Genomic DNA, 56,926 nt, shown 5'->3' with positions numbered 1-56,926 from the left:
CAGGACGTCCCTGATCCCCGCGTCGGCATACTGGCCGATGACACGCCGCAGTTCCGCCACGCTGTGACCGACCGCGGTGAGATGGGCGACCGGGCGCAGGGTCGTCTCGGCGGCGATCCGGCGGGTCACGTCGACGGTGCGTTCGCGCGAGGACCCACCCGCGCCATAGGTGACGGACACGAAGTCCGGGGCGAACGGTTCGACGCGCCTGATGGCCTGCCACAGGACGCGTTCGCCCGCGGCCGTCTTCGGCGGGAAAAACTCGAAGGAGAACGTCACGGGAGCCATCAGTCCGCCTTCGCCGCCTTGCGCAGGGCATCGGCGCGGTCCGTGCGCTCCCAGGTGAAGTCCGCCAGTTCACGGCCGAAGTGGCCGTAGGAGGCGGTCCGGGCGTAGATCGGGCGGAGCAGGTCGAGATCGCGGATGATGGCTGCCGGGCGGAGGTCGAAGACCTCGGTGACGGCGCGTGAGATCGCGTCCTCGTCGACGGTGTGCGTCCCGAAAGTCTCCACGAACAGGCCGACCGGTTCGGCCTTGCCTATGGCGTAGGCGACCTGGACCTCGCAGCGCGCCGCCAGGCCGGCGGCGACGACGTTCTTGGCGACCCAGCGCATCGCGTACGCGGCCGAGCGGTCCACCTTGGACGGGTCCTTGCCGGAGAAGGCGCCGCCGCCGTGGCGGGCGTAGCCCCCGTACGTGTCGATGATGATCTTGCGGCCGGTGAGGCCCGCGTCGCCCATCGGACCGCCGATCTCGAACCGGCCCGTCGGGTTCACCAGCAAGCGGTGGTCCGCCGTGTCCAGCTTGATACCGTCGTCGGCCAGTTGCCGCAGTACGTGTTCGACGACATGCCTGCGGATGTCGGGCGTCAGCTGTGTCTCGAGGTCGATGTCGCCGGCGTGCTGGGACGACACCACCACGGTGTCGAGGCGGACCGCTCTGTCACCGTCGTACTCGACGGTGACCTGCGTCTTGCCGTCGGGGCGCAGGTAGGGGACGGTGCCGTCCTTGCGGACGTCCGCCAGCCGACGCGACAAGCGGTGTGCGAGCGTGATCGGCAGCGGCATCAGTTCCGGTGTCTCATCGCTCGCATAGCCGAACATCAGGCCCTGGTCGCCGGCGCCCTGCTGGTCGAGGCCGTCGGGTGCCGGGCTGTCCGTCCGCCTCTCGTACGCCACGTCGACGCCTTGCGCGATGTCGGGGGACTGTGCGCCGATCGATATCGACACACCGCAAGAGGCTCCGTCGAAACCCTTCGCCGACGAGTCGTAGCCGATCTCGATGATCTTGTCGCGCACGAGCTGCGCGATCGGTGCGTACGCCGTGGTCGTCACCTCACCGGCCACATGCACCTGACCGGTGGTGATCAGGGTCTCCACCGCGACTCGGGCGGTACGGTCCTGGCTCAGCAGGGCGTCCAGGATCGTGTCGCTGATCTGGTCGGCGATCTTGTCGGGGTGGCCTTCTGTCACGGACTCCGAGGTGAACAGTGAGCGGGGCATGGCACTCCAGCACGGTGGTGGGTGGGCACGCGGTCCGCTCCAGCAAAGCGTTCGCCGCCCTGGCCCGCCTCGAGCGCGGCTGGAAGCCCCGCCCGGCGACGGTCGTCCTTCCCGCCCACACGTGCGGTCCGGGCCGACGGACGCCGGTCAGCCCGTGGGTGCGAGTCGCTCCTTGGCCGCGTGGACGGACAGTGCGGCGAACGGCGACTCGCCCGCGGGATCGTCATCGGCCGCGAGGATGTACTGCTGCAGTCGACGCAGCCCAGCGGTCGGCTCCAGGCCGAGGTCCCGCACGAGGGTGGCGCGCAGCCGTCGGTAGACGTCCAGGGCTTCGCTGCGCCGTCCCGAGCGGTACAGCGCGAGCATGAACTGAGCGTGCAGGCTCTCGTGCGTGCGGTACCGGTTCACCAGAACGGTCAGCTCGGCCAGCGCCTCTCGGTGTCTGCCAAGGTGGAGTTCGGCCTCGATGCGCCGTTCCAAGGCGCACAGCCGGCTCTCGTGCAGACGCTTGATCTCCATCTCGAGCTGGGCCCCCGCCTGGACGTCGGCGAAGGCGGCTCCCGACCACAGGGTGAGGGCCTCGCGCAACTGCCGCGCCGCTCCGGCGAAGTCACCCGCGTCCATGGCCCGGTAGCCGAGCCCTGCCAGATGGTCGAACATCCGCACGTCGCTGCGTCCGTCGCCGCTCGACAGCAGGTACCCGCCGGGCATCGTCATCAGCACGTCCTTCGCGGCACGCCACTTCCCTCCCCCCAGCCCTTGTACCCCGCTTCTCTCACGAGCCGCGGTGATCAGTTCGCGCAACTGAAGGATGTACGTCTGCAGCGTGGTGCGCGCGGTGCGGGGTGGGTTGGCGCCCCAGAGCTCCTCCATCAAGGCGGAGACAGGCACCACTTGGTCGGCGTGCAACGCCAGCAGAGCCAGCACCTGCCGGGGCTTGGGGGCCGTCGGCGTGATCTGGGCCCCGTTCTCCCGTACCGACAACGCGCCGAGCACTTCGATGTCCACAGCTTCTCCCCTGAACCTGGACGGTGCCGCTCGCGGGGCGACCTCTACCGCCAACAGATTCAATGGGATCCAGGACCACCTGTCAATACCAAACCGGACAGCTGGTTTCTACTGCTGCACCACTCACCTCCAAGCACGCTCAGGCCCGGCCCATGCGCCTGCCTTGCGCAAGGACAAAAAGTTATATATCGCACTAACCATGAAGAGACCCACAGTCGTTCCTAGCGGCGCAACATCCTCTCCGGAACGAAAACAAGGAGCACAGACCGTTTCCTTCTACCGTCCGCAGGTCAAGTCCACGCACCGCACAGCGTCATCGCCAGCTGGATGGCGATCGATACGGGGGTACCCACTCACGGCGGCCCCAGGAGGCCGTGGACCGGCCGGCAACGCCTTCCGCATGCGATTCGCCCCGCCCGGCGGCCAGGGAGAGGAGTGTGACGGTGACGGCGGCCAACTCCTCTTCCGTCGCGTGCCCGCGCTCGATCCTCAACCACGTGCCCTTGCGTCCGGTGTCTTCCATGGCGCTCCTCTCCGTCCGACCCGACAATCGTCCGCGTGGGTGCTCGACCGCGGCTCAACGACGCCCGGAAGCCGGGCCGCACCCCCTGGCCCTCATGCCAGGCGCGACGTCGGGGCTCCGCGGTTGACCCAAACGCATCGGACCGCCAGCTGCATGTGCGGCAAACGGAGGTCAGGGGGGGCGCCCGAGAACAGCGCGGGCGGTTTGGAACGAGCGCGCCCGCAGGGGCGGCTTCTCGAGGGTCCCGAGCCCCGCATCCGTGCGGCCCGGCGAAGAGAGGGTCGTCACAGGTGGTCGCCGGATGCGAGAAAATCGACCGGCCGGACGACCTGTACCGGACGGGCACCATTGGATCTTCCCGAAGCGGTTCCTATCTGCGGCTACTGCCCCTTGACAGCAATTGGATTCTGCGCCTCGCGAGCAAGGGGGCACCTCGCATTGCGGCTACAGTGCGTCACGCCCTCGCCTTTCCCTAAACGGAACCGACCGATCACCTTGAAAATGAAACCGGTGAGTCTGTATCTTACGGCGCACGCTTCCAAACACTTCCCGGGGGGAACGGTCATGAGCAGTGCGGCAGCGTCTCTGACAAAAGAAGTTCGGGGCATCGACGCGCCCCCTGAGCCCATCGAACTTCCCAGACTCACGACTACCGTGCCCAAGGAATACGTGCACCGTGCATCGCTCGCGGAGGTGTTCCTCACCAGCTGCGAGAAGGTCGACGAAAGTACGTTCATGCTCACCGGCCAGTGGCCACGGGCCCATACGTTCTTCACCAGCATGGACGGCCGAAGTCATGATCACTTGCAGGCTGTCGAGACGGTTCGGCAAATCGGAATATTTCTCGCTCACTCCGAGTTCGGAATCCCGCTGGGCCATCAATTCGTGATGCGGGACATCTCCGCCACCACCCACCCCGAACACCTTGGGATAAGACAGGCACCCAGCGATCTGAAGATCGAGACGACCTTCACCAGGGAGCGGCGCGACACCGTCCTCGGCGTCGACATCACCATCCGCCGCGACGGCCACGTCGTGGCCACGGGCGGCGGACACTTCACATGCGTCTCCCCCGCCGCCTACCGCAGGCTGCGCGGCACCGCCCTCAGCAACTCGATCGACTACCGCCCCACCAGTGAGAACCCCGAGGACTACGGCCGTACTCTGCCCATGGATCTGGTGCTGGCCGCGACGGACCGTCCCGGCGTCTGGCGGCTCAACCCGGATCCCGAGCACCCCGTCATGTTCGACCACGCGGGTGATCACATGCCCGGGATGGTTCTGCTCGAGGCCTCACGTCAAGCCGCCTGTGCTCTGCTCGGCCCGGGATCCTCCGTGCTTCCCATGTCGACGGTCAACACCTTCCAGCGGTACGCCGAGTTCAGCGAGGAGTGCCTGATCGAGGCCGAGCAACTGCCCGCCCGGCATCCCGGCATGGCGACCGTCCAGGTCATCGGCCGCCAATTCGGTGAGCAGGTGTTCCGCACCCAGCTCTCCGGACCTCGGGTACGCAGTGCGCGGCTGCGCGCGGAGGACCTGAAAGACGTGCTGCTGCGGCCGCCGACCCCGCACGTCGCCCCGGTGGCCGTCGGTTGACCGTCCCCTAATGCCGCGCCCGGTGCACGATCGCCTCCTTCCGCGTTCGCGCACCGGGCGCGTCCGCTCACGCCGTGCGTGAGGTCCGCCCGAGCCCCGCGCCTTCGGAGCGACAGGCATTTTCCGGTGCCTCTCGCGCGCAATCGGGCCGGCGAACCGCGGGTTCACTGTGTGGTCCCGCCAGGAGTGAAACGTGTAAGGACAGCAACGGCTGTGTGCCCGTGTTTCCTTGCATGCCCGAATGTTTTCCGGCCTGGCACTGGAAAACCACTAAAGAGTCGCTGCATATGCACTGGAGACCAGGGCGCCGACGACCGCGCCGATTCTCCGTGGCATCACCCACTATCACCTGACGGCGCTGGCGGGTCCTGGTTTCCCGGCACCGCGCTTTCCTCGACGCGGCCCCCGTACAGGTGAATCCGAGGGGAGGACGGACCCGTCTTTCGGCGTCTATGGTGACGCCGGTCTAAAGCGCCCTCGGGCATGAGGGCATGTCAATTCGAGGAGAAGCATGTCAAGAACAATCAAGCCCTGGGCCGGTGCCTTCCTGACGACAGCGATCACGGTCGGACTCTCAGCGTCCTCGATACCGAGCTCGGCCGCGGACTCCGCCGCCTCGCACCGGCACCGCGCCGGGGTCGCGTCCACCCCCGTCGTCGTGGCGACGGGGCTGCACAACCCCAGGGACCTGACGGTGCAGCGCGACGGTTCGGTCCTGGTCGCGGAGTCGGGCAGCGGCTCGGGAACGGCGTGCCAGACCCGGCCCGGCCCGCCGGTACGCTGCTTCGGTCTGACCGGGTCCATCTACAAGGTGGCAGGCCGCAAGAAGGGCCGCGTCGTCACCGGTCTGCCCTCCCAGGAACTCGCCCCGTACGGCGGCCCGAGCAGCGTCTACGGGCTGAACCAGGTCGAGGCCGCGGGCAACGGTTCCTACCGGGGGGTCTACGGTCTCATCGGCCTGCCGAGCACCCGCACGGACCTCGGCGCGGGCAGCGGACCGCTCGCCACCCTCAGCATCGTCAATGGCAAGGTGCTCGGTGACCTGGCCGCGCACGAGGCGGAGCACGACCCTGACGCGGTCCTCGGCAACACCCTGCCGGCGTCCAACCCGCAACGGTTCGTCAGGGACGGCAAGGACTTCCTGGTCACCGATGCCGCTGCCAACGATGTGATCCGTGTCCACCCCGACGGCACGACGGAGACCGAGGTGGTCCTCCCGAACAACGTGCTGCCTGCGACCTCCGCGGGTGCCGCGGCCGGGACGACCGCCGAGGGAAGCAAGGCCGAGGCGGTGCCGACCGGCATCGTGCGCGGCCGCGACGGAGCCTTCTACATCTCCGACCTGAGCGGGGCCCACAACGGTCTCGGCCGGCTCTGGCGCTACGTGGCGGGCAGCGAGCCGACCGTCTTCGCCGACGGTCTGTCCTCCGTCATCGACCTCGCCGTGGCCCCGAACGGCGACCTGATCGCCCTGTCGTACTCCACGGGCAACGCGCCGGGTACTCCGACCGGTGCCCTGAACCGGATCGACAGACGTACCGGAGCCCTCACCCCGATCAAGAGCGACACTCCGCTGACCATGCCCACGGGCCTGGACGTCACCCGTCGCGGTGACATCTACATCACCAACAACTCCCTGTCGAGCGAGGGCGAACTGCTGAAGTTCCGCGCTCTCTGACCCGCCGGGCGGGCCCGCACGACACGCCCGCGACATGACACCTGTGCCGGTCCACAACCGCAGCAATGCGGGCGTGGGCCGGCACACGTGTGTCAGGAAGAAGTGCGGGGCGTCAATGGGCGAGCAGCGCTCTCGACCGGAACACAAGCAGACCTTGGCAGCCTGTGCACCGCACCGTTGTCCGGTACGGCGAAAGAGGCGAGCATGATTCGATCCGAGGGACGCGTGCGGCCGTGGCTGCTGCGGGGCCTGCGCTCGGTATGGCGGTCCCTGGTGTGTATGGGCGCCGTCTACACGGGCCCGGTCGTGTACTACTACGCGGTCTCTCAGTTTGCGGCGGCGACCGGCACACATGACCCGTTCGCCCGGTACGCACCGGGCGGGCTGCAGCTGGTGGCAGGAGCCCCGTGCAGTCTGCCGCCCGGTCACCCCGAGCGCGTACGCGCGGACCTACCCCTGTCCGAGACGGAGCAGCGGCTGGCCCGCGAGCTGTGAACAGTGAGGGAGCGTATGCACACCTATGTTGTCGTCGACGCGTTCTCCAGACACCCCCTGAACGGCAACCCGGTCGCCGTGTTCCTCCACGGCGACGACCTGAGCGGTCCTCAGATGCAGCGCATCGCACGGGAGATGAACCTGTCGGAGACCACGTTCGTGCTGCGCCCCCGCGAGGGTGGTGACGCTCGTGTGCGGATCTTCACCCCTGTCAATGAACTCCCCTTCGCCGGGCACCCGTTGCTTGGCACCGCGGTGGCCCTGGGTACCCGCACCGGCGCGGACCGCCTACGGCTCGAGACCGCCAAGGGAGTCATTCCCTTCACCTTCGAAGAAGCCGAACAGGGCGACCTGCGGATCCGGATGCGCCAGCCGGTGCCCACGTGGAGCCCGTTCGACCGCACCGCCGAACTGCTCCGGGCGCTGGGTGTCGCCGCGGCGTCACTGCCCGTCGAGATCTATGTGAACGGCCCGCGGCACGTGCTGGTGGGTCTCGACAGCGTGGCGGCTCTCTCGAAGCTGGATCCGGACCATCGGGCGCTGTCCCGCTTCCTCGACCTCGCCGTCAATTGCATCGCCGGGCAGGGCAGCACCTGGCACAACCGCATGTTCTCACCCGCGTACGGCGTGGTGGAGGACGCGGCGACCGGATCCGCCGCCGGCCCTGTCGCCATCCACCTGGCGCGGCACGGCCTGAGCCCGTACGGCCGCCCCGTCAGCATCGTCCAGGGCACGGAGATCGGCCGCCCCTCTCTCATGGAGGCCCTCGTCCACGGACAGGGCGACCGGGTCGACTCCGTCGAGGTCGCGGGCCACGGCGTCGTGGCCGCCGAGGGGGTGCTGCATGTCTGATCCGCTCACGCCGCGCGCTTCCCGGGCCTCGGAATCGCTCACCGGTACCAGGACCGTGCCCTTCCCCGAGTACGCCGATCCGCCCGCCCAGCCGATGGCGCTGCTCGCGACGTGGCTCGAGCGCGCAGCGGCCCTCGGCGTCCGTGAACCGCGTGCGCTGGCTCTCGCAACCGCCGATGCGCGGGGCCGCACCTCGTCACGCATCGTGGTGCTCGGCCCGGCGACGCCGGACGGCCTCGACTTCGTCACCCACGCCTCCAGCAGGAAGGGGCGCGAGCTGGCCGGGAACCCCTGGGCCTCGGGCGTCCTGTACTGGAGGGAGACGAGCCAGCAGATCACCGTGGCCGGTCCGGTGCACCGGTTGCCGGACGACCAGGCGGAGGCCCGGTGGCACGAACGGCCGGTGTTCACCCACGCCATGAGCACCGCCTCCCACCAGAGCGGACCGCTCGGCGATCCGGCCGCCGTTGCCGAACTGCGGGATCGGGCGCGGGCGTTGGGATCCCCGCCGAGGGCTCTGCCCCGTCCCGAGCGGTTCGCGGCCTACCGGCTCGTCCCCGCCTCGGTCGAGTTCTGGTCGAACGGCACCGACCGGCTGCACGAGCGCCTGCGCTACGAGCGCACCGTCGGCGGCTGGCGGACGAGCAGGCTGCAGCCGTGAGCCGTCGCACCATGGTCGCGCCACGGCCCGTCGCGGGACCTGCAAGCGGTGCGCACCGCCGCCGTCCTCTTCCCACTCCCTGAGAAACTTGGAGACCACCATGGCAACGAGGCCGACGACGCCGACAAGGCCGTTGGCGCTGCCGGGGTCGGCGATGACACCGGGCCAGCTCGACCTGTGGCTCATCCGCAGCCCCGAGGACAGCGCACAGGCGGATCTGGATCTGGACCTGTCCGATCTCGATGAGGCGGAACGAGCCCGGACCGACGGTTTCCGCAGGCGTTCGGACGGTTTGCTCTACGCCACCGCGCACGTGGGGCTGCGCCGCCTGCTCAGCCGCTACACCGGTCAGGCGCCCGGGAAGGTGCGGTTCACGCGCGAGCCGTGCCCCGGCTGCGGCGCATCGCACGGCCGCCCCGCCCTGGCCGGTTCACCGGTGCCGCTGCACTTCTCGCTCTCGCACAGTTCCGGCGTGGCCCTGCTGGGTTTCGCCTCCGTGCCGGTCGGTGTGGACGTGGAGCGGCTGCCGCGCGAGGACACCGTCGACACCTGCGAAACCGCCCTGCACCCGAGCGAACGCGCGGAGCTGGCCGCGGTGCCGACGGCGGACCGACGTGCCGTCTTCGGCTGGTTGTGGACGCGCAAGGAAGCACATCTGAAGGCGCTCGGCGTGGGCCTCAGCCGCGGGACAGCCCGAGACTACCTGGGGGTCTGCGGAGCCGAGCAGCCCTCGGACTGGGCGGTGCACAGCATCCCCTGCTTCACCGACTACGTCGCCGCTGTGGTGGTTCCGCGCTCCGGCCCCACCGAGGCGGGGGTGCGCTGCATACCGGCGAACTGGCTCGACGCCTCCGACGCATGGCGCACGGAGACTGCGCCCGCAGGCGTCCGGCTCCCCCTCGCGGTGGCGAGCCGCACCACCACTCCGCTGGCTCTGTGGTCCCTCCCGATGCTCTCCAGCACGCATGTGGCCCGGTAACCGGTCGTCACACCAGCACGCTCGCCGTTCGCCCGCCCGCCCGAGGAGGACCGCATGCCCCACACCACCGGCACTCTGCACCACCGCATCGACGAGTTGAGAACCCGCAGACGAAACGCTGCGGAGGGCCCTGACACCGCGGCGACCGAGCGCCAGCACGGCAAGGGCAAGCTCACCGCGCACGAGCGGATAGAGCTGCTCTTCGACAAGGGCTCCTTCAACGAGGTGGAACCGCTGCGCAAACACCGGGCGACGGGCTTCGGACTCGAGGCCAGGCGGCCCGACGGGGACGGCGTCGTCACCGGCTGGGGGACAGTGGACGGCCGGACCGTCTTCGTCTACGCCCATGACTTCCGGGTCTTCGGCGGTGCGCTCGGCGAGGCTCATGCCGAGAAGATCCACAAGATCATGGATCTCGCCGAGGCGGCCGGGGCGCCGCTGGTGTCGCTGAACGACGGCGCGGGGGCCCGCATCCAGGAAGGTGTCTCCGCACTGGCCGGCTACGGCGGCATCTTCCGGCGCAACACACGTGTGTCCGGGGTCATCCCGCAGATCTCGGTCATGCTGGGTCCCTGCGCGGGTGGCGCCGCCTACTCGCCCGCCCTCACCGACTTCGTCTTCATGGTGCGCGACACCGCGCAGATGTTCATCACCGGGCCGGACGTCGTCAGAGCCGTGACCGGTGAGGAGATCACCCACAACGCGCTGGGCGGGGCGGATGTGCACGCGGGCAGCTCGGGCGTGGCCCACTTCGCCTACGACGACGAGGAGCACTGCCTGGAGGAGGTGCGCTACCTCTTGTCGCTGTTGCCCGCGAACAATCGGGAGCAGGCCCCCGTCGTACCGACCGATGACCCCGTGGACCGGCCCAACGACCGTCTGCTCGACCTGATCCCGGTCGAGCAGGGTCAGGCGTACGACGTCCGCAAGGTGATCCAGGAGATCGTCGACGACGGTGAGTACTTCGAGATCCACCCGGCGTGGGCGACGAACATCGTCTGCGCGCTGACCCGGCTCGACGGCCAAGTGGTGGGTGTCGTGGCCAATCAGCCGGCCAGTCTCGCGGGCGTCCTCGACATAGAGGCGTCCGAGAAGGGCGCCAGGTTCGTGCAGTTCTGTGACGCCTTCAACATCCCCCTGGTCACCCTGGTCGATGTCCCCGGTTTTCTGCCGGGGGTGGACCAGGAGCACAACGGCATCATCCGCCGGGGGGCGAAGCTGCTCTTCGCCTACTGCAACGCGACCGTGCCCCGGATCTCACTGGTGCTGCGCAAGGCGTACGGCGGGGCCTACATCGTCATGGACTCCCGCTCCATCGGAGCCGACCTGGCCCTCGCCTGGCCGATCAACGAGATCGCGGTGATGGGCGCCGAGGGCGCGGCCAACGTGGTGTTCCGGCGTGAGATCAATGCGGCCGACGACCCCGAGGAGGTCCGCGCGAAGCGCATCAAGGAGTACCGGGAAGAGTTGATGCATCCGTACTACGCGGCCGAGCGCGGCCTCCTGGACGACGTCATCGACCCGCGTGAGACACGCGCGGTGCTGATCCGGTCGCTGGCCATGCTCCGCACGAAACACGCCGAGCTGCCCTCCCGCAAGCACGGGAACGCGCCGCAGTGACGGCCATGAGTCACCCGCCCGTGGCCTCCGCCGCCCCCGGCACCGTCCGGGCCACACCCGTCGTCCTCGACGCGGGTGACGCGCGCCTGTCCGGCCTGCTCGCCCAACCGCCGCACGCCGCTCCCCACGCCGTGGTCGTCGCCGTCCACGGCGGCGGGATGCGGGCCGGTTACTTCGACAGCCGGGCACGCGCGGGCCTGTCCCTGCTGACGCTCGGGGCGCAGCTCGGTTACACCGTCCTTGCCGTCGACCGGCCCGGTTACGGAGCATCGGCCGACCGCTTCCCGCGCGGGGTGACGCTGGCCGGACAGGCCCGGCTCCTGCGTTCCGCGCTGGCCTTCTTCGCCAGCTCGCAGGAGACCGGTGCCGGGTTCTTCGTCGTCGGCCACTCGAACGGCGCGAAGCTGGCCCTGACGCTTGCCGCAGACGCTCCCGCCTCACGGATCATCGGTGCGGACGTCTCCGGGCTCGGTACCCGGCCGGCGGTGACCGCCGACGAACTGCCCGGCCCGGCCGGGCACGGCGACTGGCGGCGGCACTGGGGCGCGCTGCGGCTGTACCCGCCGGACGCCTTCCGCTTCGGCCGCGAACTGATCGCGCCGGTTCCCGCGGCGGAGGCCGAGGAGGCGGTGGACTGGCCCCGGGCCTATCCGCGGCTGGCCGCCCGCATCGAGGTTCCGGTCAGGTTCACCTTCGCCGAGCAGGAGCGGTGGTGGCTGCACGACGACGCGGCCGTCGCCGAACTGCTCCGCCCGTTGAAGGCCGCGAAGGCCAGTGTCGACCGGCTCGCAGACGCCGGGCACAACATCAGCCTCGGCTGGGCGGCACGCACTTATCACCTGCGGGTCCTGGCCTTCCTCGAGGAGTGCCTGCTCGCCCGTGACGCGGCGCCCGCCGTCTCCGCTCGTCGTCATTTGATCGTCAGCAAGGGTCCTGAAGCATCCACGCGAAAGGGGAACGTGTCATGAAGGCACTGGTGTTGTCGGGCGGAGCAGGCACACGGCTGCGTCCCTTCAGTCATTCCATGCCCAAGCAACTGATTCCGATAGCCAACCGGCCGGTGCTCGAGCACGTCCTCAACGGCGTGCGTGACCTCGGGATAACCGAGGTCGGCGTCATCGTCGGCGACCGTTCCGCGCAGATTGTCGCTGCGATCGGTGACGGCTCCCGGCTGGGGCTCGACGTCACCTACATACACCAGGAAGAACCCCGCGGTCTGGCGCACTGTGTGGTGCTGGCGCGGGAGTTCCTGGGCGACGACGACTTCGTCATGTACCTGGGCGACAACATGCTGCCGGACGGGGTCACGGACATCGCGCAGGACTTCCTCGATCACCGCCCCGCGGCCCAGGTCGTCGTGCACAAGGTCGCCGATCCCCGGTCCTTCGGCGTGGCCGAGCTCGACCCCGAGGGCCGCATCGAGCGACTGGTCGAGAAGCCCAGGGAGCCGCGGAGCGATCTGGCCCTCATCGGCGTCTACTTCTTCACTCCGGCGATCCACGAGGCGGTCGCCGCGATCAGCCCGAGCGCCCGCGGCGAGCTGGAGATCACCGACGCCATCCAATGGCTGGTGACCGAGGGCGTGCAGGTGTCCGCCAGCGTATACGGCGGCTACTGGAAGGACACCGGCAAGGTCGACGATGTCCTGGAGTGCAACAACAAACTGTTGGAAGGGCTGGTTTCCTCCGTCGAGGGCGAGGTGGACGCCGCCAGCGAACTGGTCGGTCCGGTCGTCGTCGAGAAGGGCGCTCGCGTCGTGGCGTCTCGCATCGTCGGACCTGTCATCGTGGGCGCCGGCACCACGGTCGAGCACAGCCACGTAGGCCCGAATACCTCCATCGGCGACAACTGCGTCCTGCGGCGGACCTACATGGACTCCTCCATAGCACTCGAGGGCGCGCAAGTCACAGACGTACGGGGCCTGCACGGTTCTCTCATCGGCCGGAACTCTTGTGTCGGTCCGGCGGCCGCGCCCTCGTCGCACCACCGGCTGGTCGTCGGGGACCACACCAGGATCGAGGTCGCCGCATGAGCGGCACGATCACCGGCCTCAGTGGCACGACGGCACGGCAGTGAGCGGCCGTCGTGTCGTCGTGCTCGGCGCCACGGGCTTCGTGGGGCGGCATGTCGTCGACGCGTGCACGGCCGCGGGCCATGACGTGCTGGGCGTTTCGCGGTCCGCGTCGCGGACCGTCCGGGGAGCCACGGCCCACGTCGACCTGGCCGCCGCCACGGTGGGTGATCTGACCGACTTCCTGGCGGCGCACCGGCCCGACATCCTGGTCAACGCCGCGGGCACCGTGTGGCAGGCGGACGAGCAACGTATGCGCGAGCTGAACGACACCTTCGTGCACCGGCTCGTCACCGCACTGGCAGAGCACGCGACGCCGGTGCGGCTCGTCCACCTCGGCACGGTGCACGAGTACGGTCCTGCGTCAGCCGGCATCTACGGACGGACCAAACTGCGGGGCACCAAACGGGTGCTCGCCGCCTCCCGCGACGGCCTGGACGCCGTGACTCTACGGCTGGCCAACGCCTGCGGCCCAGGGGCCCCGTCGCGCAGCCTGCTGGGCAAAGTGGCCGGCGAACTGGCCCGTCAAGACGAACCCGGGCCAGGTTCACGGGAGTTGAGACTGGCCCCCTTGACGGCGCACCGCGACTTCGTCGATGTGCGTGACGTGGCCGATGCGGCCCTGGCCGCGGCGGTCGCGCCACGGGACGCGGTGCGGGGCCGGATCATCGAGGTCGGCCGGGGGCAGGCCGTTTCGGTCAGACTGCTCGTCCGGAGACTGGTCGACCTCAGTGGGGTGGCCGTACGGCTGGTGGAGGACCAGCGGCCGGACGGCGCCCGTGTGGGCGCCGAATGGCAGCGGACGGACATCACCACGGCCAGGCGGCTGCTCGCGTGGTGTCCATCGCGCACACTCGACGCGTCACTGCGCGATCTGCTCGAATCCGTCCGGCGCAGCGGGGAAGGGCATCGCCGACCGGGTCCGGAGACGGGCGCCACAGAGGTTGTTACCTTCCCGGCAGCTGCTCCGTCATAGGGGTGACGGGCAACGGACCCCGCCACTTGATCCGATGATGAAGGAGAGCACCGTCATGGAGAACCGACTCAAGAACAAGAGCGCCAACAACGCCGACGTGTGGACCGCGATCCAGCACCTGCAGAAGGCGATCGCCGCCGGCGGTGTCGACCCGAAGCTGCTCTCGCTCGTCCACCTGCGGGTCAGCCAGATCAACAGCTGCTCGGCGTGCATCTACGCCAGCGTCGCCGGTGGCAAGAAGGCAGGTGACACCGACGAGCGCCTGCACAACGTGTCGGCGTGGCGTGAGGCGCCTTTCTACACTGACGCCGAGCGTGCCGCGCTGGCCCTGGCCGAAGGTGCCACCCGGCTCCAGGACGGCGCCGAGGGTGTGACCGACGAGATCTGGGACGAGGTCAACGCCCACTTCACGGAGGAGCAGATCGGCGCGATCAACCTGGAGATCGCCATGACCAACTTCTTCAACCGCATCAACCGCACCATCAAGGAGCCGGCCGGCCAGACCTGGGGCTGACTCCACCCCGGCACTCATCAGCCGACCACCCGGTGGTGAATGGGCTCGTCTCGAGATCATCGATCTCCTGACGGGCCCATCTGTCGTTGCCGGGGTGCTCAACGACGGCGTTTCCGCGGTTGAACACTTGGGCCGCCCGGCACTTCTCTGACATGCTTTTTCGGTGTTCCGGAAGCCGGTGCATCGATTCTCGCTGTTGCCGGGTTCTTTCTGCTCGCGCTATGTATGCGTCCATTGGCCGTCAATCACGTGCGGCTCGTTCGTCGACGATGCAGGCGACTTCATGCACACCAACGAAGTTTCTTCCTCGGTTGGAGATCCGAATGGCGATCGCTGAGTGCCGCGCGTGCGGTAACCGTTCTCTGCTTCCCGTGCTCGACCTCGGTTCGCAGGCTTTGACCGGCATTTTCCCCCGCTCTCGCGAGGAGAAAGTTCCGGTGGAGCCCTTGGAACTCGTCCGCTGCTCGCCCGAGGGCTGCGGCCTGGTCCAGTTGCGGCACACGGTCGACCCGTCCCTGATGTACGGCGACAGCTACGGTTACCGGTCCGGTATCCGGCCGTTCATGGTGAACCACCTCAGGAGCAAGGTGGAGGCGGTGACGGGGCTCGTCGATCTGGAGCCGACCGACCTCGTTCTGGACATTGGGAGCAACGATTCGACACTCCTGCGCCATTACCCGGCCGACGGGCCCGCCCTGGTGGGCATCGACCCCACGGGGGAGAAGTGGCGTCCGCGCTACCCGAAGCACATCGATCTGATCGCCGACTTCTTCTCGAAGGAGGCGTTCGGCGCCCGCTACGGCGACCGCAAGGCGAAGATCATCACCTCCATCGCGATGTTCTACGACCTCCCCGACCCGCTGGCGTTCATGAGGGACGTGCACGACGTCCTGGACGACGACGGCGTGTGGATGCTCGAGATGAGCTACCTGCCGTCCATGCTGGCCGCCACGGCCTATGACGTCGCCTGTCACGAGCACCTTGAGTACTATGCGCTGCGTCCCATCGAGTGGATGGCCGAGCGCGCGGGTCTGACCGTCATCCGCGCCGACGTCACGGACGTCTACGGCGGCAGCCTGTGTCTGACCCTGGCCAAGACGCCCACCCGCCACAAGATCGACGAAGCGGCGATCGAGCGGCTGCGCGAGCAGGAGGAGGCGCTGGGACTGGACACCGCGGCCCCCTTCGAGGCCTTCGCCGCCCGGGTACGCGAGCACCGTGCGGAGCTCCGTGGCTTCCTGTCCGATTCCCGGGCAGCGGGCAAGCTGACCCTGGGGTACGGCGCGTCCACCAAGGGCAACGTGATCCTGCAGTACTGCGGCATCGACGAGAGCGACCTCCCGTGCATCGGTGAGGTCAGCCCGGAGAAGGCCGGCCGGTTCACACCCGGTACGTACGTTCCCATCGTCTCCGAAGAGGACGCTCTGGCCCAGAAGCCCGATCAACTCCTCGTTCTGCCCTGGGTCTACCGGGACGGTTACATCGAACGTGAGAAGGACTTCCTCGCTGCCGGCGGAAAGCTCGCTTTCCCTCTGCCCGCACCGCTCACGCTTATCTGAGACCACCGGCGCCGGGCACCCCCACCCGGCGCCGGTGCACCGCAATTCCGCGTTCGCCACGCCCCTTGACGTCGTTTCCGTAAAACGCCAGGAACAGCGAGAGGACCGACTGCGGTTCCCATGAGACTCATATTCGACATCGCGCCATCGGCGACCGCTGGGAGGCGCCTCAAGTGAAGCTACTCGTCACCGGAGCCGCCGGATTCATCGGCTCCCATTACGTGCGCACCATGCTTGCCGGTGGATATCCCGGTTGGGAGGACTGCCGCGTCACCGTCCTCGACAAGCTCGGCCACGGCAGCAATGTGGCGAACCTGCCCGCTGCCCACCCCCGGCTCACCTTTGTGCGCGGGGACATCTGCGATCTGCCACTGCTGCTCGACCTCCTGCCCGGCCATGACGCAGTGGTGCACTTCGCCGCCGAGTCTCATGTGGACCGCTCCATCGACGACGCGAGCGACTTCGTCCGCACCAATGTCGACGGCACACACACCGTGCTCGCCGCGTGCCACAGAGCAGGTGTGGAGCGGATGGTGCATGTGTCGACCGACGAGGTGTACGGCTCCGTCGAGCACGGCACGAGTCCGGAGACCGCGCCGCTGCTGCCGAATTCCCCGTATGCCGCCTCCAAGGCGGCCTCCGACCTGATCGTCCGGTCCTTCGTACGCACACACGGGTTCGATGTGTCGATCACGCGTTGCTCCAACAACTACGGGCCCCACCAGGACATCGAGAAATTGATCCCGCTGTTCATCACCAACCTGATGGAAGGTGTGCCGGTGCCGTTGTACGGCGACGGACGCAACGTGCGTGAGTGGCTGCACGTCGACGACCACTGCCGAGCCATCCAGTTGGTGCTGGCCAAGGGCGCGGCCGGTGAGATCTACAACGTCGGCGGCGGCAACGCATACACCAACAACGAAATCACCCGCATGCTCCTGGAGCTGACCGGTGCGGACAAGTCGATGGTGCGGCGCGTCGCGGACCGGCCGGGTCATGACCTGCGCTACGCCATCGACGAGACGAAGATCCGGGAACAGCTCGGTTACGAACCTGCCGTCCCGTTCCACGAGGGTCTCGCCGAGACCTGCGCCTGGTACCGGGACAACCCGGACTGGTGGAAACCGAAGAAATCGGGTGTGCAACGGTGAGCAGGCGCGTGGTAGTGCTAGGCGGCAACGGCGTCCTCGGCAGCCGGGTGTGCGCGCAGTTCGCCGCGGCGGGCTGCAGCGTGCTCAGTGTGTCCCGGTCCGGCGCACGCGCGCCGTGGTGGCCGGACGCCGTGCGGTCGACGGCCCTCGACCTGTCGGCCGGTGACACCGAAGGGCTGCGCCGGACCCTGTCGGGCGCGGACGTCGTCGTCAACGCGGCCGCCGTCGTGTGGCGGACCACGGAGGCGGCCATGCGGGCTCTGCACATGGAGTTCGTCGACCGGCTGATCGACGTGCTGGCGGAGTCGGGGCCGCGGCTGGTCCAGCTGGGCAGCAGTTACGAGTACGGACCGGCTGAGTTCGGGGCGCCCACCACGGAGGACGATCTGGCCGCGCCCGCCTCCTTCTACGGCATGACGAAGCGGTACAGCACGGAGGCGGTCCGGAGCGCCGCACAGGAGTACCGGCTGAACGGTGTGGTCCTGCGGGTGGCGAACGTGGCCGGGCCCGGTGCCGGCGGCAACAGCCTGCCCGGCATGGTGGCCCGGCAGCTCACGGCCGGCGCGACGCAACTGCGGCTGTCCCCGCTGACCTGCTGGCGGGACTACGTCGACGTGCGGGATGTGGTCGACGCCGTCCTGGCGGCGGCCGACCCCACCGCGGACGTCAGCGGCCAGGTAATCAACATCGGTGGCGGCGCCGCTGTCGCGGTCCGTGACCTCGTGGACCGGCTGATACAGCTGTCCGGGGTGCCCGCGCGCATCGTCGAACTCGCCGACCGGCCGGTTCTGGAACCGATGCCCTGGCAGCAACTGGATATCTCCCGCGCCCGCGACCTGCTCGGCTGGCGACCGGTCAGACATCTGCACGAGTCATTGACCGACCTCCTCGCCGCCGAACGGCGGTCCCGGGCGGGAGAGGCGGCCGCATGAGTACACCGGTCAGCCTCGGGGTCCTGGGCTGCGCGGACATCGCGTGGCGGCGCACCCTGCCGGCCGTCCTGGCGGTGGACGGCATCGAAGTCGCCGCGGTGGCGAGCAGGGACCCGGAGAAGGCGCGGAGGTTCGCCACCCGTTTCGGCTGCTCCGCGGTGACCGGTTACGAGGCGCTGCTGGCCAGGGACGACATCGACGCCGTGTACATACCGCTGCCGGCGATGCTGCACGCGGACTGGATCGAACGCGCTCTGCGGGCGGGCAAGCATGTGCTCGCGGAGAAGCCGTTGAGCGCTGATCACGCCACGACCGTCCGGCTGCTCGGCCTGGCGCGGTCAGCGGACCGGGTGCTGGTGGAGAACTTCATGTTCCCGCACCACAGCCAGCTGGGGAGGATCGCGGAACTGCGCCGGTCGGTGGGCACCCTGCGCTCCTTCTCCAGCGCGTTCACCATCCCGCCCAAACCCGCGGACGACATCCGCTACCTCCCAGCTGTCGGCGGAGGAGCCCTCCTGGATGTCGGGGTGTACCCCCTGCGGGCCGCCCTGCATCTCCTCGGGCCCGACCTCGATGTCGCCGGTGCGGTGCTGCGCGTGGACCGGACGCGCGGAGCCGTCCTGAGCGGCAGCGTGCTGCTGCACACCGCGGACGGGGTGCCCGCCCACATCGACTTCGGCATGGAACACGCCTACCGAGCGGACTACGAGTTCGTGGGCACCGACGGAACGCTGGCGGTGGAGCGCGTGTTCACCCCGCCAGCCACCTACCGGCCGGTCGTCCTCGTCACCAGGGAGGGCCGTCAGGAAGAGGTCATCTTGGCTGAGGACGACCAGGCCGCGAACACGGTCCGCTGGTTCGCCGACGCCGTCGCCGGCAGAGCGGTCAGCCATGGCCACACCGAGACCGTCCATCTGGCCAGGCTGGTCGGCCAGGTCGAGCGGCAAGCAAAGACGACGTTCGTCTCCTAGTCGAAAGAGTCCGGAGGAACACCGATGCGCGTCCTGATGATGAGTACCCCGGTACCCACGCACTTCGCACCGCTCGTGCCGCTGGCCTGGGGCCTGCGCGCGGCGGGGGCCGAGGTGCTGGTCACCGCGCAACCCGACGTGATGCCCATGGTCCGCACGGCGGGGCTGGTCGGCGCCCCAATCGGCGAGATGTTGGACGGTGACAAGCACCTCAGCGGCTTCCTGACCGAGGGGCGCCGCCCGCTGGAGTGCTTCACCCGGTTCGCCCCGGAGGAGATGGGCTTCTACGGGCGCGTGTGGATGGACCAGGCGAGGAACAACATTCACGCATATCTGGAGCTGGCCCGTGAGTGGCGGCCGCAGCTGATCGTCGCGGACCAGGTGGAGTACGCCTCGCTGCTCATCGGCGGCGTGCTGGGTGTTCCCGTGGTGCACCACCGCTGGGGCGTCGACCCGATCTCCGACCTGGCCCTGCGCGACGCACGCGTCGAGCTGGCCGATGTGGCGGACGAGCTGGGTCTCGAGGGGCTCCCGACACCGGCGCAGACGCTCGACCCCTGCCCCCCGACGCTCCAGCTGCCCGCGGCGAGCAAGGGGAAGCTCATCCGTCACGTGCCCTTCAACGGATTCGGCGAACCGCCGGCATGGCGCGCCCGCCCGCAGGGCAAGCGCCGGGTCGTCGTGACGCTGGGGACGCGCACCTTGCAGCTCAACGGGGTACCGCATGTACGTCGGGTGCTCACGGCAGCCGCGAAGGTGCCGGACGTCGAGATCATCGCCACGGTCAGCCCCGAGTACTGGGACGCGCTGGGCCCGCTGCCCGCCGAGGTCCGGCTCGTACCGCCCACTCCCCTGCACCTGTTCATCGACACCTGTGACGCGATGGTGCACCACAGCGGTTCGAGCACGATGCTCACGGCGGCCACGGTCGGTCTGCCGCAGCTGGCGTTGCCGCAGTGGTCGGACCAGTTCGCGCTGGGCGAGCGGCTCGAGGCGGTCGGTGCGGGCATCACGCTCGACGACGTGGCCCGGCAGGACGACGCCGAGCTGATCCGCGACTCCGTGGAGCTGCTGCTCGACAAGCCCGAGTACCGCACCGCGGCGCAGGCGGTGGGGCGTGAGATCGCCGCCATGCCGTCCCCGGCCGAGGTGGCCGCGGATCTGCTGCGGAGCTACTGACGAGCGAACACCCGCGAGCCCGCCCCGAGGCGTGAAGACCGGTAGCCGGTCCGCCCGCCACGGGGCGGCTGCGCGTGGCAGCGGCTCGGGCCGGGTTCAGATCAGTCCCTGCGCCCGCATCGCCTCCGCGACCCGCTCGAACCCGGCGATGTTGGCGCCGCTGACGTAGTCGCCCGGGGTGCCGTAGCGTTCGGCGGTCTCCCAGCACACGTCGTGGATGTCGCGCATGACGGTGGCGAGTTCGTTCTCGACGCGCTCGCGGGACCAGGTGTCACGCCCGCTGTTCTGCCGCATCTCCAGGGCGCTGACGGCGACGCCGCCCGCGTTGGCCGCCTTGCCGGGTCCGTAGGCGACCCCGGCCTCCTTGAGGACGCGGACCGCCTCGGGGGTGACGGGCATGTTGGCGCCCTCCGACACGGCCCGCACCCCGCCCCGTACGAGGGTCTCGGCGTCGGCGGCGTTGAGTTCGTTCTGGGTCGCGGACGGCAGGGCGACGTCGGCCGGGACCTCCCACACGGAGCCGCCGGGCACGTAGGTCGCCGAGGCGCCGCGGCGCTCCGCGTAGTCGCTGACGCGGCCCCGCTCGACCTCCTTGATCTGCTTGAGCAGGTCGAGGTCGATGCCCTTCTCGTCGACGACGTAGCCGCGCGAGTCGGAGACGGTGAGGGCGACGGCGCCGAGCTGGTGCAGCTTCTCGACGGTGTAGATGGCGACGTTGCCCGAGCCGGAGACCAGCGCCTGGCGCCCGGCCAGGTCCTCGCCGCGCTTGCGGAGCATCTCGGCGAGGAAGAGGACGTTGCCGTAGCCGGTGGCCTCGGTGCGGATGGCGGAGCCGCCCCAGCCGGTGCCCTTGCCGGTCAGCACGCCGGTCTCCCAGCGGTTGGTGATCCGGCGGTACTGGCCGAACAGGTAGCCGATCTCGCGGCCGCCGACACCGATGTCACCGGCGGGCACGTCGGTGTGGTCGCCGATGTGCCGGTGCAGCTCGGTCATGAACGCCTGGCAGAACCGCATCACCTCGGCGTCCGACTTGCCGTGCGGGTCGAAGTCGCTGCCGCCCTTGCCGCCGCCGATGCCGAGGCCGGTCAGCGCGTTCTTGAATATCTGCTCGAAGCCGAGGAACTTCACGACGCTCAGGTTGACCGACGGGTGGAAGCGCAGGCCGCCCTTGTACGGGCCGAGCGCGCTGTTGAACTCCACCCGGTAGCCGCGGTTGACGTGCGTGCGGCCCTTGTCGTCCTGCCACGGCACCCGGAACACGATCTGCCGCTCCGGCTCGCACAGCCGCTCGACGAGCGCCGCCTCCGCCAGCTCGGGCCGGGCCGCGAGCACCGGCGCGAGCGATTCGAGCACCTCGTGCGCCGCCTGGTGGAACTCGGGCTGGGCGGGGTTGCGTCGGACGAGTTCGTCGTGGAGGGAGGCGAGTGCGTCCCGCGTCTGCTGGGTGCCTCGCGGGTCCTGGGTGGACGTGGCGGCTGTGCTCATCAGGGCAGTACCTTCCGGGCGGCGGCTCGTGCATCGCCCGTCGGCGGAGACCGGGCGTGCCTTGGATTGTGGCAAAGGCAGTGATCTCCTGATGCGCGTGGGTCAAACGGGGCCCGCGTCAGAAGTGCCGTGCCAAGGCCGCCCCCCGTGTCCGGCGGCCGCCCGCCGGACACAGGCTCAGATGCGGGTCATCGCGCGGGGGTCCGGATGCTGTCGATGATCCGGGTCCAGTTGTCGCCACCGTGGCCGTCCGCGAGGGCGCGCCGGTAGTGGGACCGGACGGCCAGGGGGAGCGCGAGGTCGAGGCCGAGGGTGGTGCTGGTCTCGACGATGTGGTCGGCGGTCGCGCCCATCATGGTGACCGTGCTGAGGTCGCCGGGGTGTTCGCCCGCGTCGAGCGCCGCGCCGGGCTGCTCCTCACCGGCCCGCAGGATGGCGCCGATCGAGTCGGTGAAGGTGAGCAGTTCGGGCAGCGCCTCCTTCGCCTTCATCCCCGCCGTGCCGAGCATCGCGGTGGCGTGCATCAGGGCGGACAACGAGGTGAGGAACACCGTGAGTTGGGCCTGGTACATCATCTGGGCGAGGCCCGGGTCCTCACCCAGGTACCTCGGCGCGCCGAGCAGCGCCAGCGCCGCCTTGTGGGCCTCCAGGTCCTGGGAAGGGCCGCTGTAGTAGATGTGCGCCGCCTCCGTCCCGACCATCGGCGCCGGGACCATGACGCCGCCCGTGAGGAAGGCCGCGCCGTGGTCCGCCGCCCAGCGCGCCGCCTCGCGCGAGCGGTCGGGGGTGTCGGAGCTGAGGTTGACCAGGGTGCGGCCGGCGAGGGACGCGGTGGCGGCGCCGAGGATGTCGTACATCGCCCGGTAGTCGGTGAGGCTGAGGACGACGAGGCCGCTCGCCCCGACCGCCTCGGCGGGCGTCGCCGCGCGCGTCGCCCCCTCGGCGACCAGGTCGTCGGCGCGGCTCGCGGTGCGGTTCCAGACGGTGACGGGGTGACCGGCGGCGAGGAGGGTGCGGACCATGGCCCGGCCCATGGGGCCGAGGCCGATGACGGTGACGGGGCTGAGGTGCTGCGCGTGCTCGATCTTGTTCACGTGTCCATGCTGAGGACGGGCACCACGCCTGGGAAGTACCTACTATTTCCTGCGGTACTTACCTTTTCGTAAGTCTCCGATCGGCGAACAGAGGGGGAGGAATCATGGCGAAAGCACCCAGGCGCGGGCCCTACATCTGCGGCATCGACGCCGCGCTCGACGTGGTCAGCGGCAAGTGGAAGGGGCTGATCCTGTGGGAGCTCCACGCCCACGGCGTACGCCGCTTCGCGGAGTTGCGGCGCGGGCTGCCAGGGGTCAGCGAGAAGATGCTGACGCAGCATCTGCGCGAGATGGAGGAGGACGGTCTCGTGCACCGGGAGGTGTACGCCGAGGTGCCCCCGCGCGTGGAGTACTCCCTGACCGAGCACGGGCACACCCTCAACCAGGCGCTCGGCCCGCTCGGCGCCTGGGGGGCCGAGCGGGTGCGCCGCGAGGGGTTCGGGCAGCCCGAGATTCGGGAGGAACCCGAGGCGGAGCCGCAGCCGCTCGGCGCCGCCCGCTGACCGTGTCCTAGTCCTTGGCGTCCTCGGCGTCCTGGGCGGCGTCGCGCAGGCTGAGCGCCAGGTCGTTGTTGACCGTGAAGAACGGCTTCGTACGGGTGCGGCCCCGCTCGGGGTGCGTGAGGTGGACGGCGGGCACCGTGTCGGCCTTCTTGCGGTCGACGAGGTCGCCGCCGATCCGGCCGATGGGCACGGGCCCGTCGGTGGCGCCGCCCGGGTGCAGGCGCAGGTCCCACAGGTCGTGCTCGTCCACGCGCAGGGCGAGGGCCTGCGCGTACGGGACGGAGAAGGTGAAGCACGTGCCGTCCCCGGCCGTTTCACCGGTCCGCCGGGTGACGGGGACGGTGAAGTCGTGGGACGTGTCGTGGCGGGAGACGGCGACGACGCGGGCCGCGTCGGTCAGGGCGACCGCCGCGTCCCCGGTGAACAGGCGGGCGGTGACGGTGGCCGCGTCCTCGTCCTGGACGAGTTCGGTGATCTCGGCGTGCGCGGGGCGCTGCCAGGTGCGCAGGGCGAGGAAGCCGTCGGTGGTGGCGTACGGGAGCCAGGAGACGACGTGGCCGTGCGCGGTCAGCGGCGGGCGGCCGACGCGGCGGGCCTGCTCGGCGAGGGTGACGGCGAGCCGTGTGCGCTTGTCCTTCGTGCCGCTCCGCACGATGTAGCAGTCCCAGCGGCCCTCGGCCAGCTCATGGCCGGCCGCCGGGTCGAGAGTCGCCCGCATCGTACGGCCGCCGGTCGCGGAGGTGATCTCCTCGACGGGGACGCGCAGTTCACGGCCCTTGCTGTCGCGGCGCAGGCGCGCGAGGAAGTCGAGCTTTCCCTCGCCCGGGGGCAGGGTCGCCGCGTCGAGGACGACGGTCACGGCGCCGTCGGCGGTGGCGCGGGCGTGCGCGGTGGGCCGCGGCGGCTCGGGCTCGGCCGGCTCGGCGGGGACGGCCGTGCGCGGCGCGGCCGAGGGAGTGGGCAGCGCGTTGCGCAGGCGCTTCCAGAGGGAGCCCTTGGCGGGGCGGCGGGCGGCGGAGAGCTCCTCGAAGAGGGTTTCGTAGCGGCGGGCGGCCTCGGCGGGGGCGAAGGTGGCGGCGCGTTCGCGGGCCGCCACGCCCATCGTGGAGCGCAGGGCGGCGTCGCCCATCAGGCGGTCGAGGGCGGCGGCGTACCCGTCGGGGCCGGACTCCAGCGGGACGAGCAGGCCGTTGACGTCGTGGTCGATGATCTCGGCAGGGCCGTGCGGGCAGTCGGTGGCGATGACCGGGACGCCGCAGTGCATGGCCTCGACGATGGTCATGCCGAACGACTCCATGTCGGAGGAGACGGCGGCGATGGCGCCCTTGGCCCACTCGGTCTCGATCGGCGAGACCGGGCCCATGAGCAGGATGCGCTGGTAGAGGCCGAGTTCGTCGATGCGGGCGCGCAGGGCGGGCTTCTCGGGGCCGCGGCCGTAGATGCGCAGGGTCCACTCGGGGTGGGCGTCCGCGACCTTGGCGAAGGCGTCGATGAGCCGGTCGTAGCGCTTGATCTTGATGAGGCGCCCGGCGGCCACGATGACGTTCGAACCACGGTCGGACTGCTCGACCACGGGCACCGGCACGCTGTTGGGGATGCACAGGATGCGGGCGCCGACGTCAGGGAGCGCGGCGCGGTACTCCGCCGCGTCCGCCTCGGAGACGGTCACCCAGGCGTCCAGGCCGGCGATGGCCCGGTTCTGGTGGCCGCGCAGCGTGGGGTTGTGGGTGGCGAGGCTCAGGTGCTCCTGGCCGACGCGCAGGTAGCGGGGCTGACCGTCGCGGGCGAGGTACCCGTTGAGGTCGGGCCGGGTGGCGATGACGACATCGGCGTCGGTGTCGCGCAGCCACGCCCCGATCCGCTCGTCCTGGAGCGCGGAGTAGGGCAGGCGGGCGGAGTTCAGGGCGGCGCCGGTGTCGGGGAACATCGTGCAGGGCTGCTGCCGCAGGGGGTGGTCGCCCTCGTACGTGGGGGCGTCCTCGCGCATGTCGATCAGCGACGACAGGGCGACCCGCTCGTCCAGCGGGATCGCGGGCTCGTCGGCCACGCGGTGCACGCTCACGACGTCGACCTCGTGACGGGCGACCAGGGCGCGGGAGAGGTTCGCGACGGCACGGATGGTGCCGCCGATGCCGTACGCGTTGTTGATGAGAAACGCGATCTTCACTTCTGTTTTCCCTCTGCGCGTCGGCCGCTCTACATGCCATACACATGTGTCGGCCCATTCAAATCCACAGTTCGTTCACATGTCCAACGCGACATAACAGACCATCAATGATTTTTACCGCCGAATGCGGTGCGGCGAGGCTCGGCCAACCCGCCTCAGAGTTTGTCACCAGCCAATGCGGTTACGCATTTCCGACATCGCCCCGTCACCGTCTTGACCGGTTACGTAACACCGTGCCAGAGTCGGCCCGCACCCCGCTCCCCCGCCCCGACCTACGGACGGAAGGTCTCTCATGATCGACAGGCGTGGTTTCACCAAGGCGATGGGTCTGGTCACGGGCGCTGCCGCCGTCTCACTGACCGGTCCGCAACGTGTCGCCGCCGCGACCCCCGCACCTGCGGGCGCGCACACGTCGTTCCCCGCCCTGAAACAGGTCAAGGCCGGTCTGCTGAACGTCGGTTACGCCGAACTGGGGCCGAGGCGCGGCCCCGCCGTGATCCTGTTGCACGGCTGGCCCTACGACATCCACAGCTACGTCGACGTCGCCCCGATCCTCGCCGGTCACGGCTATCGCGTGATCGTCCCCTATCTGCGCGGGCACGGCACGACCCGGTTCCTGTCCGCGCGGACGTTCCGCAACGCCCAGCAGTCGGCCGTTGCCCTGGACATCATCGCGCTGATGGACGCGCTCAAGATCCACAAGGCGGTCGTCGCCGGGTTCGACTGGGGTTCGCGGACCGGTGACATCCTCGCCGCCCTGTGGCCGGAGCGCGTCAAGGCGCTTGTCTCGGTGAGCGGTTACCTCATCACCGACCGCGCGGCGCAGGCCGAACCGATCTCCCCCGCCGCCGAGCACACCTGGTGGTACCAGTACTACTTCGCCACGGAGCGCGGGAGGAAGGCGATGGAGCGCGCGGACCTGCGCCGCGACCTGACCCGCCTCGTGTGGCGGACCGTGTCACCCACCTGGGACTTCGACGACGCCACGTTCGAGCGCACCGCCGCCGCCTTCGAGAACCCGGACTACGCCGCGATCGTCATCCACAACTACCGCTGGCGCCTCGGCCTGGCCGAGGGCGAACACCGCTACGACCGCTACGAGTCCAGGCTGGCGGCCGCTCCCCCGATCGCGGTGCCGAGCCTGACCGTCGACGCGCGGTACGACCCGTTCACGGCGCCCGGCGACGGGGCGGGGTACCGGTCGAAGTTCACCGGACCGTACGAGCACCGCACGTTCGCCGTCGGGCACAACGTGCCGCAGGAAGCGCCGGAGGAGTTCGCCCGGGCGGTCGTCGACGTGGACCATTTCTGACACCGTATGTATGAACACATGTACGACTGTGTGTGAGACATACGCCCTCCGGCCGTGCCCTCGCGTGAGTACGATGCCCTGCATCCACCATTACGAGGGAGTGACCGGTTGTGACCAGCCCTTCAGCCGACACGCTCCGGTCGCGGTATGTAGCGCAAGCCGCGTCGGATCTGGAAGAGAACCGTCGCCGGCAGCGGGAACTCACCGAGAAACTGCGGATGTTGAAGCAGGAGGAGGCGCTCCTCGTCGACATCATCGGCCTCGCCGAGCGCTCCCCGCTGCCCGGCCAGGCGCAGAGCGCGCAGGACGCCGCCCCCGCCGGGCCGTCCGACGCGCGCGGTGAGGCGCGCCGGCCCCTGCTCGGCACGTTGCTGATGGACCTGCTCGCGGCGCACGACGAGCCGCGCCTGGCCAAGGAGTTGAGGGACGAGCTGATGCGCGCGCACCCGGAGCGCACGCCCACGCCGCAGGTGGTGCGGAACACCTTGGAGTCGCTGGTCGCCAAGGGGAGGATCCGGCGCCACAAGCAGCAGCGGTCGGTGATGTACACCCTCACGGAGAGGCCGGACCGGGCGGACGAGAAGGACTGACGGGCGTCCGACCCCGCTCGCACACATACACGTACACATGCATGTGCGTCAGCGCTCACGTCAACATGCACATCCCCATGGCGTCACCACACACATCACCACGTACGCCGACACATGCATTCCACATGCATCCCACACGCACCCGCACACACACCGGTACCTGCGCCGGTACACACGCACCGGCACCCAGTCCTCGCGCTCAGCCCTGTGCGCTGTGCCTGCGCGCCCGGTAGCTGGCGGCCTTGACCCGGTTGCCGCACGTGCGCATGGCGCACCATTCGCGCCGGTGGCCGCGTGAGCGGTCGAGGTAGGTCTGGGTGCACTCCGGGCGGGCGCACTCGCGCAGCAGGTCGCCGTCCGCGCCGCCGATGATCTCCACGGTCTCCCGGGCGAGCGCGGCGAGCCCCTGGGCGACCGAACCCGTACGGGTCGCGCCCCCGGGGCCGAGCCGCAGCGTCACCGGCACCCCGGCAGCCTGCAGGTTCACCTCGGCGACCGCGTTGGCGGGCAGCTCCCGGCCGTCCATCCGCGCCGTGACGAGCGCGTAGATCGACTCGCGCAGCTCCACGGCGAGGGCGAGGTCGACCTCGGTCGCGCCCGGCGCCAGGTCGAGCATCCCGGACTCCACGAACCAGGCGTCGAGCAGCGCGGGTGTGGCGAGCTTCTCGGTCGGCAGCTCGTTGCGCCGCGCGCGCAGGGTGCCGACGAAGTCCAGGGGGAGCGTCCCGCAGGGAAAGGCGTGGTTCACGTAACCATCCTGAGCGGTGAGTGGCCGGAAAGCAAGGTCTACCTTGACTTAGAACGAGTCCAACATAGGATGGCTTCCATACGAGACATGCACTGTGCCGAACGAGGAGCGACCCTTGCTGCCCGAGAACAACCAGAAGCCTTTGACCTCCGCGGCCGGCGCCCCGGTCGCCGACAACCAGAACTCGCTGACCGCCGGTGCGCGGGGGCCGATGCTCCTGCAGGACGTGTGGTTTCTGGAGAAGCTCGCCCACTTCGACCGTGAGGTGATCCCCGAGCGCCGGATGCACGCCAAGGGTTCGGGCGCGTTCGGCACGTTCACGGTGACGCACGACATCACCCGCTACACCAGCGCGAAGATCTTCTCCGAGGTCGGCAAGAAGACCGACATGTTCGCCCGGTTCTCCACGGTCGCCGGTGAGCGCGGTGCGGCCGACGCCGAGCGCGACATCCGCGGCTTCGCCCTGAAGTTCTACACCGAGGAGGGCAACTGGGACCTCGTCGGCAACAACACCCCGGTCTTCTTCTTCCGTGACCCGCTGAAGTTCCCCGACCTGAACCACGCGGTCAAGCGCGACCCGCGCACCAACATGCGCAGCCCGGAGAACAACTGGGACTTCTGGACCAACCTGCCCGAGGCCCTGCACCAGGTGACCATCGTCATGTCGGAGCGCGGCATCCCGGCCTCGTACCGGCACATGCACGGCTTCGGCTCGCACACCTACAGCCTGGTCAATGCCGAGGGTGAGCGCTTCTGGGTGAAGTTCCACCACCGCACCCAGCAGGGCATCAAGAACCTGACCGACGCCGAGGCCGAGGCCCTGGTCGGCAAGGACCGCGAGTCGCACCAGCGCGACCTCTTCGAGGCGATCGAGCGCGGCGACTTCCCGAAGTGGAAGCTGTTCATCCAGGTCATGCCGGAGGCGGAGGCGGACAACTACCGCTTCCACCCCTTCGACCTCACCAAGGTGTGGTCGAAGAAGGACTACCCGCTGATCGAGGTCGGCGAGTGGGAGCTGAACCGCAACCCCGACAACTACTTCGCCGACGTGGAGCAGGCCGCGTTCACCCCGGCCAACGTGGTGCCGGGCATCGGCTTCTCGCCCGACAAGATGCTCCAGGGCCGCCTCTTCTCCTACGGTGACGCGCAGCGCTACCGGCTCGGCGTCAACCACCACCAGATTCCGGTCAACGCCCCGAAGTCCCCGGTGAACTCCTACCACCGCGACGGCGCCATGCGCGTCGACGGCAACCAGGGCGCCACCCCCGGAATCGAGCCGAACTCCTACGGCCGCTGGCAGGAGCAGCCCGCCTACCGCGAGCCGAGCCAGGCCGTCGGCTCCGTCGCGGACCGCTTCAACTTCCGCGAGGACGACGACAACTACTTCGAGCAGCCCGGCAACCTGTTCCGGCTGATGAGCCCCGAGCAGCAGCAGGTGCTCTTCGAGAACACCGCCCGCGCGATCAATGGCGCGTCCGAGCAGACGATCGAGCGGCACATCCACAACTGCACGCAGGCCGACCCGGCCTACGGCGAGGGCGTCCGCAAGGCGATCGAGGCGCTGACCGCCGGCACCCTCTGACCCGTACGAGACACACACATGGTTCGCGACGCCCCGCACACCTTTCACACGTGTGCGGGGCGTCGTCCATGCCGAGGAGACACCTCATGCATACGCTGACCCCCGAGCAGACCGAGCGCGTCGTCGCCCTCGCCCTGGACCTGGCGCGCGAGGGGAACACCGCCGAGCTGACGGAGTTCGTACGGCACGGCCTGCCGGTCGACGCCACCGACGCGCAGGCCAACACGCTCCTGATGCTCGCCGCCTACCACGGCCACGCCGACACCGTACGGGCCCTGCTCGCGCTCGGCGCCGACCCGGACCTGCCCAACGACCGCGGTCAAGTCGCGCTGGCCGGAGCCCTGTTCAAGGGCGCGGACGACGTGGTCGCCGTCCTGGTCGAGGCCGGTGCGGACCTGGACAAGGGCACCCCGACCGCCCGGGAGGCGGCGACCATGTTCGGCCGCGCACACCTGCTGTAGCGGTGCGGGGCACCGCCGCGGGAATTGATCCGTCCCCCGCATCACTGAGCGACCGGATCTTGGGTACACGGGCGCGCATGACAGTCGACACCGATACCCCCGGCCGTCCCTCGGCGGAGCGCGCGGAGCACGGTCTGCGCCGGATGCGCGTCTTCTACGCGACGGGCACCGCCCTGTGGGCGGCGTCCGCGGCGTGGACCGCGTGGACGCATCCGGGCAGCCGGCAGATGTGGGTGGCCCTGCTCCTGCTGATCGTCTTCGGCGGGCTGCTCGGGGTCACGTCCCGGTTCCTGGCCGCCGTCGCGCCGGGCCGGCGCTCCTCCAAGACCCCGTACGGCCGTCTCGTCGGCGCTACGGTGCGGCGCGCCGCGATGGGCGCAATGTCCTCGCGGTGACCGCGGCCCCCGCGAGGACGGCGGCCACGAGGGTGCCGAGGACGGCGGTGGCCAGGGTGCCGGTGTCCAGCTGCAGCCCGACGGTCGCGGAGTTGGCCTGGGCAAGACCGGAGGCCATGCCCGCCAGTGGGGGCAGGGTCACCAGGATGCCCAGTGCGGCGCCGATGAGGACGATCAGGACCGTCTCGCCGATCGCGGTGAGGAGGAGCTGGCGGTCGGTGCCGCCCGCCGACCGCATGACCTCGCGGTCCCGGCGCCGGGCATGCGCGGCCGTCGCCATGGAGTTGGCGACGGCGATGACGCTGTAGCCCACCGCGATCACGATCAGCATCATGGCGAGGCTGTCGGTGAGCCTGGCGTCGGTCTCGTAGTCGGCGAGGGCGTACTCGGCGGCGTCGTGCAGGGCGGTACCGGGGATCGCGCCGGAGGCCTTCGCGTCGCCGGGGACGAAGATGTCGTCGGTGAGGGCGGCGGGGTCGTGGGCTCGGACCAGGTCGCGGGCCACGACGAAGTCGCCGCGGGCGGGGTCGTCGGGCAGCACCCGGGTGACGCGCAGGGTGACGGTGGCGCCGTCGGCGAACCGGACGGGGACGCGCTCGCCCTGCTTCACGCCGAGGTCGCTCGCGGTGTGCTTGCCGAGGACGGCCTCGCCGGGCTTGTTCCAGCGCTGGTCGCGGCTGCCGAGGACGTCGAGGACCGTCCGGTCCTCGGTGACGAAGGCGCGGGTGGGCAGGGCGGCCTTGCCGACCGGGTTGGCGGCGACGACCTCGTCGGTGTTGCCGGGGGTGCCGTCGGGGGTGACGATCGTCTGGCCCGCGACCTTCAGCGCCTCCCCCGCCGGATAGGCGACCCGCATCGTCTCCACCATGCCGCTGAGCAGGACGGCGAAGCCGACGGCGGCGATGACGGGCGCGGCAAGAGAGGCGGCGCGGCGCGGGTTGGCGACGAGTTCGGCGCGGATCAGGACCGGCGCCGCCGAGCCGCCGCGCTGGAAAGGCGCGGTGAGGAACCGGCCGACGGGGCCGATGAACGCGGGGGTCAGCAGCGCGGCGGCGACGATCAGCGTCATCGTGGCGAGGATCGCCATGTTGACCCGGTCGTCGGCGCTGGTGGTCGCGGTGCCGACGGCGAGGAGCGCTCCGGCGCCGAGGACGACGAGGCCGGCCGTCCACCGGCCGCGCCCCATGCCCTGGTTGGCGGCGCGGCTGTCGAGGAGCGCCTCGACGGGGGCCACCCGGGCGGCTTTGCGCCCGGCGGTCCAGGCTCCGATGACGCTGACGCCGACACCGACGGCGCAGCCGGTGAGCAGCGGCCACGCGGCGACGGTGACCCGCAGGTCCGGCGGTGTCACGTCCAGGCCGTCGAGGATGTTCCGCAGCACCGGGGCGGCGGCGACGCCGACGACGCAGCCCGCGAGCGAACCAAGCAGTCCGACAACGGCGGCCTCACCGAGGATCATGCGCCGGACCTGCTGCGGTGCCGCGCCGATGGTGCGCAGAAGGCCGATCTCACGGCGGCGCATTCCCGTCGCGAGAACCAGCATGGAGGCGACGACGAAGACGGTGGTGAACAGGGAGAGCAGGGCCATGGCGCTGATCAACTGGACGCCCAGGAACCGTTTGTGGGCGATGTACTGGGGCTGGAGCTCGGCACGGCCGTCACCGGAGACCACGTCGCCCCGGTCGCCGAGGACCTTCTCGGCGGCGCTCACCAGTGCCCCCGTGTCCGCCCCCTGCGCGGCGACCAGGCCGATAGCGCGGACCCCGGGCTGCTGTCGCGCGGCGAGCGCCTCGGTGAAGTAGTAGCCGGGCCCGTCGACGAGGCCGACGACGGCGAACTCCCTGCGTCCCTGCGTGAGGTTGACGGTCAGCTCGCTACCGACCACGACACGGAGGTCGCGGCCCACGACGACTTCCCCGTCCGTGCGCGGGGCACGCCCGGCGACCAGCCCGTACGGGCCCATGAGGGTGCTGTCGTAGCCGTGGCCGGACTCCAGGGCGCCCTCGTCGGTGACGGGTTCGCCGCCCACGACGGCCTGGGCGTAGAAGGAGCGGTCCGTGACGACGTGGCCGACGCCGGGAACCCGGCCGAGCCCGGCGGCCAGCGGCGCGGCCTCGGCCTTGCTCCACGGGATCCGGTCCTCGGGGCTGCCGTCGACGTCGTGGGCCTGCTGGGGCAGGGCGAGGGCGGCGGTGCCCGCGTAACGGGGCTGGGTCCGCGGGCGGGCGGAGTCGTAGAGGACGAGGGTGGTCGTGATCAGGGCGACGCCGACCAGGACGGCGACGAAGGCGCCGAGGAAGGACGACCAGCGCTCCCGTACGTTCGCGAGGATCAGCATCACGCCTCCAGCCGGGCCATGTGGGTGGCGATCGCGGCGGCGTGGTCGGCGCCTGACGCGCGGTCGAGGGGGACACGGTCCGCGATCCGGCCGTCCTTGAGGAAGACGACGACGTCGGCGTGGGCGGCGGCGACCGGGTCGTGCGTCACCATCAGCGTGGTCTGGCCCTCCCGGTCGACCAGCATCCGCATCATCTTCAGCACCTCTCGGGAGGTGACGGTGTCCAGGGCGCCGGTCGGCTCGTCGGCGAAGAGGACGTCGGGGTGGGTGACCAGGGCGCGGGCGAGCGCGACGCGCTGCTGCTGGCCGCCGGACAGCTCGCTGGGGCGGTGGCCGGCGCGGTCGGCGAGGCCGACGGCGCCGAGCGCGTTGTCGACCTGCTCGCGGCTGACCTTGCGGCCGGCGAACCGGGAGGGCAGCTCCACGTTCTGCGCGGCCGTCAACGACTCGACCAGGTTGAACGCCTGGAAGACGAAGCCGACGCGGTCCCTGCGGAGCTTGGTGCGCTCCTTCTCGTCCTGTGCACCGATGTCCACGCCCGCGAGGACGATCCGGCCCTCGCTCGGCTCCTCCAGGCCCGCCGCGCACTGGAGCAGCGTCGACTTGCCCGAGCCGGACGGGCCCATGATCGCGGTGAAGGTGGCGCGCGGGAAGGTGAGCGAGACGCCGTCCAGGGCGGTCACCCGCCGCCCGCCGCTGCCGTGGACCTTGCGCACGCCGTGGAGCTCGACCGCGTCCCGTACCGGAGTCTTGGTTGTCATGCCTCCGATTCCACGTGATCGGGGGTGGCCGGGGCACTGATCCGCGCTCTACTTCCGAGGTAGAGCCAGCTCTACTTCCCCGCCCGCCTCACCCGGCTACGTTTGACCGCATGCGACCCACGACGGCCTGGCAGGCCATGGCCCGGCGCCCGGTGAGCTTCCTGACCTCCAGTTGGCCCTGGCGCTCCCTCGCCTATCTGAGCGGCGGCGTCGTGGTCGGCGCCGCCGCCGTCCTCGTCCTCGCGCTGGGTCTGGCGGCGGGGATCGCGCTGCTCGTCGTACTGATCGGGGTCGCGCCGCTGGTCGGCACGGTGTTCGCGGCCACCCTCGTGGCACGCGTCGAACGGCGCCGCCTGCGTCTCGTGGACGAGGACCCGCTGCCCGACCCGCACCGGACACCGGACGGTCCGGGCCTGCGCGGCTGGGCGGCGACCCGGCTGAAGGAGCAGGTGACCTGGCGGGAGCTGATGTTCACGCTGCTGTCGGCCGCCGCGCTGTGGTGGCTGGACCTGCTGGTCCTCGCCTTCTCCTTCGGCCTCCCGGCCGCGCTCTTCGCCGCCACCGCCGGGGACACCTGGCCGTGGACGGTGTTCGGGGCGATCGTGCTGCTCGCGTCGCCGTACACGGTGACCTCGTGGGCGGGTGCCCGAGCCGCCATGGCCCGTACGTTCCTCGCGCCGCGCGACAAGGAGCTGGGCGAGGAGCTGCGCGAGGTGCGGGCCTCGCAGTCACGGCTCCTGGACTCCTTCGACGCGGAGCGCGTACGCATCGAACGCGACCTGCACGACGGGGCCCAGCAGCGCCTCGTCTCGCTCGGCATGACCCTGGCGATGCTGCGGCTCGACCTCCCCGAGGGCTCGCCGCAGTCCGGTCTGCTGGCCCAGGCCGAGGAGCAACTCTCCGCCGCGCACCAGGAGTTGCGGTCGCTCGTCCGTGGCCTCAACCCTCCCGTCCTCGCCGACCACGGCCTCGTCGCCGCGATCGAGGACTACGCCGGGCGCTTCCCGATCCCCGTCACGGTCGACCTGCGGCTGCCCGAGCGGCTGCCCAGGCAACTCGAGACGACGATGTACTACCTCATCAACGAGGCCATGACGAACATCGCCAAGCACAGCGGCGCCACCAGCGCCGCCGTGCGCGGGCGTTACCATGCCGACCTGTTGTTCCTCGACATCACGGACGACGGTCGCGGCGGCGTCGATCCGGCGGGCAGCGGCATGACGGGGCTCGCTGACCGCGTCACGGCGCTCGACGGGCGGATGCGCGTCTCCAGCCCGGTCGGGGGCCCCACCCTGTTGCACGTGGAGGTGCCGTGTCGCTTCGCCTGACCGTGGCCGAGGACGCCGTGCTGCTGCGCGAGGGCCTCGTAGGCCTGTTGCGGCGGTTCGGCCACGAGGTGGTGGCCGCCGTCGGCGACGCCGACGCGCTCGTGGCGGCGGTCCGCGCCGAGCGCCCCGACCTCGTCGTCACCGACGTACGGATGCCGCCCTCGCACGGCGACGACGGGCTGCGCGCGGCCGTCCTCCTGCGCGAGGAGTTCCCCGGTCTGCCGGTCCTGGTCCTCAGCCAGTACGTGGAACGCTCCTACGCGCTGCGGCTCCTTGACTCGGGCGGCGGCGCGGGCGTGGGCTACCTGCTGAAGGAGCGGGTCGGCAAGGTCGCCGACTTCACCTCCGCGATCGAGCGGGTCGCGGCGGGCGGCACCGTCGTCGACCCCGAGGTGATCACGCAGCTCGTACGGTTGCAGCGGGACCCGCTCGAACGGCTCAGCCCGCGCGAGCGCGAGGTGCTCGGGCTGCTCGCGGAGGGCCGTTCCAACGGCAACATCGCCGCGCACCTGTTCCTCAGCGAGGCCGCCGTGAACAAACACATCGGCAACATCTTCGCCAAGCTGGACCTGCCGGTCGACACGGAGGGCCACCGCAGGGTGCTGGCGGTTCTCGCGTTCCTCCGGGCGTGACTTACGGATCGTCCTTGAGCGAGCCGCGCTCGCACACCTGCCGCGCCGCCTCGCGCGGCTTGACGTTGTGCTCCTGCGAAGGGCGGCACAGCACGTCGAAGGCGTCCGTCTCCGCCCGGCCCTTGCGCAGCACCAGGACACCGGCCGCGTACAGCGAAGTCGCGCCAGTCCATCAGGGGTCTCCCCTTGCGTCGCGAGTGCGGGCGTGCGGGTGCCAGGCTCGTACGAAGAACGATCACAGCACACCACCAACAGGGGCGACCCGTCAGGAGGCCGCCGCCTCCTGCTCCCCGTCGCCGGGGCGCCGGTCGTGCTCGGCGCGTGCCGTCTCCAGGAGGCGGCGCCAGGAGGTGACGGTCGGGCGCCGCCGGAGCAGGGCGCGGCGCTCCCGCTCGGTCATGCCGCCCCACACGCCGTGCTCGATGCGCTGGTCGAGCGCGTGCGACAGGCACTCCGTACGGACCTCGCAGGCGCCGCAGATCCGCTTGGCGCCGGTCTGCGCGGCGCCCTCGACGAACAGCTCCTCGGGGTCCGCCGTACGGCACGCCGCTCGTTCCCACCAGGTGTCCAGGCTGTCAGTCACGTCCCGCCCCTCGATCATCTCTGGTCTCTCCTTGCAGTTGGCGGGTGACAGTACGCCACCCACCCGAGGTCAAGCACCCCATCACCAGGGGTTGAACGGGGAGTTACGTATGGTGTTCGGCCACCAAGTGGATCTCCGACGTCATGCCCTGGCCTGCCGGCTCCATGCGCACGCCCGCCTCCGGCGACGATCAGTCCAGGCCCGTCAGGTGGGTCTGCGGACGGCCTTCGGCCCATACTCGCAGCTCTGCCCAGACCGTCTTGCCGGGTGCGGCCCGGCGGGGCGTGACGCCCCAGTCATCCGCGAGCGCGGCAACGAGGAGCAGGCCGCGCCCCGACTCGGACATGGAGTCGGGGGCCGAGAAAGTGGCCGGGAGGTGCTTCTCCGCGCAGGTGTCGGTCACCTCGATACGCAGGGCATCCTCGGCGAGGGTCAGTCGTAGGTGGAAGTCGCGGCCGGGGATATGGCCATGGAGGACTGCGTTCGCGGTCAGTTCAGCGGTGATGAGGGCGAGAGCCTCGTTGGACGGGGCCGTGTAAGGGTGGCCCCACTCGTCGAGGCGGTGCGCGACGAGACGGCGGGCGAGACGGGCGCCGCGCGGCGTCGACGTAAAGCGCATCGCGAACTCGCGTTCGGGCTGCGGTTGTTGCGGCATATGCCTGTTCAAGGGAGTTGCTGACTTCATGAGGTCGACAGTCGCGGGCTCTGCGTAGCGTTGAACAGAGGCGATGCGCTGACGAGTACGGGCTGTACGCGCAGGCTGTGCGTTTGTACGTGGCGTCGGCCGTGTCGGGTTCCTGGGGCGCGCGTTGGGCGGGCGGAGTCCGTGACTTCAATGGTCGTACGGGAGGAGCTGCGGCGTGGACGACGAGGTTCAGCAGCCGGAGAACGAGCATGCGACGGGCGTCCTGTACGTGTTCGGGCGGCAATTGAAGTTGTTCCGGGAGCGGGCAGGAATGGACCGCGCGAGGCTTGGGGCGCTGACCGGCTACTCGGCCTCGACGATTGCGTCGTTCGAGCAGGCCAGACGTATTCCGCCACCGAAGTTCATCGACCAGGCCGATGACGTGCTGGGCGCGGGTGGAGTGCTGATCGCGAGCAAGGAGGAGGTGGCCCGGGCTCAGTATCCGGCGTTCTTCAGGGATGCGGCCAAGTTGGAGGCCGAGGCGGTTGAGCTCCACGTGTATGCCACTCAGGCTGTGCCGGGGCTCCTGCAGGCCGAGCCGTACGCGCGGACCGTGTTCGCCATATGGCGTCCGCAACTGGACGAAGCAGTCATCGAGCAGCGGTTGGCTGCCCGGCTGGCCCGACAGGGGATCTTCGACCGACGCCCCCCTCCGCACTTGAGCTTCGTGATCGAGGAAGCCGTACTTCTGCGTCCGCTTGGTGGTGAGGCTGTCCGGCGCGGGCAGTTGCAGCAACTCCTGCTCATTGAGGAGAAGCGGAATGTGGAGATTCAGGTGATGCCGCTCTCTCGTCAGGAGCATGCGGGATTGGCCGGCCCGTTCACCTTGATGGAGATGAAGGATGGGCGCAGGATCGCCTATGCGGAGGTGCAGGGTGACAGCCGCGTCCACACGGGGCGCCAGAGGGTCCGGGAGCTTGAACGAACGTACGGTTCTCTGCGCGCCCAAGCCCACACTCCGGCAGAATCACGTCAGTTGATCGAGACGCTGTTGGGAGAGAGATGAGCGGGGAAACGCCTGGGCTCAGCCCGGACAGACTCGCCTGGCGCAAAAGCAGTTACAGCGCCGGTGACGGCGGCGAATGCGTCGAGGTCGCCGCTGGGACCGGCCGGGTTCACGTCCGGGACTCGAAGGACACAACCCGTGCCGCGGTAACCGTAGAACCCACGGCGTGGTCCGCGTTCGTCGAGTTCGCGGCCCTCTAGAGGCGATCAGCGCAGGTAGGTGCGCTGCCACTCCGCAATCGGCATGGTGAGGGCGGCTTCCGCCAGCTGCTGGGCGCTGGATGACGATGCCCTGGATCGCGCACTCCAGCCTGTCCGCATCATGAGCGACGAGGACGTCGAGGCTGTCACCGTTCTCGTACTCGTCCACGATGGCCTGCACGCCGGAGGCGACCGCGCGCTCGCCACCACGGCGCACTACCTGCAAGAGCGTGTACCCAAGGCGTACGAGGTGCGCCTGGTCGCCGTCGGCGACCGCCTGTTCGGCGGGACGCTGCACACCAGGTCCCATACGGCACGGTCACCGTCCCCGAGGACATCGCCCAAGGGGTGCGCCGCTTCCTTGCCGCGTACGGCATCGCGTTCGGCAGTTTCGACTTCGCCGTCACCCCGGACGACATGTGGGTGTTCTTCGAGAACAACCCGGCCGGGACCTGGGGGTGGGTCGAGAATCGCACCGGCCTTCCGATCGCCGCCGCGCACGCCGACCATCTCCTTGGAGCCGCCCCGTGAACCGGCCCGACCCGCCCGACACCGAAGCCGCCGTCGCCCTGCGCGAGAAGTTCGCCGCCGGTCTGGCGCCCGGCTCCCCGTCACCCTGGCGCACGGCGTTCGCACGAGTGCCCCGGCATGTGTGCGTGCCCCGCTTCTACCGGCAGCTTTCTGACCTGTCGTGGCAGCCGGTCGAGCGGGGGGACGACGGCTACCTGGAGTCCGTGTACGCGGACACCGCGCTCACCACTCAGCTCGACGGCCGATCCATCCCCACCAGTTCCTCCAGCCGGCCCTCGCTGATGCTGAGCATGCTCGACGCCCTCGGCGCCCTGCCCGGACAGCGCGTGCTGGAACTGGGCACAGGCACCGGCTACAACCTCGCGCTGCTCGCCGACCGGCTCGGCGACGAGAACCTGGTGAGCATCGAGCCGGACAGGGCGATCGTCCAGGCCGCCGTCCAGCATCTGGAGCAGGCCGGGTACCGGCCCGCGGTGATCACCGGGGACGGCACGCTCGGCCATCCCCCCGGGGCCCCGTACGACCGCATCATCGCGACCGTGGGCCTGTCCCACATCCCGCACGCTCTCCTGGCGCAAGGCATGAGCGGCACGGTCATCATCGCGCCGCTCGGCCACGGCATCGTCCGTCTCACGCTGACCGGCGGCGGTTGCGCCGAGGGCCGCTTCCTGTCCCTGCCCGCGCGGTTCATGCCCGTGCGCGGACCGTCGTCGCCGCCGGACTTCGAGGCAGTCGGCCGGGCGCGGCCCTCCAGGACCGGGGTGGCCCCCGAAGAGGTGCTCGGTCGCCTTCAGTTCGCGCTCTCCCTCGCCCTGCCCGGACACACCACCTGCACCTGGCGGGGGAACGGGGAGCGGATCGAAGCCGTGGGGATCTGGACGCCGGACGGATCGGCCGTGCTCGTCCACGCGTCGGGTGAGGTGCGGCAGCAAGGGGCGCGGTGTGTGTGGGACACCGTGGAACAGGTGGCCGCCGCTCTACCGCAGCAGTGGGCACGGGAGGACTTCGGCCTCACTGCCACCCCCGAGGAGCAAGTGATCACCTACGGAGGATCAGGAGGCCCGCAGTGGCGGCTGCCGTCGGCCTGACCTCTCAGCTCAGCGCACCTGGTCCACCATGCCCATTCCCGCCTCCCCCACCAGCACCAACTGACTGATGACATACCGGTCATACGTATGCAGCGCCACCCGGTACAACCCAGGCGCCTCGACCGTGATCGTCGCCGTCGGGGTGCCGTCGCGCATCTGGGCCGGGACGGGGCGCTCCGTGCCGGTTTCCGTGTTGGTCAGGGTGAAGGTCAGGCCCTGCATGGTGTCTACGTCCGGGGCGGTCGCCTCCCAGGGGGCGCCCGCCTCGGCGAGGTCGGGGACGGAGAGGCCGCAGCCGCCCGGTCCGCTGTCGCCGGGCAGCGGGGGTCCTGCCGGGGCGTCCTCCAGGAGGATGTCGGCGACCGTGTCGAGGACGCTGTCGGCGCGGGCGAGGTCGCCGTGCTGGACGGGGAGCAGGGAGACGTTCCGGGTCAGGGACGCGGCCTCGCGGTAGACCGTGCCGTCGCCGTGCGCCGAGAAGTGCAGGACGCGTCCGGCCGCGTCGCGGATGAGCGTGCCGTCGCTGTGCTGGCGGGCGCCCGACTCGTACGCCGTGACATGGCCGGAATCGAGCGCCAGGCTCTGCCATGTGGGCTGGCGGGTGCCGACGACCGCGCGGTGGTCCGGCAGGGATACGGACTGCTGGCCGGCGTGGAAGGCCAGCGCGTCGCGGGCGAGGTCGGGGTGGCCGCCGAGCGCGATGATGTCGGAGGTGTCGAGGCGGCGTACGTCGTCGGCCGTGCGCAGGCAGCGGTAGAGCGGCAGCAGGTCGTGCAGGCCCGGCATGGTGGCGCACAGGTCGCGGAGCTTGGCGTGCGGGAGGGGGACCGGGGCGCCGCGTCCGCTGTTCAGGATGACGGTCGCCTTCACGGAACCGTAGAAGGGTGTGCCCAGGGTGACGACCGTGCGGGTGTCCGCGGCCAGGTCGTCGAAGTGGCTGCCGTCCAGGGCGCTGCGCGTGACCAGGCCGCCCATGGAGTGCGCGAGGAAGACGAGGCGGGCGGGGCGTCCGTCGGCGCGGTGGCGCAGGGCCGCCAGGTGCGCGGGGTGGGCGCGCCAGGCGGTGAGGTGTTCGCGGGCGCGGGCGGCGAGCAGCTTGCCGTTGACGGCGACGGGCAGCCGCCAGTCGTACGGGAACGTCATGATCGCGGCGGGGTCGGCCACGTAGTCGCGGACCGTGTCGACCAGGTCGGTGTAGGGCTCCTGACCGCGCAGGTACGGGGTCCAGGTGCCGTGGCGCAGGAGCTGGGTCGCCACCACGCGGCCCGTCTTGCCGGTGAGTTCGTCCTCGGTGAGGTGGAGGGCGGCGAGGCCCTCGCGCCGGGTCCACGCCCGCAGGAGCCAGCGCGCCCCCGACAGGCCCCACAGGACTTCGCCGGTCTCGGCGGAGCGCAGCTCGCTGCCCATGATGCCGGGAACGATGACGACCGCGTCCTGCGTCACATGATGAGGTAACTCTGCCTGTGCCGGGGCGGGTCGGGCCTCGCCGACCTGTCGCTGGAACTGAAAGCTCATGGACGGGAACAATAGGCAAGATGAGCGAGCGACGGGGGCCGGTCGTGGCTGTTGCCGCCGAGCCGGAAGCACCGCAGTGGCCGCGCGGGCCGCTGGAGTCGGGGCCGCGCGGGCTGCTCGTCGGCCTGGTCGTCCCGGACGGCGACCCCTCCTTCGACGAGGCGGTGGAGGAGCAGTTGGCCGCCCTGGAGCTGTGGTGGCCGCGCGACGGGGAGGCGTTCGACTGGCGGCTGTCGAAGACCCCGGAGGGTATGCCGCTGTCGACGCGGCACGAGGTCGAGGCGTATCTGAGCGCGAGCGGCCTGCGCGACACCGACGCGGAGACGCCGCTGGTGCTTTTCGTCAGCGCGCACGGCCTGTCCGCCAAGTCCAGCCGCCACTACCTGCGGCTGCCCGACACCTCCGACGAACGCCTCCTCGCCACCGCCGTGCCCACGTCCGCGCTCGCCTACGCGGCCCTCGACTCGCGCGCCCGTGACGTCCTGGTCATCCTCAACATGTGCGAGTCGGCGGCCGTGCAGGGCGAACTCGTCGCGTTGCAGGACGACTTGGCGCCCGCCCGCAAGGAGGAGGCCCGGCTCAACGTCCTCGCCACCACCGAACGCGGCCGCACCGTGCTCGGCCTCGAACTGGCCCGGGTCCTCTCCCGCGCCCACCACCTGGCCACCACCAGCGAGCAGATCGCGCACCCGCACCTGACGATGAGCGAGTTCACGCAGCTCCTCAACCGGGCGGCGAAGCTCCTGGAGGAGGAGCGGCCCCGGCGGCGCACCGCGCGGCGCGCCCACGCCCGCGTCAACATCCCCCAGCCGCTGCTCACCCAGTGGCAGCACGAGCGCTCGCGGGCGCTGCCCAACCCCGGCTACGAACCCTCGCCGCGGGTCGCCGAGGACGCGGTCAGCGATGTCGCGGCGACCTTCGACGAGCTGGAGCACTGGCTGGAGAAGGCGAGCGGGCGGCTCGACAAGGCCGACGGCGGCTGGTACTTCTCCGGGCGCACCTCCCTCAACCGGCTCCTGGCCGACTTCGTGCAGAGCCCGCGCGGCACGATGATCGTCACCGGGGGCGCGGGCACCGGGAAGTCGGCGCTGCTCGGCCGCATGGTGACGCTCAGCGACCCGGTGTTCCGCAGCGAGGAGCGGTACAAGACCGCGCTCGACGGACCGCCCGAGACGATCCCGCCGCCCGGCGCGGTCAGCGCGGCGATCTCCGCCCGCAACCACACCGCGCTGTCCGCCCTGCGCCGGCTCGGGGAGGCGCTGGGCTGCGCGCCGCCCGAAGGGAGCGTGGAGCTCGGCGACTGGCAGGGCGCGCTGGAGGAGTTCCTGGCCCGCCCCGGCGACCCCGTCACGGTCGTCGTGGACAGCCTCGACGAGGCGTACGACCCGACGCACTTCATCACCACGGCGCTGGCCCCGTTCGTCACCGCGACCCGGCCCGCCCGGCGCGGGCCGGGCGTGCCCGCGCCCGCGGGCCGGGGCCCCGCCGCGCGCCGCCGCAAGGTGCGGCTGCTGCTCGGCGTGCGCAGCGCCCGCCCCACGGCGGCGGACGACGGCGCGCCCCCGCCGCCGCCCGCCGACGACCTCCTGCGCGAACTCGCCGACCGCTTCCCGCACGCCCGCACCGTGCGCTGCGACACCGACCCGGACGAGGACATCGACGCCTACGTACGGGTGCTCCTGCGCGACCAGGAGCAGTGGGACGCGGCGGCCGTGCGCCGGGCCGCCCGCGTCGTCGGCGCCCGCGCCGCCGGCTCCTTCCTCCACGCCCGTCTCGCCGTGGAGCAGCTACGGGCCGCGGGCCCCGCGCTCCTCGCCGACCGGGACTGGCTGAACCGGGTCGGCGAGGGCATCACCGGGCTCCTGCGCACGGACATCGAACTGGCGGTCGCCGCGGGCAGCGGCCTCACCACCGAGGAGGCCGTCGGCCTGCTGCGTGCGAGCGCGTTCGCACTGGGGCGCGGGGTCGCATGGGGGGACGTGTGGCCCGCGCTGACCGCCGCCGTGCTTCAAGCGCCCCTCGAAGACCCCGATGTGAAGATCCGCCACCTGCTGAAGAGCCGCCTCGCCGGGTATCTCACCACCGACCACGAGGACGACCGCGTGGTCTACCGCCCCGCCCACGAACAACTGGCACAGATCCTGCGCCGCTGGCCGGACACGCCACCCGACACCCGAGAGGCTCCTTGTGACCCACCAGCCCGGTGACGCCGGTGACGGCGAAGCCGCCGTGCACGCCCGGATCGCCGCCCGGCTGGCCGCCCTCGGCGGGGACGCCGGGCAGCCCCCACCCCCGTACGTACGACGTCACCTCGCCCGGCACGCCGCGCTCGGCCGCGTCCTCGACGACGCGCGGGTGCCGCCGCAGGCGCTCGCCTGGGACACCGGCGGCGGGATCCGCGCGCTGCTGCACCACACCCCGGCGTGCGGGCCCCGGCACTGGCTGACGGCCTGGTCGGCGATAGAGCCCTATCTGCGCGAGGAACCGCTGCCGTCCCGGATGGCGAGCCTGCACCTCGCCCACACCGCGCTCACGTTCCCCGACACGCCGCGCACCCGGATGCCGCCGGAGGCCGCGCCGCCCGCCGACTCCCCGCTCACCGCGCACTTCGCCAACTGGCGGCTGTCCGCGAACATCTGGGCCACGCTCCCGGCGACCCCGACCCGGCTGCTCACGCTGGTCCATCCGCGCCGGGGCCTCCAGGTCGCCGTCGCCACCGCGACCGGCACCCTGGAGTTCCTCGACGCCGCGACCGCGCACCCCGCCGGCGCCCCGCTCGCCGCGCACACCGGCGAGATCCGCGCCCTGCACATCAGCGCCCCGGGACCGGACGGGCGCCCGTACCTGGTGAGCGCCAGCACCGACGGCACCGTACGGCTGTGGGACGCGCACCGGCACGCGGCGCTCGGCCACCACACCGACTCCACCTGGTTCGACGACGCCGTGTCCTGCTTTGACGACCGGGGCGAGCACGTCGTATGGACGGTCAACGGGCGCAGCGAGCTGGCCAGTTGGGCGCCGCCCGGCCCCTCCCGCACGGTCGCCACCGCTCCCCCGGTGCTGCGCGGCGCGCTGACCACCCTCCTGGACACCGACGGCGAGCGCGTCCTCGTCCACGCCGCCCACGAGCTGACCGTGCACCGCCTCGACGGCACCGTCCGCGCCACGCACTGCCTGCCCTCGCCCGCCCGTACGGTCACGCCGGGCGCCGAGCCGGGCCTGTTCCACTGCGGGCACGCCGACGGCAGCATCACCTCCTGGTCCGTCACCGAAGGGCGGCTGCCCGGCACCGCGCCCGGCCACGGCGAACCCGTCAAGGACCTGTGCCTGCTGGCCCTGGACGACGACGAATGCGTGGTCCTCGCCGCCGCCCGGGGCCACTCAGTGACGCTGTGGGAGCCCGCCACCGACACCGTCGCCGAACTGCGCGGCCACACCGACATCGTCACCGCGCTCACCGCCCTGCCCGAGAACCCCGACCGCCCCGGCGCGCTCCTGTCGGGCGCCGCCGACGCCACCCTGCGACTGTGGACGGCCGCCGACATCGACCGCGCCCTGACCGAGGGCCACTCCCCCGCACCCCGGCGCGCGAGCGGCACCGCGCTCTGGCACAGCGACGCGGGCCCGCTGATCGCCACGGCCCACGACACCTCGATACGCCTCACCGCGACCCGCAGCGGCGAGACGACCACGGCGCTGACCGGCCCCGCGCCCGTCCTCGGCGTGGCCTGGGCCCGCCGCGGCACACAGCACCTCCTCCTCAGCTCCGACACCACCGGCACGGTCACGGCCTGGGACCCGGCGGCCCCCGACACCCCGCCCCTCACCCCCCTGGACTGCGGCGGCGCCCCCACCCGCCACCTCGCCGCCTGCGCCGGCCCGGACGGCGCCCTCGCCCTGCTCCTCACCGCCTCGGACGACTACCGCATCCGCCTGTGGGACCTGCACACCGCGAGCCTCCTGCGCACCTGGGACAGCCACACGATGAGCGTCAAGGCGCTCGCCGCCGCCTGCACGGACGAGGGCGAACCCTGGCTCGCCAGCGCGGGCACCGAGGGCGTCGTCCGCCTGTGGAACCCGGCCCTGGCCGACGACAGCGCCGACCTCATCCGCTGCGACCAGGGCATCCTCCACGCGCTCGCCCTCAACACCGCCCCCGCCGACGGCCTCCCGCCGTTCCTGGTCACCGCCGGCGACCAGGCCGACGTACGCCTGTGGGACCTGGCCACCACCCAGCCGCTCGGCCCACGCCTGACGGGCCATCACGCGCCGGTCCACGCCGTGGCGACCTTCACCGCCGAACACCGTACGTACGTGGTCAGCGCCTCCCGCGACGGCATCGTCCTGCTGTGGGACGCGGCGACCTGCCGCCGCCTGCTGACCCTGGCCACGGCCACCCCCCTGACCTGGCTGGACGCGACCCCCCACCCGGGCACGGCCACGGCAGACCTGACCCTGGCGGGCCCGGCGGGGTCGGCACTGACGAGCCTGGACCTGTCGCATCCGGCGTTGGCGCGGTGAGGGGTGGGGGTCGCTATGCGCGGGGCGGCGACGTGGTGGCTGGTCCCGGCATGCACGGGCGGTGACGTGGTGACCGGTCCGACACGCGCGGGGTGACCATGGTGACCGGTCCGGCCCACGGCCCGGCACGCGCTGCGACACATGCTTTCGGCCTATGCGCCCCCCGGAATGCTTCATGCGCCCCCGGGATGTCTCGCAAGTGACTCGCGTCCCGGCCGCCGGGCCCAGCACAATTGATCAATTGGCCGCCACCCTGTCCCTGGTCAGCGCGGGCGGCCCAGCGCACCACCCCAGCCCGCCGGCCGGTACCGGCGGGCCGCCCCGTTCAGAGGGCCTGGACGGACGACGACCGGAGCCGAGAACCATGACCCCCAGTCCCGCAGCCGACGTCCACCTGATACCGGCCCCCGCCGACGGCGTATGGCGACTGGGCAAGACGCCCGACCCGCTCAGCTACGACACCCTCACCCCCGCGGACGAGACCAGCACGGCGGGCAACCCCTGGAGTTCGAGCACCCACGGCACCCTGTACTGCGCCAGCCAGCAGGACGGCTGCTTCGCCGAGGCCCTCGCCCCGTTCCGCGTCCACCCCGACATGCGCGAACTCGTCGGCCACGACTGGCACGAGCCGTACTTCGTCGGCCCGGGGAAGATGGTGCGCGACTGGAGCGCCAAGCACACGCTGCTGCGTCTGGAACCCGCCAAGGAGAGCCGCTTCCTCGACGTCGACGACGACACCACCCTGAAGGCGCTCAGCACGCTGCTCGCCCCGGAACTCAAGGAGCTGGGCGTCGACCAGCCCGAACTCACGCGCGAACACACCCAGGGCTTCCACCGCCGCCTGACCCGCGCCATCGCCCGCTGGGCCCACGCCCAGCGCACCCCGCAGGGCACACCGAGCATCCACGGCATCGCGTACAAGTCGCGTTTCGGGATGCGCCAGTGCTGGGCGATCTTCGACAACACGACGGTCGAGCGCCTGGAGTCGACGTACGTGTTCCCGGAGTCGGTGCCGCTGGCGATGGTGGCGCGGGAGTACGGCTTACAGATGTTCTGACCCCCGCCCGCTCCCCTCGCGCGCCCCCGATCCCCCCTCGTACACCCCCGAAACCCCACCTGGAACACACCGGAACCCCACCCCCAAAGGGACCCTCCTCCTGACGGAAAGCAGCCAAAGATGACACGGGGGCAGTGGCCGGAAATAGTCCACCCACCAGAGAACCCGCAGCTCAGCACCGCCGGAACGACGCCTTCCGCCACCGGCCGGGGCATATGACAACCTCTCAAAGAGGACGCCGACAGGTGGAGTTGACCTACCTTCGTGGGTACCCTTTTGGAAATGGGTTCCAGTGGAGAGCCCTTAACTTTTTCGAGAGGGAGGGCAAGGGCACCATGAAGCAGGCCGTGCGGCGGACACTGCCGCGATCACAGGGGGCGGCCGCCGTGCCCACCCGGCCCTTCACACCCCGTATGAGGGAGACCCCTATGTCCGCGACCAAGGCCAAGCCGCCCCGGAGCGCTTCCGCGGCCCTACAGGCGCACAGCGCCGCCGTGAGCACCCCGATCGCCGACATAGCGCGATTCCTCCAGGACAATCTCGGCCAGCGCCTCACCGCGCGGATGGCCGGGATCAGCGACGCCAAGCAGGTAGGACGCTGGGCCGCCGGCACCAGCAGGCCACGGCCCGAGGCCGAGGCCCGGCTGATCGACGCGATCCAGATCTTCCACCTGATCCAAGCCGCGGAGTCCGTGTACACCGCCCGCGCGTGGATGATCGGCATGAACCCGCAACTGGAGGACATGGCCCCGGCCATGTGTATCGCCGAGGACCGGGCGCGAGACGTCATGGTCGCGGCCCGCGCCTATGTCGAGGCGACGGAGAGCGCCGCCTGAACAGCGCTCCAGCTCACACTCCACTGACCGCACGCCCCTTGCCGGGCGTGCGGTCAGCGCGTTCCCGGACCTCTCGCGGCACCGGAGCACCGGGGCCGCAGGATGCACGGCCTGGCCGCGACCCGGATCCGTCAGCAGCTCGACCCGCAGGTCGCCGCACACACCCCGGATCACGTCGTCGGCCTGGACATCGAGGTCGAGAACCCCGGCATCGGCGTACGCCGTCTACCCCCACCCCAGGAGCAACAAAGCGGAACTTTTGTCCTTCTGAGGCGGCGGAAGGACACGACCTTCTGAGCGCATGGGGAGGAGCGGTCCCCCGGCCCGGCAAATGGGGGGCGCAAGCCCATAGCTGGAGCGGCAAGCCCCGGTGGCGGACCTCGCCCAACCGTCGGCCCCTCGCACCCAGCCGCCGGGCGCAGAGCGCGCAGTCCATGGCCATCTGCTGACGCGATCGAAGACGGGCGAGGTCCGGCAGGTACGAGGGCGCCGTGACCGGCGTGCTCACTCGGCGCTCCCGGTGCACAACTCCGCCCAGACCTCCTTGCCCCAAGTGCGTCCGTCCGAGCGGTGCAGGTCGTAGCCCCAGCGATCGGCGGCTGCATCGATGAGGAGCAGCCCGCGCCCCGACTCGTCGTCGTCGGTCGCTCGACCGAGTATGGGCAGACGCCCCGGGTCCCGGTCCACGACCCCGACAGGTAGCCGCCCCGCGCTCGGCCGGCCGATCGTGAGGCGGATCTCGGGACACGCGGTGTGCCTGGAGGCGTTCGCGATCAGCTCCGTCACCACCAGCGCAGCACGGTCGACCAGGCCATCGAGGTGCCACACGCCGAGAAGATCCCGGACGACATCGCGGCCGAGCTCTGCCGCGAACGGCTCACACGGAAAGGTTTGGCTGTACGTGGCGCGGCCGACGGAGGGAGCCTCGGCCGGTGTCCTCAGACTCGTCATCAGGTGAGCCTTCGTGTTCGTCTTGGCGCCCGCCCGACCCCTGCGGGGAGCTGAGGGACGGAGCGGGCCGTCAACTGCCGCCCGCACGGTAGGGCGTGGAGGGCGACCGGTACCCAGACAACTCCCCCTATCAGCACGCTGGTTAGGGCGTTCAACCACTCGGCCGACGGATTCGCCTAGGGCGTTTTGACCTCTTCGTTACATGGCGAGTGAGGGTCGCGCGGTCTACGGTGCCCGCATGGACACCACCCGCAACACCGTTCTTGAGGCGTGGATGACCGAGCACGGCTACAGCTCCAACGGTTTCGCCGAGGCCGTGAACAGCGCCATCGAACGGTTGACTGGGCGTCCTGGAGGCCTCGACGGCTCATCGGTCCGGGCGTGGAAAGCGGGCCGGGTCACGTGGCCGAAATCAGCGACACGCAAGGCCCTCGAGGACGTCACCGGGCTCCCTGCCGTCGCCCTGGGGTTCGTACCGCGCTGCCGGTCCGCGCCCAGCCCGGCCCTATCGCAGCAGGAGGATCCCGACATGAAGCGCCGCACCCTCGTCGGCGGCATCGCCGCACTTGCCGCAGCAGCGGCCGTGCCCGCCACCGCGTCGCCGCGTCGTATCGGCATGAGCGACGTCAACCGGCTGAACAAGCGCTTCGCCGAGATCATCGCCCGCGACCATCGTCACGGTGGCCAACCCGGCATCGAACAACACGCCGCCGCCCTCGCCGACGAGGCACTGAACCTCCAGAGCGCGGGCAGCGCCACCCAGCGGGTACGCAGCAACCTCTACGCCTCCGCAGCCGCCTTCCGCTCCTCCGCGATGTGGGCCGCCATCGACGGCCGGCGCTACGACGTCGCCAAGGCGCACATGCGCGAGGCCCAGGCCCTCGCCGAGATGTCCGGCGACCAGGCGATCAAGTTCCGTATCTGGAGCCACGCGGGAACCATGTACCGCCACATGGGCCGTCCGGCCGACGCACTGGCCGCCAACGACGTCGCCCGCAACCTGCACATCACGCGTCGTGACTCCCTGTTCGCGAGCCTGGGGCATGCCCGTCAAGCCGCCACACTCGGCCTCACAGGTGACAGCGCAGCAGTGCAATACTCCCTCGGCTGTGCTCAGGACGCACTCGAACGCGCTGATCCCGACCTCACTCGCCCGGTGTGGATGGCTGCTCTTCGCGATGGTGCGGAGTTGGAAACACTCGCCCTGTCCGCGCATTTTCGCCTCGGTAATTTCGAACAAGCCGAATCACACGCCCACCGGAGCTTGACCCTGCTCCGCCCTCAGATGCAGCGCGATCGCGCCATCAACACCGCCCGGCTCGCACACGCACAGCTCGGACAGGGCGAAGTCGAAGCCGCTGCGGCCACCGCGATGAAAGTCCCCGCCGACGCCGCAACCCAGCATGCCCGGGTTACGCGCATGCTGCAGGAATTCGGGGCCGCCTTGCGCGCCACGGCACCTGGCAGTACCACAGCGCGGGCATGGAGCGAGCACACCGCCCCCTGGAGGAAAGCCGCATGAACACAGCGCGCCTCATCACATTGCGCACCTTCACCGACCTTGACGTCGTCAGAGGCGACCTCCTCGACGTGTACGCCGACGTGCGCGCCCCGCTCCTTTGCATGCCGAACTACGCAGTCACTGCCTTCGGCGAGCGCCTGGACAGGCACGGCACAGAGGAAGGGTTCGTGGCCACCCTCGCATACGCGGACGACCATCCGGTCGGCTTCGCCTACGGCAACACCATCAAGCAGGGCGACCGATACTGGCAACGCGTCAGCCCGACACCGCCGAACAGATACACCGAGCGTCCGGCCGTGGCTTTGAAGGAGGGTGGAGTCCGCTTGCCCTGGCGAAAGACCGGCACAGCCCGCCGTATCCACGACACCCTCCTAGCCACCCGCAACGAGCCCCACGTCACGCTCATGGTCAACCCAGCCGCAGGCGACGGAAAGGTCCACGCGCTCTACGAGTCCTGGGGCTATGAGGACATCGGACAGAGCCTACCGTCACCGGCCTCGCCGGTCCTTGTCGTGATGGTGCGTGCCAGCCGCTGACCGGGCCCCCGGGACCCATAATTTGGTACCCGAGCTCTCCACACCTGCGGCATCTACCCATCGTGTCGTGCCCTCGGCTTTCGGCGCTTGGCCGACCGGGGAAAGGTGCTGGACTTGGCGGCCAGGCTGCTGCGAGCGTGTAGTGCGTCACCCGTGGAGGTGATCTTCTTCGAGTAGGTGGTGACGCTGCCAGTGCGAGGCTGGGTGAAGAAACCGCTGGCTCCCCGGCGGATGACGTCCAGGCTGACGAGCGTGGCCGCGGTCATCGTCTCCCTGGTGACAACGGTGGCCGTGATCCTCACCAGCACTCGACAGGCTCCGTAAGAACCGGAGACCTCGTCCCTCCCTTCATGCGGTCAGGTGGCCGGCACACGCCGCGTCACCGCTCTGCACCGCCTGACGCGACCCCGGCCGGGAGCTACGACCAGGCACCGATGGTCGAGGCCTCCTCCGCTGCTTACGCCACCCCAACCCAAGCCTCCGCCCCGAACGACCCCTTGATGTCGGACGCGATCGTCGCCGCGTTGACCAGGGCGGGGAGTTCGTAGACCACCGTTTTGCGGGGACCGCGTACCGCCACGTGGACCGGGTTCTGGCCCGGGTGGTCGCCCATGATGCGGCGGAGTTCGGTGATGAACTGGGTGTTGATGCGGTGGTAGGGGAGGTGGAGGCGGACCGGGGCCGCGCCGTCGCGTTCCGCCGAGGTGACGTCGAGGACCTGGAGTTCCTGGCCGAAGAGGGAGATCGCGCCGTCGCGGTCGTTGATGCGGCCCTGGACGGAGATGACGCTGTCCTCGACGAGCGCGGCGGCGACGAGTTGGTAGGTGGCGGGGAAGAAGAGGACCTCGGTGGTGCCGTCGCGGTCGGCGAGGTTGACGATGGCCCAGGCGTTGCCCTGCTTGGTCATTTTGGGTTGCACGCTGGTGATCAGGCCGGAGAGGCGGACGACGCCCTCGGTGCGGCCCGAGGAGAGCAGGTCGACGATGGTGGTGTCGCGGTTGGCGGAGAGGATGTGCTCGGTGCCGTCCAGGGGGTGGGCCGAGACGTACATGCCGAGCATTTCGCGTTCCGTGGCCAGGAGTTGTTTGCGGGGCCATTCGTCGTCGGTGATCGGGACTTCGAGGGTGAAGCCTCCGGCGGCGCCGTCGCCGTCGTCGCCCATCCCCGCGAAGAGGTCGTCCTGGCCGTACGCCGCCGCCTTCTTCAACGGGACCACCGCGTCGATCGCGCTCTCGTGCGCGGCCGAGAGGCCCTTGCGGGTGTGGCCCAGGGAGTCGAAGGCGCCGGATTTGATCAGGGACTCGACCGCCCGTTTGTTGAGCGCCGGCAGGTCGACCTTGTCGAGGAAGTCGGTGAAGGACGTGTACTTGCCCGCTGATTTGCGCGCCGCGATGATCGACTCGATGACGTTGTCGCCGACGTTGCGTACGGACAGCAGCCCGAAGCGGACGTCGTCGCCGACGGCCGCGAACTCGGCGAGGGATTCGTTGACGTCGGGGGGCAGGACCGTGACGCCCAGCTTGCGGGCGTCGGCGAGGTAGATGCCCGCCTTGTCCTTGTCGTCGCCGACCGAGGTGAGCAGCGCCGCCATGTACTCGGCCGGGTAGTTGGCCTTGAGGTAGGCCGTCCAGTAGCTGACCAGGCCGTAGCCCGCCGTGTGGGACTTGTTGAAGGCGTAGCCGGAGAACGGGAGCATGACATCCCAGATCGCCTTGATGGCCTCTTCCGAGTAGCCGTTGCCCGCCATGCCGTCGTGGAACTTCTCCCACTCGGCGGCCAGCACCTCGGGCTTCTTCTTGCCCATCGCCCGGCGCAGCATGTCGGCGCCGCCGAGGGTGTAGCCCGCGAGCGTACGGGCGATGGCCATGATCTGCTCTTGGAAGATCAGCAGGTGGTGAGTCGAGCCGAGGATCGGGTCCAGGACTTCCTTCAGCTCCGGGTGGATCGGGTCCGGGTTCTGCTTTCCGTTCTGGCGCAGGGCGTAGTTCGTGTGCGCGTTCGCCGCCATCGGGCCGGGGCGGTACAGGGCCAGGGCCGCCGCGATGTCCTCGAAGCGGGACGGCTCCATCAGTTTCAAAAGCGCCCTCATGCCGCCGCCGTCCAGTTGGAAGACGCCGAACGTGTCGCCCCGGCCGAGGAGTTCGAAGGTCTTCGCGTCGTCGAGGGGGATGACCGTGACGCTGTCGTCGCCGTTGCCGGGGTCGACCGTCGCCAGGCGTACGCCCCTGTTCTCGCGGATGTTCTTCAGCGCGTGGTCGATGACGCCCAGGTTGCGCAGGCCCAGGAAGTCCATCTTGACCAGCCCCATGTTCTCGCAACTGGGGTAGTCGAAGCCGGTGATCTTGACGCCGTCCTTGGCGCGCATGTGCAGCGGGATGCGCTCCGTCAGCTTCGTCTTGGAGAGGATCACGGCCGCGGCGTGGACGCCCGTGCCGCGCGTCAGGCCCTCCACGCCCTTCGCGGTGTCGATGACCTTGCGGACGTCCGGCTCGTTCTCGTACATCTGCCGGATCTCGCCGGCCTCGCCGTACCTCGGGTGCGCGGGGTCGAAGATGCCGTCGAGCGGGATCGACTTGCCCATGATGTCCGGCGGCAGCGCCTTGGTGATGCGCTCGCCGTGCTGGAAGGGGTAGCCGAGGATGCGGGACGAGTCCTTGATCGCGTTCTTGGCCTTGATCTTGCCGAACGTGTTGACCATCGCCGTGTACTCGTCGCCGTACTTCTCGGTGACGTAGCGGACCATGGCGTCGCGCTGGCGGTCGTCGAAGTCGAGGTCGACGTCGGGCGGGTTGATGCGCTCGGGGTTGAGGAACCGCTCGAAGAGCAGGCCGTGTTCGAGGGGGCACAGCTCGGTGATGCGGGTGGCGTACGCAACGATCGAGCCGGTCGCGGAACCACGGCCCGGGCCGACGGGGATGCCGCTGTCGCGGGCGTGGCGGCAGATGTCGGCGACGACGAGGAAGTACGAGGAGAAGCCCATCGGGCCGATGACCGTCATCTCGGTCTCGAAGCGTTCGGTGACCTCGGCGGGGAGCGGCGAGCCGTAGCGCATGGCCAGGCCCTCCAGGCACTCCTTGCGCAGCCAGGACTCCTGCGTCTCCCCCTCCGGTACGTCCGGGTACTGCGGCATCTCGTCGACGTTCTCGAAGACGCTGTCGTAGGACTGGATGCGCTCGGCGATCAGGAGGGTGTTGTCGCACGCCTCCGGCAGTTCGGCGAACAACTCGCGCATCTCGGCTGCCGTCTTGAGGTAGTAGCCGTCGCCGTTGAAGCGGAAGCGTTTTTCGTCCGCCTTGTTCTTTCCTACGCCGATGCAGAGCAGGTTGTCGTGCGCGTCGGACTGGTCCTGGTGGACGTAGTGGGCGTCATTGGTGGCGAGGAGGGGGATGCCGAGGTCCTTCGCGAGGCGGAGCAGGCCCTCGCGGACGTCGCGCTCGATGGGCAGGCCGTGGTCCATCAGCTCCAGGAAGTAGGACTCCTTGCCGAAGATGTCCTGGTAGGCGGCGGCGACCTCGCGCGCCTCGTCGTACTGGTTGAGGCGAAGGCGCGTCTGGACGGCGCCGGACGGGCAGCCGGTCGTCGCGATGACGCCCTCGGCGTGCTCGCTGATCAGCTCCATGTCCATACGGGGCTTGCCCGCCGGGAACTGGCCGGAATAGCTCGCTTCCGTGGAGAGGTAGAAGAGGTTCTTCAGGCCCTGGACGTTCTCCGCCCACATCGTCATGTGGGTGAAGCGGCCGCCGCCCGATACGTCCTTGGAGCCCTCCCCGTCGTCCGACATCGCGCGCTGGCCGCCGGGGCCCCAGAACTCCTGCTTGCGGTTGCGGCGCGAGGACGGGGCGACGTACGCCTCGATCCCGATGATCGGCTTGACGCCCTCGAACCCCTTGCTCACCGTGTGGAACTCGTACGCCCCGAACATGTTGCCGTGATCGCTCATCGCGACGGCGGGCATGTCCTGCCGGGCCACTTCCGCGAACATCGGCTTGAGCTTCTGCGCGCCGTCGAGCATCGAGTACTCGGTGTGATTGTGCAGGTGAACGAAGGAATCCGGCACCGGGAGGGCACCTCCGGGAGGTCGCGGGCGGGCGGCGGCAGCCCGGCCTGAAGCCGGGCTGGAGGCAGCACCCTAACCCCGCGCCGGGCCTCCGATCCGGCGGTAAGCGGAGCCCTCGTCCGCGCTTCCGCGACGCGCCGTGGGTGACCTCCCCGTCTCACGCGGAGAAGTCGTACGACTCCTCGGCGTGGCGCCGTGTCGCGTGTCACGGGTGATCTTGAGCGGGGCGACACAGGGGGTGCGGGGGGCGAGGCGCCGACGCGGGCGGGGACCGGGTCCACCCCGGGGAGGCACTGCTCGCGGTCGTCACGGCCGGGCAGTCGGGGAGCGACGGCCCGGGGGGATCAAGCTCCCCTCAGGGTCGACAGTGGTCGATATTCAGCCATGGTCACCGGCAGTCGCGTCGGCGGGCGTCGCCGGCTGCGAGTGGAGGACCTCCCGGGCCTGGTCGGCGGCGCGCATGATGCTCTCGGAGACGAAGTCCAAGAAGCGCGCCATGTTCTCCAGACGGACGGCGGCCGGGGTGCCGGCGCCGAGCGGGCCGACGCCCTGCCGCGCGGCGATGGCGAGTTGAGCGGTGGACTGGGCACTCGCCGCCACCGACTGGTACATCACGTCATTGTCGACGATGTACCGCTCCCGGCGCCGTTCGTCCCGCTCCCTGCGCACCAGCCCCTGACCCTCCAGGAACGCGATCGATTTGGAGATCGTCGCCGGGCTGACCTCCAAGCGCTGCGCGAGCTCCGACGCGGTGAGGCTGCCGTCGTCCGTGATGTAGAGGCAGGCCAGGATCCGGGACATCATCTTCGGCGCACCCGACGCCATCATGACGGTGGTGAGCACCTCCTCGTACTCCCGCACTTCTTCGGCGTCGCGGCCGTACGGCTGCGGCGCCGTTTGCGCGCCCCGGGGAGCGGCGGTCCGCTTGCGGCGGTGCGCGCGGTGCTCGGTGGCGCGGTGGGCGAGGTCGGCGCGGTAACCGGTGGGGCCGCCGTTGCGCATGACCTCGCGGGTGACGGTCGAGGTCGGGCGGTCCAGGCGACGGGCGATCTCCGCGTACGCGAGACCGTCGGCGAGGCCCAGCGCGATCTGCTGACGTTCTTGCTGGGTGAGCCTGCCTCCGGGCATCGCGGGTTCTCCTTCGGGGTGACGGGTTCGATGGCCACAGCATAGCTTTCCCGGCACCTCATTGCAACGCACGGATCTCTTGGCGTTGCATTGCATGCGACTTCATTGCAACACTTTTGCGGCTTTGACCTGGAGTTAAGCCTTCGCAGTGCAATTTCTTCGTTGCTGAAACTGTGAACGCAACGTAGCTTTCTCACATCGGAAACAGCGCGCCGCACACCGCGGAACGCCGGACAGATGAAGGAGAACGCCATGCAGAAGTTCGCCACCACCACCCCCGTCTCCGCCGTCCTCGACATCCCCGCGGGCCGCATCCAGGTCATCGCCGCCGACCGCGCCGACGCCACGGTCGAGGTCCGGCCGGCGAGCGCCGCCAAGAGCCGCGACGTGAAGGCCGCCGAACAGGTCACCGTCGGCTACGAGGACGGGGTCCTGCGGATCGCGGCCGCGCCGCCGAAGAACCGGCTCCTCGGCGGTTCGGGCTCCGTCGAGGTCACCGTGCGGGTGCCGACCGGTTCCCGCGTCGAGGCGAAGGCCGCGGCCGCCGAGTTCCGCGGTGTGGGCCGGCTCGGGGACGTCGCCTTCGACGGCGGGCACCGTACGGTCAAGATCGACGAGGCGACCAGCGTCCGGCTCGGCGGCCTGGACGCCGACATCACCGTCGGCCGGCTGACCGGGCCCGGCGAGATCAGCACGATGCAGGGCAACGTCACCGTCGCCGAGGCCACCGGCGGCGCGCTCGCCCTCAGCACGCAGCAGGGCGACATCACCGTCACCGCCGGGCGCGGCGTCTCCGCCTCGCTCGACGCGGGCACCACGTACGGCCGGGTCAGCAACTCGCTGCGCAACGACGGCGGTTCGCCCGAGCTGACCGTCAAGGCGACCACCGCCAAGGGCGACATCACGGCAAGCAGCCTCTGACCAGTCCACGAACCTGACTTTCCTTCCTCTAAGACGCCATTTCAGTTGGCTGGATCTTGCGGCAGTCTGGGGTGATGACTGCTGCGCTTGTCGAGCGGATGGCGCCGGAAGAGTTGTGGACGTTGT

Annotated in this window: 52 protein-coding genes (1 of these 52 cut by a window edge); 35 read left to right on the top strand and 17 right to left on the bottom strand. The window is 70.3% G+C overall.

Annotation, left to right across the window (positions count from 1 at the left end):
* The 4 genes from metF to ABZ877_RS31735 all read right to left on the bottom strand — a co-directional run.
* Positions 1-288 carry the start of a methylenetetrahydrofolate reductase [NAD(P)H] gene (metF, locus tag ABZ877_RS31750; protein ID WP_361078267.1) on the bottom strand. The gene continues 606 nt to the left of window position 1, outside the view, so 288 of the gene's 894 nt are visible here — the first part of the coding sequence; its start codon is at positions 286-288; its stop codon lies beyond the left edge, outside the window.
* Complete coding sequence (gene metK / locus ABZ877_RS31745) at positions 288-1,502, bottom strand: methionine adenosyltransferase (protein ID WP_361078264.1); 1,215 nt, start codon at positions 1,500-1,502, stop codon at positions 288-290. The genes metF and metK overlap by 1 nt, the downstream gene beginning before the upstream one ends.
* 147 nt (positions 1,503-1,649) lie before the next feature.
* Positions 1,650-2,510 (bottom strand): AfsR/SARP family transcriptional regulator, encoded by an 861-nt coding sequence (locus tag ABZ877_RS31740; RefSeq protein WP_361078261.1) that lies wholly within the window; start codon positions 2,508-2,510, stop codon positions 1,650-1,652.
* Between the two features lie 313 nt (positions 2,511-2,823).
* Entirely contained in the window at positions 2,824-3,033 is a 210-nt protein-coding gene (locus tag ABZ877_RS31735) for an acyl-CoA carboxylase subunit epsilon (RefSeq protein ID WP_361078258.1), read from the bottom strand.
* A gap of 564 nt (positions 3,034-3,597) precedes the next feature.
* Between ABZ877_RS31735 and ABZ877_RS31730 the strand changes: the two genes are divergently transcribed.
* The 16 genes from ABZ877_RS31730 to ABZ877_RS31655 all read left to right on the top strand — a co-directional run bounded on the left by ABZ877_RS31730 (position 3,598) and on the right by ABZ877_RS31655 (position 20,267).
* Positions 3,598-4,629 carry a ScbA/BarX family gamma-butyrolactone biosynthesis protein gene (locus ABZ877_RS31730; protein ID WP_361078255.1) on the top strand — a complete coding sequence of 344 codons (1,032 nt, stop codon included), beginning with the start codon at positions 3,598-3,600 and terminating at the stop codon, positions 4,627-4,629.
* Between the two features lie 511 nt (positions 4,630-5,140).
* Positions 5,141-6,307 (top strand): ScyD/ScyE family protein, encoded by a 1,167-nt coding sequence (locus tag ABZ877_RS31725; protein ID WP_361078253.1) that lies wholly within the window; start codon positions 5,141-5,143, stop codon positions 6,305-6,307.
* 204 nt (positions 6,308-6,511) lie between these two features.
* Positions 6,512-6,802, top strand: a complete 291-nt coding sequence (locus ABZ877_RS31720; RefSeq protein WP_361078250.1) for a DUF6059 family protein — start codon at positions 6,512-6,514, stop codon at positions 6,800-6,802.
* A gap of 15 nt (positions 6,803-6,817) precedes the next feature.
* Entirely contained in the window at positions 6,818-7,654 is an 837-nt protein-coding gene (locus ABZ877_RS31715; RefSeq protein WP_361078247.1) for a PhzF family phenazine biosynthesis isomerase, read from the top strand.
* Positions 7,647-8,315: a phenazine biosynthesis FMN-dependent oxidase PhzG gene (phzG, locus tag ABZ877_RS31710; RefSeq protein ID WP_361078244.1), complete on the top strand. Its 669-nt coding sequence runs from the start codon at positions 7,647-7,649 to the stop codon at positions 8,313-8,315. Before ABZ877_RS31715 ends, phzG begins: the two co-directional genes overlap by 8 nt.
* Positions 8,316-8,415: 100 nt before the next feature.
* Positions 8,416-9,294, top strand: a complete 879-nt coding sequence (locus ABZ877_RS31705) for a 4'-phosphopantetheinyl transferase superfamily protein (protein ID WP_361078241.1) — start codon at positions 8,416-8,418, stop codon at positions 9,292-9,294.
* 54 nt (positions 9,295-9,348) lie between these two features.
* Positions 9,349-10,914, top strand: a complete 1,566-nt coding sequence (locus ABZ877_RS31700) for an acyl-CoA carboxylase subunit beta (protein ID WP_361078239.1) — start codon at positions 9,349-9,351, stop codon at positions 10,912-10,914.
* Positions 10,915-10,919: 5 nt separating this feature from the next.
* Positions 10,920-11,882 carry an alpha/beta hydrolase gene (locus ABZ877_RS31695; RefSeq protein ID WP_361078236.1) on the top strand — a complete coding sequence of 321 codons (963 nt, stop codon included), beginning with the start codon at positions 10,920-10,922 and terminating at the stop codon, positions 11,880-11,882.
* The gene (locus tag ABZ877_RS31690; protein WP_361078233.1) at positions 11,879-12,946 is read left to right on the top strand and encodes a glucose-1-phosphate thymidylyltransferase; all 1,068 of its coding nucleotides are present in this window, start codon (positions 11,879-11,881) and stop codon (positions 12,944-12,946) included. Before ABZ877_RS31695 ends, ABZ877_RS31690 begins: the two co-directional genes overlap by 4 nt.
* A gap of 61 nt (positions 12,947-13,007) precedes the next feature.
* The gene (locus ABZ877_RS31685) at positions 13,008-13,961 is read left to right on the top strand and encodes an NAD(P)-dependent oxidoreductase (protein ID WP_361078230.1); all 954 of its coding nucleotides are present in this window, start codon (positions 13,008-13,010) and stop codon (positions 13,959-13,961) included.
* Positions 13,962-14,016: 55 nt separating this feature from the next.
* Positions 14,017-14,475, top strand: coding sequence for a carboxymuconolactone decarboxylase family protein (locus ABZ877_RS31680; protein WP_361078227.1), 459 nt, complete (start codon positions 14,017-14,019; stop codon positions 14,473-14,475).
* Positions 14,476-14,798: 323 nt separating this feature from the next.
* Positions 14,799-16,034 carry a class I SAM-dependent methyltransferase gene (locus ABZ877_RS31675; RefSeq protein WP_361078382.1) on the top strand — a complete coding sequence of 412 codons (1,236 nt, stop codon included), beginning with the start codon at positions 14,799-14,801 and terminating at the stop codon, positions 16,032-16,034.
* 173 nt (positions 16,035-16,207) lie between these two features.
* On the top strand, positions 16,208-17,185 hold the full coding sequence (gene rfbB, locus ABZ877_RS31670) for a dTDP-glucose 4,6-dehydratase (protein ID WP_361078225.1): 978 nt from the start codon (positions 16,208-16,210) through the stop codon (positions 17,183-17,185).
* 8 nt (positions 17,186-17,193) lie between these two features.
* Positions 17,194-18,117, top strand: coding sequence for an NAD(P)-dependent oxidoreductase (locus ABZ877_RS31665; RefSeq protein WP_361078222.1), 924 nt, complete (start codon positions 17,194-17,196; stop codon positions 18,115-18,117).
* Positions 18,114-19,088, top strand: coding sequence for a Gfo/Idh/MocA family oxidoreductase (locus ABZ877_RS31660; protein WP_361078220.1), 975 nt, complete (start codon positions 18,114-18,116; stop codon positions 19,086-19,088). Before ABZ877_RS31665 ends, ABZ877_RS31660 begins: the two co-directional genes overlap by 4 nt.
* 24 nt (positions 19,089-19,112) lie before the next feature.
* Complete coding sequence (locus tag ABZ877_RS31655) at positions 19,113-20,267, top strand: nucleotide disphospho-sugar-binding domain-containing protein (RefSeq protein ID WP_361078217.1); 1,155 nt, start codon at positions 19,113-19,115, stop codon at positions 20,265-20,267.
* Between the two features lie 96 nt (positions 20,268-20,363).
* Here the strand turns inward: ABZ877_RS31655 and gdhA are convergent, their stop codons facing one another.
* Both gdhA and ABZ877_RS31645 read right to left on the bottom strand, forming a co-directional pair.
* Positions 20,364-21,752, bottom strand: coding sequence for an NADP-specific glutamate dehydrogenase (gdhA, locus tag ABZ877_RS31650; protein WP_361078214.1), 1,389 nt, complete (start codon positions 21,750-21,752; stop codon positions 20,364-20,366).
* Between the two features lie 188 nt (positions 21,753-21,940).
* Positions 21,941-22,846, bottom strand: a complete 906-nt coding sequence (locus tag ABZ877_RS31645; protein ID WP_361078211.1) for an NAD(P)-binding domain-containing protein — start codon at positions 22,844-22,846, stop codon at positions 21,941-21,943.
* Positions 22,847-22,950: 104 nt separating this feature from the next.
* Here ABZ877_RS31645 and ABZ877_RS31640 point away from each other — a divergent pair, with 104 nt between their 5' ends.
* A complete protein-coding gene (locus ABZ877_RS31640) occupies positions 22,951-23,349 on the top strand; it encodes a helix-turn-helix domain-containing protein (RefSeq protein WP_361078208.1) in 399 nt (132 codons plus the stop codon).
* A 7-nt stretch (positions 23,350-23,356) separates the two neighbouring features.
* Here the strand turns inward: ABZ877_RS31640 and ABZ877_RS31635 are convergent, their stop codons facing one another.
* Positions 23,357-25,516 (bottom strand): glycosyltransferase family 4 protein, encoded by a 2,160-nt coding sequence (locus tag ABZ877_RS31635; protein ID WP_361078205.1) that lies wholly within the window; start codon positions 25,514-25,516, stop codon positions 23,357-23,359.
* A 292-nt stretch (positions 25,517-25,808) separates the two neighbouring features.
* Between ABZ877_RS31635 and ABZ877_RS31630 the strand changes: the two genes are divergently transcribed.
* Both ABZ877_RS31630 and ABZ877_RS31625 read left to right on the top strand, forming a co-directional pair.
* The gene (locus ABZ877_RS31630) at positions 25,809-26,828 is read left to right on the top strand and encodes an alpha/beta hydrolase (protein WP_361078202.1); all 1,020 of its coding nucleotides are present in this window, start codon (positions 25,809-25,811) and stop codon (positions 26,826-26,828) included.
* Between the two features lie 110 nt (positions 26,829-26,938).
* A complete protein-coding gene (locus ABZ877_RS31625; RefSeq protein WP_361078199.1) occupies positions 26,939-27,418 on the top strand; it encodes a hypothetical protein in 480 nt (159 codons plus the stop codon).
* A 199-nt stretch (positions 27,419-27,617) separates the two neighbouring features.
* Here the strand turns inward: ABZ877_RS31625 and ABZ877_RS31620 are convergent, their stop codons facing one another.
* Positions 27,618-28,166, bottom strand: coding sequence for an ABATE domain-containing protein (locus ABZ877_RS31620; RefSeq protein WP_361078196.1), 549 nt, complete (start codon positions 28,164-28,166; stop codon positions 27,618-27,620).
* 118 nt (positions 28,167-28,284) lie between these two features.
* Between ABZ877_RS31620 and ABZ877_RS31615 the strand changes: the two genes are divergently transcribed.
* The 3 genes from ABZ877_RS31615 to ABZ877_RS31605 all read left to right on the top strand — a co-directional run bounded on the left by ABZ877_RS31615 (position 28,285) and on the right by ABZ877_RS31605 (position 30,604).
* Entirely contained in the window at positions 28,285-29,748 is a 1,464-nt protein-coding gene (locus ABZ877_RS31615) for a catalase (protein WP_361078379.1), read from the top strand.
* An 86-nt stretch (positions 29,749-29,834) separates the two neighbouring features.
* The gene (locus ABZ877_RS31610; protein WP_361078193.1) at positions 29,835-30,209 is read left to right on the top strand and encodes an ankyrin repeat domain-containing protein; all 375 of its coding nucleotides are present in this window, start codon (positions 29,835-29,837) and stop codon (positions 30,207-30,209) included.
* 77 nt (positions 30,210-30,286) lie between these two features.
* Positions 30,287-30,604: a hypothetical protein gene (locus ABZ877_RS31605; RefSeq protein WP_361078191.1), complete on the top strand. Its 318-nt coding sequence runs from the start codon at positions 30,287-30,289 to the stop codon at positions 30,602-30,604.
* Here ABZ877_RS31605 and ABZ877_RS31600 read toward each other — a convergent pair.
* Together ABZ877_RS31600 and ABZ877_RS31595 are read right to left on the bottom strand one after the other, a co-directional pair.
* Positions 30,561-32,942, bottom strand: coding sequence for an ABC transporter permease (locus ABZ877_RS31600; protein WP_361078188.1), 2,382 nt, complete (start codon positions 32,940-32,942; stop codon positions 30,561-30,563). The genes ABZ877_RS31605 and ABZ877_RS31600 overlap by 44 nt on opposite strands.
* On the bottom strand, positions 32,942-33,703 hold the full coding sequence (locus tag ABZ877_RS31595) for an ABC transporter ATP-binding protein (protein WP_361078186.1): 762 nt from the start codon (positions 33,701-33,703) through the stop codon (positions 32,942-32,944). Before ABZ877_RS31595 ends, ABZ877_RS31600 begins: the two co-directional genes overlap by 1 nt.
* Positions 33,704-33,813: 110 nt before the next feature.
* Here ABZ877_RS31595 and ABZ877_RS31590 point away from each other — a divergent pair, with 110 nt between their 5' ends.
* Positions 33,814-35,031, top strand: coding sequence for a sensor domain-containing protein (locus tag ABZ877_RS31590; RefSeq protein WP_361078183.1), 1,218 nt, complete (start codon positions 33,814-33,816; stop codon positions 35,029-35,031).
* Positions 35,016-35,663 carry a response regulator transcription factor gene (locus tag ABZ877_RS31585; RefSeq protein WP_361078180.1) on the top strand — a complete coding sequence of 216 codons (648 nt, stop codon included), beginning with the start codon at positions 35,016-35,018 and terminating at the stop codon, positions 35,661-35,663. Before ABZ877_RS31590 ends, ABZ877_RS31585 begins: the two co-directional genes overlap by 16 nt.
* 1 nt (position 35,664) lies before the next feature.
* Here the strand turns inward: ABZ877_RS31585 and ABZ877_RS31580 are convergent, their stop codons facing one another.
* The 3 genes from ABZ877_RS31580 to ABZ877_RS31570 form a co-directional block, all read right to left on the bottom strand.
* A complete protein-coding gene (locus ABZ877_RS31580) occupies positions 35,665-35,799 on the bottom strand; it encodes a hypothetical protein (RefSeq protein WP_361078377.1) in 135 nt (44 codons plus the stop codon).
* A 129-nt stretch (positions 35,800-35,928) separates the two neighbouring features.
* The gene (locus tag ABZ877_RS31575; protein WP_361078177.1) at positions 35,929-36,246 is read right to left on the bottom strand and encodes a WhiB family transcriptional regulator; all 318 of its coding nucleotides are present in this window, start codon (positions 36,244-36,246) and stop codon (positions 35,929-35,931) included.
* A 190-nt stretch (positions 36,247-36,436) separates the two neighbouring features.
* Positions 36,437-36,901, bottom strand: a complete 465-nt coding sequence (locus ABZ877_RS31570) for an ATP-binding protein (RefSeq protein ID WP_361078174.1) — start codon at positions 36,899-36,901, stop codon at positions 36,437-36,439.
* Positions 36,902-37,106: 205 nt separating this feature from the next.
* Between ABZ877_RS31570 and ABZ877_RS31565 the strand changes: the two genes are divergently transcribed.
* The 4 genes from ABZ877_RS31565 to ABZ877_RS31550 all read left to right on the top strand — a co-directional run bounded on the left by ABZ877_RS31565 (position 37,107) and on the right by ABZ877_RS31550 (position 39,756).
* On the top strand, positions 37,107-37,937 hold the full coding sequence (locus tag ABZ877_RS31565) for a helix-turn-helix transcriptional regulator (RefSeq protein WP_361078172.1): 831 nt from the start codon (positions 37,107-37,109) through the stop codon (positions 37,935-37,937).
* Positions 37,934-38,137 (top strand): DUF397 domain-containing protein, encoded by a 204-nt coding sequence (locus ABZ877_RS31560; protein ID WP_361078171.1) that lies wholly within the window; start codon positions 37,934-37,936, stop codon positions 38,135-38,137. The genes ABZ877_RS31565 and ABZ877_RS31560 overlap by 4 nt, the downstream gene beginning before the upstream one ends.
* A 348-nt stretch (positions 38,138-38,485) precedes the next feature.
* Positions 38,486-38,668, top strand: a complete 183-nt coding sequence (locus ABZ877_RS31555) for a hypothetical protein (protein WP_361078168.1) — start codon at positions 38,486-38,488, stop codon at positions 38,666-38,668.
* Positions 38,665-39,756, top strand: coding sequence for a methyltransferase domain-containing protein (locus ABZ877_RS31550; RefSeq protein WP_361078165.1), 1,092 nt, complete (start codon positions 38,665-38,667; stop codon positions 39,754-39,756). Before ABZ877_RS31555 ends, ABZ877_RS31550 begins: the two co-directional genes overlap by 4 nt.
* Before the next feature lie 9 nt (positions 39,757-39,765).
* Here ABZ877_RS31550 and ABZ877_RS31545 read toward each other — a convergent pair whose 3' ends face one another.
* Positions 39,766-41,271: a hypothetical protein gene (locus ABZ877_RS31545; RefSeq protein WP_361078162.1), complete on the bottom strand. Its 1,506-nt coding sequence runs from the start codon at positions 41,269-41,271 to the stop codon at positions 39,766-39,768.
* A gap of 20 nt (positions 41,272-41,291) precedes the next feature.
* Between ABZ877_RS31545 and ABZ877_RS31540 the strand changes: the two genes are divergently transcribed.
* The 4 genes from ABZ877_RS31540 (at position 41,292) to ABZ877_RS31525 (ending at position 47,685) form a co-directional block, all read left to right on the top strand.
* Entirely contained in the window at positions 41,292-43,478 is a 2,187-nt protein-coding gene (locus ABZ877_RS31540) for a hypothetical protein (protein ID WP_361078159.1), read from the top strand.
* The gene (locus ABZ877_RS31535; protein ID WP_361078156.1) at positions 43,459-45,792 is read left to right on the top strand and encodes a hypothetical protein; all 2,334 of its coding nucleotides are present in this window, start codon (positions 43,459-43,461) and stop codon (positions 45,790-45,792) included. The genes ABZ877_RS31540 and ABZ877_RS31535 overlap by 20 nt, the downstream gene beginning before the upstream one ends.
* Positions 45,793-46,156: 364 nt before the next feature.
* Positions 46,157-46,849 carry an RES domain-containing protein gene (locus ABZ877_RS31530; RefSeq protein ID WP_361078153.1) on the top strand — a complete coding sequence of 231 codons (693 nt, stop codon included), beginning with the start codon at positions 46,157-46,159 and terminating at the stop codon, positions 46,847-46,849.
* Positions 46,850-47,277: 428 nt separating this feature from the next.
* A complete protein-coding gene (locus tag ABZ877_RS31525; protein WP_361078150.1) occupies positions 47,278-47,685 on the top strand; it encodes an XRE family transcriptional regulator in 408 nt (135 codons plus the stop codon).
* Positions 47,686-48,189: 504 nt separating this feature from the next.
* On the opposite strand, the gene ABZ877_RS31520 is transcribed toward ABZ877_RS31525, so the two are convergent.
* Positions 48,190-48,636 (bottom strand): ATP-binding protein, encoded by a 447-nt coding sequence (locus tag ABZ877_RS31520; RefSeq protein WP_361078147.1) that lies wholly within the window; start codon positions 48,634-48,636, stop codon positions 48,190-48,192.
* 238 nt (positions 48,637-48,874) lie between these two features.
* On the opposite strand from ABZ877_RS31520, the gene ABZ877_RS31515 reads away from it, so the two are divergent.
* Both ABZ877_RS31515 and ABZ877_RS31510 read left to right on the top strand, forming a co-directional pair.
* Complete coding sequence (locus ABZ877_RS31515; RefSeq protein WP_361078144.1) at positions 48,875-50,158, top strand: XRE family transcriptional regulator; 1,284 nt, start codon at positions 48,875-48,877, stop codon at positions 50,156-50,158.
* Positions 50,155-50,694: a GNAT family N-acetyltransferase gene (locus tag ABZ877_RS31510; protein ID WP_361078141.1), complete on the top strand. Its 540-nt coding sequence runs from the start codon at positions 50,155-50,157 to the stop codon at positions 50,692-50,694. Before ABZ877_RS31515 ends, ABZ877_RS31510 begins: the two co-directional genes overlap by 4 nt.
* Before the next feature lie 457 nt (positions 50,695-51,151).
* Here ABZ877_RS31510 and dnaE read toward each other — a convergent pair whose 3' ends face one another.
* Together dnaE and ABZ877_RS31500 are read right to left on the bottom strand one after the other, a co-directional pair.
* The gene (dnaE, locus tag ABZ877_RS31505; RefSeq protein ID WP_361078138.1) at positions 51,152-54,751 is read right to left on the bottom strand and encodes a DNA polymerase III subunit alpha; all 3,600 of its coding nucleotides are present in this window, start codon (positions 54,749-54,751) and stop codon (positions 51,152-51,154) included.
* A gap of 378 nt (positions 54,752-55,129) precedes the next feature.
* Entirely contained in the window at positions 55,130-55,879 is a 750-nt protein-coding gene (locus ABZ877_RS31500) for a helix-turn-helix domain-containing protein (protein WP_361078135.1), read from the bottom strand.
* A gap of 252 nt (positions 55,880-56,131) precedes the next feature.
* On the opposite strand from ABZ877_RS31500, the gene ABZ877_RS31495 reads away from it, so the two are divergent.
* On the top strand, positions 56,132-56,800 hold the full coding sequence (locus ABZ877_RS31495) for a DUF4097 family beta strand repeat-containing protein (protein ID WP_361078132.1): 669 nt from the start codon (positions 56,132-56,134) through the stop codon (positions 56,798-56,800).
* Positions 56,801-56,926: the final 126 nt, after the last annotated feature.

Source organism: Streptomyces sp. NPDC046939, assembly GCF_040644575.1.
GTDB lineage: Bacteria > Actinomycetota > Actinomycetes > Streptomycetales > Streptomycetaceae > Streptomyces.
Note: the sequence above shows the minus strand (reverse complement) of the source record. Positions and strands in the feature narration are given on the sequence as shown.

Bases quoted from the DNA above. Each gene is read 5' to 3' on its own strand.
- ABZ877_RS31560 (WP_361078171.1), top strand. From the start codon at position 37,934: ATGAGCGGGGAAACGCCTGGGCTCAGCCCGGACAGACTCGCCTGGCGC.
- ABZ877_RS31605 (WP_361078191.1), top strand. From the start codon at position 30,287: ATGACAGTCGACACCGATACCCCCGGCCGTCCCTCGGCGGAGCGCGCG.
- ABZ877_RS31600 (WP_361078188.1), bottom strand. From the start codon at position 32,942: ATGCTGATCCTCGCGAACGTACGGGAGCGCTGGTCGTCCTTCCTCGGC.
- ABZ877_RS31545 (WP_361078162.1), bottom strand. From the start codon at position 41,271: ATGAGCTTTCAGTTCCAGCGACAGGTCGGCGAGGCCCGACCCGCCCCG.
- ABZ877_RS31530 (WP_361078153.1), top strand. From the start codon at position 46,157: ATGACCCCCAGTCCCGCAGCCGACGTCCACCTGATACCGGCCCCCGCC.
- ABZ877_RS31590 (WP_361078183.1), top strand. From the start codon at position 33,814: ATGCGACCCACGACGGCCTGGCAGGCCATGGCCCGGCGCCCGGTGAGC.
- ABZ877_RS31695 (WP_361078236.1), top strand. From the start codon at position 10,920: ATGAGTCACCCGCCCGTGGCCTCCGCCGCCCCCGGCACCGTCCGGGCC.
- ABZ877_RS31520 (WP_361078147.1), bottom strand. From the start codon at position 48,636: ATGACGAGTCTGAGGACACCGGCCGAGGCTCCCTCCGTCGGCCGCGCC.
- ABZ877_RS31720 (WP_361078250.1), top strand. From the start codon at position 6,512: ATGATTCGATCCGAGGGACGCGTGCGGCCGTGGCTGCTGCGGGGCCTG.
- ABZ877_RS31655 (WP_361078217.1), top strand. From the start codon at position 19,113: ATGCGCGTCCTGATGATGAGTACCCCGGTACCCACGCACTTCGCACCG.
- ABZ877_RS31500 (WP_361078135.1), bottom strand. From the start codon at position 55,879: ATGCCCGGAGGCAGGCTCACCCAGCAAGAACGTCAGCAGATCGCGCTG.
- ABZ877_RS31525 (WP_361078150.1), top strand. From the start codon at position 47,278: ATGTCCGCGACCAAGGCCAAGCCGCCCCGGAGCGCTTCCGCGGCCCTA.
- ABZ877_RS31675 (WP_361078382.1), top strand. From the start codon at position 14,799: ATGGCGATCGCTGAGTGCCGCGCGTGCGGTAACCGTTCTCTGCTTCCC.
- ABZ877_RS31570 (WP_361078174.1), bottom strand. From the start codon at position 36,901: ATGCCGCAACAACCGCAGCCCGAACGCGAGTTCGCGATGCGCTTTACG.
- ABZ877_RS31680 (WP_361078227.1), top strand. From the start codon at position 14,017: ATGGAGAACCGACTCAAGAACAAGAGCGCCAACAACGCCGACGTGTGG.
- ABZ877_RS31610 (WP_361078193.1), top strand. From the start codon at position 29,835: ATGCATACGCTGACCCCCGAGCAGACCGAGCGCGTCGTCGCCCTCGCC.
- phzG (WP_361078244.1), top strand. From the start codon at position 7,647: ATGTCTGATCCGCTCACGCCGCGCGCTTCCCGGGCCTCGGAATCGCTC.
- ABZ877_RS31495 (WP_361078132.1), top strand. From the start codon at position 56,132: ATGCAGAAGTTCGCCACCACCACCCCCGTCTCCGCCGTCCTCGACATC.
- ABZ877_RS31660 (WP_361078220.1), top strand. From the start codon at position 18,114: ATGAGTACACCGGTCAGCCTCGGGGTCCTGGGCTGCGCGGACATCGCG.
- ABZ877_RS31705 (WP_361078241.1), top strand. From the start codon at position 8,416: ATGGCAACGAGGCCGACGACGCCGACAAGGCCGTTGGCGCTGCCGGGG.
- ABZ877_RS31735 (WP_361078258.1), bottom strand. From the start codon at position 3,033: ATGGAAGACACCGGACGCAAGGGCACGTGGTTGAGGATCGAGCGCGGG.
- metK (WP_361078264.1), bottom strand. From the start codon at position 1,502: ATGCCCCGCTCACTGTTCACCTCGGAGTCCGTGACAGAAGGCCACCCC.
- ABZ877_RS31510 (WP_361078141.1), top strand. From the start codon at position 50,155: ATGAACACAGCGCGCCTCATCACATTGCGCACCTTCACCGACCTTGAC.
- ABZ877_RS31630 (WP_361078202.1), top strand. From the start codon at position 25,809: ATGATCGACAGGCGTGGTTTCACCAAGGCGATGGGTCTGGTCACGGGC.
- ABZ877_RS31515 (WP_361078144.1), top strand. From the start codon at position 48,875: ATGGACACCACCCGCAACACCGTTCTTGAGGCGTGGATGACCGAGCAC.
- ABZ877_RS31715 (WP_361078247.1), top strand. From the start codon at position 6,818: ATGCACACCTATGTTGTCGTCGACGCGTTCTCCAGACACCCCCTGAAC.
- ABZ877_RS31690 (WP_361078233.1), top strand. From the start codon at position 11,879: ATGAAGGCACTGGTGTTGTCGGGCGGAGCAGGCACACGGCTGCGTCCC.
- ABZ877_RS31700 (WP_361078239.1), top strand. From the start codon at position 9,349: ATGCCCCACACCACCGGCACTCTGCACCACCGCATCGACGAGTTGAGA.
- ABZ877_RS31725 (WP_361078253.1), top strand. From the start codon at position 5,141: ATGTCAAGAACAATCAAGCCCTGGGCCGGTGCCTTCCTGACGACAGCG.
- ABZ877_RS31540 (WP_361078159.1), top strand. From the start codon at position 41,292: ATGAGCGAGCGACGGGGGCCGGTCGTGGCTGTTGCCGCCGAGCCGGAA.
- ABZ877_RS31730 (WP_361078255.1), top strand. From the start codon at position 3,598: ATGAGCAGTGCGGCAGCGTCTCTGACAAAAGAAGTTCGGGGCATCGAC.
- gdhA (WP_361078214.1), bottom strand. From the start codon at position 21,752: ATGAGCACAGCCGCCACGTCCACCCAGGACCCGCGAGGCACCCAGCAG.
- ABZ877_RS31640 (WP_361078208.1), top strand. From the start codon at position 22,951: ATGGCGAAAGCACCCAGGCGCGGGCCCTACATCTGCGGCATCGACGCC.
- ABZ877_RS31595 (WP_361078186.1), bottom strand. From the start codon at position 33,703: ATGACAACCAAGACTCCGGTACGGGACGCGGTCGAGCTCCACGGCGTG.